The organism is Micromonospora yongxingensis (genome assembly GCF_052601155.1).
Window position 1 is genome coordinate 281,017 of sequence record NZ_JBQXEO010000002.1, and the last position, 55,186, is coordinate 336,202.

54 protein-coding genes (2 of these 54 running past the window's edge) are annotated in these 55,186 nt (G+C 73.4%); 24 read left to right on the forward strand and 30 right to left on the reverse strand.

The genetic code is table 11. The features are described from left to right. From ACTWLT_RS04475 to ACTWLT_RS04490, 4 genes are all read left to right on the forward strand, one after another. On the forward strand, positions 1–387 hold the 3' portion of the coding sequence (locus ACTWLT_RS04475; protein ID WP_252416490.1) for a sigma-70 family RNA polymerase sigma factor. Its footprint begins 306 nt before the window's first position; 387 of the gene's 693 nt are visible here — the last part of the coding sequence; its start codon lies beyond the left edge, outside the window; it ends in the stop codon at positions 385–387. Beyond that, on the forward strand, positions 384–1,166 hold the full coding sequence (locus ACTWLT_RS04480; protein WP_252416491.1) for an anti-sigma factor family protein: 783 nt from the start codon (positions 384–386) through the stop codon (positions 1,164–1,166). The genes ACTWLT_RS04475 and ACTWLT_RS04480 overlap by 4 nt, the downstream gene beginning before the upstream one ends. A 206-nt stretch (positions 1,167–1,372) precedes the next feature. Then, positions 1,373–2,023, forward strand: coding sequence for a hypothetical protein (locus tag ACTWLT_RS04485; RefSeq protein ID WP_252416492.1), 651 nt, complete (start codon positions 1,373–1,375; stop codon positions 2,021–2,023). Between the two features lie 173 nt (positions 2,024–2,196). Beyond that, entirely contained in the window at positions 2,197–3,117 is a 921-nt protein-coding gene (locus ACTWLT_RS04490; RefSeq protein WP_445317400.1) for a DNA-3-methyladenine glycosylase family protein, read from the forward strand. Between the two features lie 36 nt (positions 3,118–3,153). On the opposite strand, the gene ACTWLT_RS04495 is transcribed toward ACTWLT_RS04490, so the two are convergent. After that, on the reverse strand, positions 3,154–3,657 hold the full coding sequence (locus ACTWLT_RS04495) for a DUF1990 domain-containing protein (protein ID WP_445317249.1): 504 nt from the start codon (positions 3,655–3,657) through the stop codon (positions 3,154–3,156). Between the two features lie 89 nt (positions 3,658–3,746). Between ACTWLT_RS04495 and ACTWLT_RS04500 the strand changes: the two genes are divergently transcribed. After that, positions 3,747–4,241 carry a GNAT family N-acetyltransferase gene (locus tag ACTWLT_RS04500; protein ID WP_252416494.1) on the forward strand — a complete coding sequence of 165 codons (495 nt, stop codon included), beginning with the start codon at positions 3,747–3,749 and terminating at the stop codon, positions 4,239–4,241. Here ACTWLT_RS04500 and ACTWLT_RS04505 read toward each other — a convergent pair. Both ACTWLT_RS04505 and ACTWLT_RS04510 read right to left on the reverse strand, forming a co-directional pair. Further along, entirely contained in the window at positions 4,216–4,638 is a 423-nt protein-coding gene (locus ACTWLT_RS04505) for an SRPBCC family protein (RefSeq protein WP_445317250.1), read from the reverse strand. The two genes, ACTWLT_RS04500 and ACTWLT_RS04505, sit on opposite strands and share 26 nt — an antisense overlap. Before the next feature lie 113 nt (positions 4,639–4,751). Then, on the reverse strand, positions 4,752–4,964 hold the full coding sequence (locus tag ACTWLT_RS04510; RefSeq protein ID WP_252416496.1) for a hypothetical protein: 213 nt from the start codon (positions 4,962–4,964) through the stop codon (positions 4,752–4,754). Between the two features lie 135 nt (positions 4,965–5,099). On the opposite strand from ACTWLT_RS04510, the gene ACTWLT_RS04515 reads away from it, so the two are divergent. Next, a complete protein-coding gene (locus tag ACTWLT_RS04515; protein WP_445317251.1) occupies positions 5,100–6,215 on the forward strand; it encodes an ATP-dependent DNA ligase in 1,116 nt (371 codons plus the stop codon). Positions 6,216–6,272: 57 nt separating this feature from the next. Further along, a complete protein-coding gene (locus tag ACTWLT_RS04520) occupies positions 6,273–7,844 on the forward strand; it encodes an alpha/beta hydrolase (protein WP_445317401.1) in 1,572 nt (523 codons plus the stop codon). Here the strand turns inward: ACTWLT_RS04520 and ACTWLT_RS04525 are convergent. Beyond that, positions 7,771–8,283, reverse strand: a complete 513-nt coding sequence (locus tag ACTWLT_RS04525; protein ID WP_445317252.1) for a potassium channel family protein — start codon at positions 8,281–8,283, stop codon at positions 7,771–7,773. The genes ACTWLT_RS04520 and ACTWLT_RS04525 overlap by 74 nt on opposite strands. A gap of 74 nt (positions 8,284–8,357) precedes the next feature. Here ACTWLT_RS04525 and ACTWLT_RS04530 point away from each other — a divergent pair, with 74 nt between their 5' ends. After that, positions 8,358–8,810: a GNAT family N-acetyltransferase gene (locus ACTWLT_RS04530; protein ID WP_445317253.1), complete on the forward strand. Its 453-nt coding sequence runs from the start codon at positions 8,358–8,360 to the stop codon at positions 8,808–8,810. 13 nt (positions 8,811–8,823) lie between these two features. On the opposite strand, the gene ACTWLT_RS04535 is transcribed toward ACTWLT_RS04530, so the two are convergent. The 5 genes from ACTWLT_RS04535 to ACTWLT_RS04555 form a co-directional block, all read right to left on the reverse strand. Then, positions 8,824–9,555: an ABC transporter ATP-binding protein gene (locus ACTWLT_RS04535; RefSeq protein WP_445317402.1), complete on the reverse strand. Its 732-nt coding sequence runs from the start codon at positions 9,553–9,555 to the stop codon at positions 8,824–8,826. A gap of 11 nt (positions 9,556–9,566) precedes the next feature. After that, positions 9,567–10,562, reverse strand: coding sequence for an ABC transporter ATP-binding protein (locus ACTWLT_RS04540; RefSeq protein ID WP_445317254.1), 996 nt, complete (start codon positions 10,560–10,562; stop codon positions 9,567–9,569). Position 10,563: 1 nt separating this feature from the next. Next, positions 10,564–13,266: an FtsX-like permease family protein gene (locus tag ACTWLT_RS04545; RefSeq protein ID WP_445317255.1), complete on the reverse strand. Its 2,703-nt coding sequence runs from the start codon at positions 13,264–13,266 to the stop codon at positions 10,564–10,566. 49 nt (positions 13,267–13,315) lie between these two features. Further along, a complete protein-coding gene (locus ACTWLT_RS04550; protein ID WP_445317256.1) occupies positions 13,316–16,501 on the reverse strand; it encodes an FtsX-like permease family protein in 3,186 nt (1,061 codons plus the stop codon). 126 nt (positions 16,502–16,627) lie between these two features. Then, positions 16,628–17,473 (reverse strand): SDR family oxidoreductase, encoded by an 846-nt coding sequence (locus tag ACTWLT_RS04555; protein ID WP_445317257.1) that lies wholly within the window; start codon positions 17,471–17,473, stop codon positions 16,628–16,630. 214 nt (positions 17,474–17,687) lie between these two features. Between ACTWLT_RS04555 and ACTWLT_RS04560 the strand changes: the two genes are divergently transcribed. After that, complete coding sequence (locus ACTWLT_RS04560; RefSeq protein WP_445317258.1) at positions 17,688–18,155, forward strand: MarR family winged helix-turn-helix transcriptional regulator; 468 nt, start codon at positions 17,688–17,690, stop codon at positions 18,153–18,155. Between the two features lie 20 nt (positions 18,156–18,175). Here the strand turns inward: ACTWLT_RS04560 and ACTWLT_RS04565 are convergent, their stop codons facing one another. The 3 genes from ACTWLT_RS04565 to ACTWLT_RS04575 are packed head-to-tail and all read right to left on the reverse strand — an operon-like array spanning position 18,176 to position 19,031. Next, complete coding sequence (locus ACTWLT_RS04565; protein ID WP_252416506.1) at positions 18,176–18,340, reverse strand: hypothetical protein; 165 nt, start codon at positions 18,338–18,340, stop codon at positions 18,176–18,178. Continuing rightward, entirely contained in the window at positions 18,337–18,552 is a 216-nt protein-coding gene (locus tag ACTWLT_RS04570; protein WP_030336216.1) for a helix-turn-helix domain-containing protein, read from the reverse strand. Before ACTWLT_RS04570 ends, ACTWLT_RS04565 begins: the two co-directional genes overlap by 4 nt. Continuing rightward, entirely contained in the window at positions 18,552–19,031 is a 480-nt protein-coding gene (locus tag ACTWLT_RS04575) for a DUF2975 domain-containing protein (protein WP_252416507.1), read from the reverse strand. Before ACTWLT_RS04575 ends, ACTWLT_RS04570 begins: the two co-directional genes overlap by 1 nt. 116 nt (positions 19,032–19,147) lie before the next feature. Between ACTWLT_RS04575 and ACTWLT_RS04580 the strand changes: the two genes are divergently transcribed. Continuing rightward, complete coding sequence (locus ACTWLT_RS04580) at positions 19,148–20,398, forward strand: HNH endonuclease signature motif containing protein (protein ID WP_445317259.1); 1,251 nt, start codon at positions 19,148–19,150, stop codon at positions 20,396–20,398. A gap of 96 nt (positions 20,399–20,494) precedes the next feature. Here ACTWLT_RS04580 and ACTWLT_RS04585 read toward each other — a convergent pair whose 3' ends face one another. The 3 genes from ACTWLT_RS04585 to ligD form a co-directional block, all read right to left on the reverse strand. Next, positions 20,495–21,583, reverse strand: coding sequence for a hypothetical protein (locus tag ACTWLT_RS04585; RefSeq protein ID WP_445317260.1), 1,089 nt, complete (start codon positions 21,581–21,583; stop codon positions 20,495–20,497). After that, the gene (locus tag ACTWLT_RS04590) at positions 21,580–22,146 is read right to left on the reverse strand and encodes an RNA polymerase sigma factor (protein WP_445317261.1); all 567 of its coding nucleotides are present in this window, start codon (positions 22,144–22,146) and stop codon (positions 21,580–21,582) included. The genes ACTWLT_RS04585 and ACTWLT_RS04590 overlap by 4 nt, the downstream gene beginning before the upstream one ends. Before the next feature lie 86 nt (positions 22,147–22,232). Continuing rightward, positions 22,233–23,270, reverse strand: a complete 1,038-nt coding sequence (gene ligD / locus ACTWLT_RS04595) for a non-homologous end-joining DNA ligase (protein ID WP_445317262.1) — start codon at positions 23,268–23,270, stop codon at positions 22,233–22,235. 47 nt (positions 23,271–23,317) lie between these two features. Here ligD and msrB point away from each other — a divergent pair, with 47 nt between their 5' ends. Further along, a complete protein-coding gene (gene msrB / locus ACTWLT_RS04600; protein ID WP_252416511.1) occupies positions 23,318–23,722 on the forward strand; it encodes a peptide-methionine (R)-S-oxide reductase MsrB in 405 nt (134 codons plus the stop codon). A gap of 48 nt (positions 23,723–23,770) precedes the next feature. On the opposite strand, the gene ACTWLT_RS04605 is transcribed toward msrB, so the two are convergent. The 3 genes from ACTWLT_RS04605 to ACTWLT_RS04615 all read right to left on the reverse strand — a co-directional run bounded on the left by ACTWLT_RS04605 (position 23,771) and on the right by ACTWLT_RS04615 (position 25,561). Next, positions 23,771–24,361 (reverse strand): DUF305 domain-containing protein, encoded by a 591-nt coding sequence (locus tag ACTWLT_RS04605; protein WP_445317263.1) that lies wholly within the window; start codon positions 24,359–24,361, stop codon positions 23,771–23,773. Positions 24,362–24,423: 62 nt separating this feature from the next. After that, on the reverse strand, positions 24,424–25,167 hold the full coding sequence (locus tag ACTWLT_RS04610) for a lytic polysaccharide monooxygenase (RefSeq protein ID WP_445317264.1): 744 nt from the start codon (positions 25,165–25,167) through the stop codon (positions 24,424–24,426). A gap of 118 nt (positions 25,168–25,285) precedes the next feature. Continuing rightward, positions 25,286–25,561 (reverse strand): early set domain-containing protein, encoded by a 276-nt coding sequence (locus ACTWLT_RS04615; RefSeq protein WP_445317265.1) that lies wholly within the window; start codon positions 25,559–25,561, stop codon positions 25,286–25,288. A 155-nt stretch (positions 25,562–25,716) separates the two neighbouring features. Here ACTWLT_RS04615 and ACTWLT_RS04620 point away from each other — a divergent pair, with 155 nt between their 5' ends. The 5 genes from ACTWLT_RS04620 (at position 25,717) to ACTWLT_RS04640 (ending at position 29,411) form a co-directional block, all read left to right on the forward strand. Continuing rightward, on the forward strand, positions 25,717–25,977 hold the full coding sequence (locus tag ACTWLT_RS04620) for a metallothionein (RefSeq protein WP_252416515.1): 261 nt from the start codon (positions 25,717–25,719) through the stop codon (positions 25,975–25,977). Positions 25,978–26,154: 177 nt separating this feature from the next. Next, positions 26,155–27,099, forward strand: coding sequence for a DMT family transporter (locus ACTWLT_RS04625; protein ID WP_445317266.1), 945 nt, complete (start codon positions 26,155–26,157; stop codon positions 27,097–27,099). 61 nt (positions 27,100–27,160) lie between these two features. Then, complete coding sequence (locus ACTWLT_RS04630; protein ID WP_445317267.1) at positions 27,161–27,616, forward strand: GNAT family N-acetyltransferase; 456 nt, start codon at positions 27,161–27,163, stop codon at positions 27,614–27,616. A 117-nt stretch (positions 27,617–27,733) separates the two neighbouring features. After that, positions 27,734–28,831 carry a lytic polysaccharide monooxygenase auxiliary activity family 9 protein gene (locus ACTWLT_RS04635; protein ID WP_445317268.1) on the forward strand — a complete coding sequence of 366 codons (1,098 nt, stop codon included), beginning with the start codon at positions 27,734–27,736 and terminating at the stop codon, positions 28,829–28,831. A gap of 91 nt (positions 28,832–28,922) precedes the next feature. Then, entirely contained in the window at positions 28,923–29,411 is a 489-nt protein-coding gene (locus tag ACTWLT_RS04640; protein WP_445317269.1) for a GNAT family N-acetyltransferase, read from the forward strand. Positions 29,412–29,516: 105 nt separating this feature from the next. Here the strand turns inward: ACTWLT_RS04640 and hemQ are convergent, their stop codons facing one another. Genes hemQ through hemE form a run of 3 tightly spaced genes read right to left on the reverse strand, consistent with a single transcriptional unit; the run spans position 29,517 to position 32,726 of the window. Then, positions 29,517–30,218 (reverse strand): hydrogen peroxide-dependent heme synthase, encoded by a 702-nt coding sequence (gene hemQ / locus ACTWLT_RS04645; RefSeq protein WP_252416520.1) that lies wholly within the window; start codon positions 30,216–30,218, stop codon positions 29,517–29,519. Continuing rightward, positions 30,215–31,624 carry a protoporphyrinogen oxidase gene (gene hemG / locus ACTWLT_RS04650; RefSeq protein ID WP_445317270.1) on the reverse strand — a complete coding sequence of 470 codons (1,410 nt, stop codon included), beginning with the start codon at positions 31,622–31,624 and terminating at the stop codon, positions 30,215–30,217. The genes hemQ and hemG overlap by 4 nt, the downstream gene beginning before the upstream one ends. A 4-nt stretch (positions 31,625–31,628) precedes the next feature. Next, positions 31,629–32,726 (reverse strand): uroporphyrinogen decarboxylase, encoded by a 1,098-nt coding sequence (gene hemE / locus ACTWLT_RS04655; protein WP_445317271.1) that lies wholly within the window; start codon positions 32,724–32,726, stop codon positions 31,629–31,631. A 217-nt stretch (positions 32,727–32,943) separates the two neighbouring features. On the opposite strand from hemE, the gene ACTWLT_RS04660 reads away from it, so the two are divergent. Then, on the forward strand, positions 32,944–33,516 hold the full coding sequence (locus ACTWLT_RS04660; RefSeq protein WP_252416523.1) for a DUF3000 domain-containing protein: 573 nt from the start codon (positions 32,944–32,946) through the stop codon (positions 33,514–33,516). Between the two features lie 86 nt (positions 33,517–33,602). On the opposite strand, the gene ACTWLT_RS04665 is transcribed toward ACTWLT_RS04660, so the two are convergent. Then, positions 33,603–34,439, reverse strand: coding sequence for a hypothetical protein (locus ACTWLT_RS04665; protein ID WP_445317272.1), 837 nt, complete (start codon positions 34,437–34,439; stop codon positions 33,603–33,605). Positions 34,440–34,594: 155 nt separating this feature from the next. After that, on the reverse strand, positions 34,595–35,827 hold the full coding sequence (locus ACTWLT_RS04670) for a S1C family serine protease (RefSeq protein ID WP_445317273.1): 1,233 nt from the start codon (positions 35,825–35,827) through the stop codon (positions 34,595–34,597). Positions 35,828–36,034: 207 nt separating this feature from the next. Here ACTWLT_RS04670 and ACTWLT_RS04675 point away from each other — a divergent pair, with 207 nt between their 5' ends. The 4 genes from ACTWLT_RS04675 (at position 36,035) to ACTWLT_RS04690 (ending at position 41,825) form a co-directional block, all read left to right on the forward strand. Next, entirely contained in the window at positions 36,035–37,366 is a 1,332-nt protein-coding gene (locus ACTWLT_RS04675; protein ID WP_252416526.1) for a ribonuclease D, read from the forward strand. A 168-nt stretch (positions 37,367–37,534) separates the two neighbouring features. Beyond that, the gene (locus tag ACTWLT_RS04680; RefSeq protein WP_252416527.1) at positions 37,535–38,731 is read left to right on the forward strand and encodes a thiolase family protein; all 1,197 of its coding nucleotides are present in this window, start codon (positions 37,535–37,537) and stop codon (positions 38,729–38,731) included. Then, entirely contained in the window at positions 38,728–40,797 is a 2,070-nt protein-coding gene (locus ACTWLT_RS04685; RefSeq protein WP_445317274.1) for a 3-hydroxyacyl-CoA dehydrogenase NAD-binding domain-containing protein, read from the forward strand. The genes ACTWLT_RS04680 and ACTWLT_RS04685 overlap by 4 nt, the downstream gene beginning before the upstream one ends. Positions 40,798–41,033: 236 nt before the next feature. Beyond that, positions 41,034–41,825, forward strand: a complete 792-nt coding sequence (locus ACTWLT_RS04690) for a hypothetical protein (RefSeq protein ID WP_445317275.1) — start codon at positions 41,034–41,036, stop codon at positions 41,823–41,825. A 122-nt stretch (positions 41,826–41,947) separates the two neighbouring features. On the opposite strand, the gene ACTWLT_RS04695 is transcribed toward ACTWLT_RS04690, so the two are convergent. The 3 genes from ACTWLT_RS04695 to ACTWLT_RS04705 form a co-directional block, all read right to left on the reverse strand. After that, positions 41,948–42,382, reverse strand: coding sequence for a VOC family protein (locus tag ACTWLT_RS04695; RefSeq protein ID WP_445317276.1), 435 nt, complete (start codon positions 42,380–42,382; stop codon positions 41,948–41,950). A gap of 246 nt (positions 42,383–42,628) precedes the next feature. Further along, positions 42,629–43,813, reverse strand: coding sequence for a sensor histidine kinase (locus tag ACTWLT_RS04700; RefSeq protein ID WP_252416531.1), 1,185 nt, complete (start codon positions 43,811–43,813; stop codon positions 42,629–42,631). Further along, a complete protein-coding gene (locus ACTWLT_RS04705) occupies positions 43,810–44,478 on the reverse strand; it encodes a response regulator transcription factor (protein ID WP_088951539.1) in 669 nt (222 codons plus the stop codon). Before ACTWLT_RS04705 ends, ACTWLT_RS04700 begins: the two co-directional genes overlap by 4 nt. A 141-nt stretch (positions 44,479–44,619) precedes the next feature. Between ACTWLT_RS04705 and ACTWLT_RS04710 the strand changes: the two genes are divergently transcribed. Then, entirely contained in the window at positions 44,620–45,780 is a 1,161-nt protein-coding gene (locus tag ACTWLT_RS04710) for a C39 family peptidase (RefSeq protein WP_445317277.1), read from the forward strand. On the opposite strand, the gene ACTWLT_RS04715 is transcribed toward ACTWLT_RS04710, so the two are convergent. Both ACTWLT_RS04715 and ACTWLT_RS04720 read right to left on the reverse strand, forming a co-directional pair. Then, the gene (locus tag ACTWLT_RS04715; RefSeq protein WP_445317278.1) at positions 45,781–47,064 is read right to left on the reverse strand and encodes an outer membrane protein assembly factor BamB family protein; all 1,284 of its coding nucleotides are present in this window, start codon (positions 47,062–47,064) and stop codon (positions 45,781–45,783) included. Continuing rightward, entirely contained in the window at positions 47,061–48,335 is a 1,275-nt protein-coding gene (locus ACTWLT_RS04720; protein WP_445317279.1) for an outer membrane protein assembly factor BamB family protein, read from the reverse strand. The genes ACTWLT_RS04715 and ACTWLT_RS04720 overlap by 4 nt, the downstream gene beginning before the upstream one ends. Positions 48,336–48,486: 151 nt before the next feature. On the opposite strand from ACTWLT_RS04720, the gene ACTWLT_RS04725 reads away from it, so the two are divergent. After that, on the forward strand, positions 48,487–50,346 hold the full coding sequence (locus tag ACTWLT_RS04725) for a DUF6311 domain-containing protein (RefSeq protein WP_445317280.1): 1,860 nt from the start codon (positions 48,487–48,489) through the stop codon (positions 50,344–50,346). A 12-nt stretch (positions 50,347–50,358) separates the two neighbouring features. On the opposite strand, the gene ACTWLT_RS04730 is transcribed toward ACTWLT_RS04725, so the two are convergent. Continuing rightward, on the reverse strand, positions 50,359–52,149 hold the full coding sequence (locus ACTWLT_RS04730) for a DUF6311 domain-containing protein (protein WP_445317281.1): 1,791 nt from the start codon (positions 52,147–52,149) through the stop codon (positions 50,359–50,361). After that, complete coding sequence (locus ACTWLT_RS04735; RefSeq protein ID WP_445317282.1) at positions 52,149–54,131, reverse strand: DUF6311 domain-containing protein; 1,983 nt, start codon at positions 54,129–54,131, stop codon at positions 52,149–52,151. Before ACTWLT_RS04735 ends, ACTWLT_RS04730 begins: the two co-directional genes overlap by 1 nt. A 156-nt stretch (positions 54,132–54,287) precedes the next feature. Here ACTWLT_RS04735 and ACTWLT_RS04740 point away from each other — a divergent pair, with 156 nt between their 5' ends. After that, positions 54,288–55,186, forward strand: the 5' portion of a protein-coding gene (locus ACTWLT_RS04740) for a hypothetical protein (RefSeq protein ID WP_374558163.1). It continues 295 nt past the right edge of the window; 899 of the gene's 1,194 nt are visible here — the first part of the coding sequence; its start codon is at positions 54,288–54,290; the stop codon falls past the right edge of the window.

Below are 55,186 nucleotides of genomic sequence, written 5' to 3' on the forward strand. Positions count from 1 at the left end.
CTGCGGGCCTGGCGCAACGCGCACCGCCTCGGCGTGCAGGGGCAGGGGTCGTTGCGGCCGTGGCTGGTCACGGTGGCCCGCCGCATCGCCATCGACGAGCACCGCAGCCAGGAGGCCCGGCCGCCGGAGACGTACGACCGGGACCTGACCGCGTTCGCCGAGGCGGACAGCACCGACCGGGTGCTGCGCACCATGACCGTGGCGGACGCGCTGCGTACGCTGAGTCAGTCGCACCGCGAGATCCTGATCTCGACGTACTTCCGGGGGCGGACGGTGCCGGAGGCCGCCGAGGAGTTGGGGCTTCCACTGGGCACCGCCAAGTCGCGGGTCTACTACGCGCTGCGCGCGCTTCGCACGGCTCTGCAGGAGCGGGGGGTGACAGAATGAGCCGGCCAGACCATATGGACGTCGCCGCGTACGCGCTCGGCGTACTCGACGAGCAGGACACCGAGCGGTTCGAGGAGCATCTCGCGACCTGCTGGGCGTGTGCGGCCGAGCTGGAGACGATGGTGCCGGTGGTCGGCCTCCTCTCCGGCATCGACGGCGAGACGATGATGGCGTTGGAGCAGACCGCCACCGATCCCGCGTTGCTGGACCGGACGCTGGTCGCGGTGCGGGCCGACCGGCGGCGCACCCGGTTTCGCCAGTTGCTCGCCACCGCGGCGGCGGTGGTGGTGTTCGGCGGCCTGACCGGTTTCGGCTTCGTCAGCGTCACCGACAACGAGCCTCGGGGGGTGCTCGCCGAGCCGACGTCGAGCGCTCCGGTGATCGACCCGCCGACGGGTGGACCGTCGGGCGCGCCGACCGGCCCGGGTGTCGGCGGCAACGAGGAGGAGGGCGACCAGGTCGACGCCACCGACCCGACCACGGGCGTGCAGACGACGATGTTCCTGGTAACCAGGGATTACGGCACCCGGATCAACTTCAACCTCCGGAAGCTGCCCGGCCCGCGGACCTGTCGGTTGGTGGTGGTGCGCAAGAACGCCTCCACCGAGGTGATCTCGACCTGGTCGGTGCCGCCCGGCGGTTACGGCACCAACAACCGGCCGCAGGGTCTCGAACTGAGCGCGTCGACGTCGGCCCCGGTCGCCGACATCAAGCAGCTCCAGGTGCAGTCGGTGGACGGCAACGGGGTGGCCAGCCCGCTGGTCACGGTGCCCATGTAAGGCTGCTCACCCGCATCGGCGCCGGCCATTTCCACAATGGCCGGCGCCGATCTGTTTCTGCCCGGGAGGGGTCCCGTGCAGTGCCCTACGGATGGGCTGCCGGATTGGTTCAATCAATTCGAGTGAAATTGACCACTGTTACTACTTCAACCTTGACAGCCTGCCTGCCGTACCTATGGGTGAACTGCCAAGAATGAGGAGGGCACGTGGCACAGATGAAGCGGACCGTCATCGTCGCGAGCGCGATGGTCGCACTAACGGCCTGCGCTCCCGCGGGTTACGACGGGGCGAACTCGAGCGCGGCCGAGCCGGTCGCCGTCGCCGCGGCCGAGCCCACCGCGGCGGCTGAACCCGAGGCCTCGGCGTCCGCGGAGGCTCCGGTCGCCGACGCGCCGCCGCCCGCCGACGTGGACCTGACCGAGCAGTTGATCGGCAAGAAGGTCGCCCGGATGGGCAGCGTGGTCACCGACCAGGACGGCTGGATCCTGTACCGCTTTGACAAGGACACCGCCGACCCGCCCGCGTCGAACTGCGTCGACAAGTGCGCGCAGGTGTGGCCGCCGGCGCTGACCGACGGCAACCCGCAGCTCACCGGCGTGTCCGACGACAAGGTCGGCAGCGTGACCCGGCAGGACGGCACCCGGCAGATCACCGTCGGCGGCTGGCCGGTGTACCGGTACATCGGTGACAAGAAGCCCGGCCAGTGGAAGGGCCAGGCCGTCGGCGGCACCTGGTTCGTCGTCCAGCCGGACGGCAAGAAGAACCTGAGCTGCCTGCCCACCTCGACGCCGAAGGCGGTCGCCCCGCCGGCCGACAGTGGGTCGAACGACGCCGGCGGCTCCGGCTACTCGTACTGAGCACGCTCACCACGAGGACTCGATGGTCGGTCGTAGCCGGGGAGGGCGCGGCCGGCCATCGTCGTACGCGGGACGTCGGCATACCGGTGGTGCCGGCGTCCCGCTCCGGCCCGCACGCCGACGACGGGTACGGCGGGCTCGGCGAACCCAGGGACACCTGGCAGAGTGACGGGGTGACCGAGACCGAGCCCGCCGCGACCCGGGTGCTGCACCCGCCGGTCGGCTACCGGCTGGCCGCGTCGGTCCGTGCCCTCACCTTCAGCCCGTACGACCCGTGCGCGCGCATTGCCGCCGGCACCTTCTGGTGGGCCACCCGCACTCCGGACGGGCCGGCCACGCTGGCCCTGCGGCCGTCCGGCGGCGAGTTGCTCGCCGAGGGCTACGGGCCGGGTGCCGAGCACGTGGTGGCCCGTGCCGACGGGATCGCCGGGCTCCGCGACGATTTGAGCGGCTTCGCCGAGCTGGCCGCGGCGCACCCGCTGGTCGCCCGGCTCGCCCGGGAGCACCGCGGGCTGCGCATGCCGGCCACCGGGCAGGTGTTCCCCCATCTGCTGCGCGCGGTCTTCGAGCAGAAGGTCACCGGCAAGGAGGCATACCGGGCGTACGCGGCGACCGTGCGGCACTTCCGGGAGCAGGCGCCCGGCCCGCTGCAACCACTGCTGCTGCCGCCCGACGCCGCCGCGGTCGCCGCCACCCCGTACTGGGTGTTCCACCCGTTCGGGGTCGAACAACGCCGGGCCGACACGCTGCGCCGCGTCGCCGCGCTCGCCGACCGGCTGGAGCGTTGCGTCGACGCCACCGAGGCCACCCGCCGGCTGACCGCCGTCGCGGGCATCGGCCCGTGGACCGCCGCCGAGGTGGTCCGGACCGCCTACGGCGACCCGGACGCGGTCAGCGTCGGCGACTACCACATACCGAACACGGTGGCCTGGGCACTCGCCGGTGAACCGAGGGGCGACGACGCCCGGATGCTGGCCCTGCTGGAGCCGTTCCGGGGCCACCGCGGCCGGGTCTGCCTGTTGTTGGCGGCCGCCGGCATCCAGGCACCGAAGTACGGTCCCCGCGCCCCGATCCGCTCGTTCGCCCGGTTCTGAGCGCCGGGAACGGTTCTGAGCGCCGGGGCGCGGCGGTCAGCGCCCGGCGCAGAGCCGCCGCAGGGTCCGGCCGAGCCACCAGGCGTACGCGTGCTGCACGCCCCGGGCGGCCGGACCGGCGGCACGGGTGAACCAGCGGTCGGGGCGGCTGAACGCGCGCACCTCGAACCAGACCCCGCCGGCGTCGTCCCGGCCGACGACGAACGCCTCCTCGCCCCGCTCCGCGTGCCCGGGCAGGGTCCCGTAGCCGAAGCCGGCGAGCCCCGGCGACTCCTCGCTCCAGATCACCCGGCAGGGCCCCCAGATGCGGGCCGGCCCGAGGCCCAGCCCGGCGCTCACCAGCACGCCCTCGGTGGCCCGTGGCGCGTCGGTGCGCATCCGGACGCCGGCGGCGCGGTGCAGCCGCCAGCTCAGCACCGCCTCGGCCGCCGTCTGGAAGCAGCCGGCCGGCAGCGGGTACCGGTGGCGCAGGTGGTGGTACCCGTCGGGCAGCGGTCCATGGCGGGTCCGTCCGACCTCCGGATACGTCAGCTCGGCCACCGCTCCCCCTCCTCTGGACACGGCCAGGGTACGGCCGGCACGGCCGGGCCGCCGGGTGACGACGGCAGCGGCTGTGGTGTGCTGCCGGGATGAGCGTCGAGGCGAGCATCGTCCCGGCCGGCGTCGCGGACGCCGGCGAGATCTTCACCGTGCAGCGCGCCGCCTACCTGACCGAGGCGCAGCACTACACCGACCCGTTCCTGCCGCCGTTGACCGAGACGCTGCAGGAGGTTCGGGCGGCGCTCACCGGCCCGACCATCGTGCTCGTCGCGCGGCTGGGGCACCGGCTGGTCGGCTCCGTACGCGCCCACCTGGACGGGGACACCGCCCACGTGGGCCGGCTGTCGGTCGCCCCGGATCTGCAGGGGCGGGGCGTCGGCGGGCGGCTGCTCACCGCTATCGAGGCGGCCTGCGCGGGCCGGGTGGCCCGGTTCACCCTCTTCACCGGCGCGGACAGCGCCCGCAACCTGCGGCTGTACCAGCGGCACGGCTACCGGATCGTGTCGCACCGGCCGGACGCGAACGGCATCCAACTGGCGGTCCTGGAGAAGCCGGCGGTCAGCCCTGCTCGCACCGACGCCTGAGCCCGTCGGCCTCCAGCCGCAGGTAGCGGCGGAACAGGTCGCGGTACAGCCAGCCGACCAGCCCGGCCAGCGGCCCGGACTGCGTCATCGCCAACCCGACCCGGGTACGCCCGCCGGGCAGCGGGAGCAACCGGTGCTCGGCCCGGGTCCGTACGCCCGGGGCCTCGGAAACCCAGGTGAAGTCGCGCCCCTCGGTCAGCTCGGTGACCCGCCAGAGCGCCGGACGCAGTTTCGGCTGGGTCAGCCGGACGGTCGCGCCGACGGTGAGCGGCCCCGACTCTCCCCGCTCGGCCCGACTGACCGACGTCGTCCAGTCCGGCCACCGCTGCACGTCGGTCAGCACAGCCCACACCCGCTGGGCGTCGGCGGCGATCTCCGTACCGGCCTCGAACCGCATCGTGTCCCCTCCCCGGCGGCACCGCCCGGCGCCGCGCCATCGGGACGAGGCTGCCCGACGGATCGTGACACCGGCAACCACCGGCCGGGCCGCAGCAGGGCCGCCGCCGGGGATCAGGCGGCTTCGTGCAGGTCGGCCAGGGTGAGTGGGGTACGCCGACGCAGCAGCTCCGCCAGCTCCGGCACGGACCCGACCTCGCCGAGCACGTTCTTGCCGCCGCCGAACCGCTCGGGGTAGCGGCGGATCAGCCGGTACCGGTAGCGGCCCCGGATCAGCTCGACACTCACCCGCCACCGCCCGCAGCAGTCACAGACCCACTCGGACACCTCGCGAAACTAGCTCTGACCTGCGGTTATCTGATTCGCCCGGTCGGGACGAGCGGCGCGCGGGCGGACACGCCGCCCCGGGACCCACGGTGATCTGCCTCACGACTGTCGGCACCGTCTGATTGACTGGTCGCCGTGGACCTGCCGATCAACCCTCCGGTCGAGCCGATGCTGGCCAAGAGCATCCCCAAACTGCCCACCACCCCCGGGGTGACCTACGAGCCCAAGTGGGACGGGTTCCGGTGCATCGTGTTCCGCGACGGCGACGAGGTGGAGCTGGCCAGCCGGGGCGGCAAGTCGATGACCCGTTACTTCCCCGAGGTGGTCGAGCAGGCCAAACGGCAGCTGCCCGAGCGGTGCGCGGTCGACGGGGAGCTGATCGTGATCCGGCGGGACGGCCCGGGCGGCAAGCCCCGGCTGGATTTCGAGCTGCTGGCCCAGCGCATCCATCCGGCCGCGTCCCGGGTGAAGCTGCTGGCCGAGACCACCCCGGCCGATTTCGTCGCCTTCGACCTGCTCGCCATCGGCGACGAGGCCCTGGTGGAGCAGCCCTACCCGCGCCGCCGGGAGCGGCTGGTCGAGGCGCTGTCCGGGGTCCGCCCGCCGGTGCACGTCACCCAGGTCACCACCGACCCGGAGACGGCGGCCCGCTGGTTCGACGTGTTCGAGGGCGCCGGGCTGGACGGGTTGATCGTCAAGCCGGCCGACCTGCCGTACGAGCCGGGCAAGCGGCTGATGTTCAAGGTCAAGCACGCCCGCACCGCCGACGCGGTGGTGGCCGGCTTCCGCTGGCACAAGTCCGGCCCGGTGGTCGGCTCGCTGCTGCTCGGTCTCTACGACGACGCGGGTGTGCTGCACCACGTGGGGGTGAGCGCCTCGTTCAGCATGGCCCGGCGGGCCGAGCTGCTCGACGAGCTGGCGCCCTACCGGGACACCGGCGGCGAGCACCCCTGGGTGCACGGCGACCACGAGCGCGGCCAGCGCATCCCGGGCGGCGTGAGCCGGTGGACCGGCACGAAGAACCTGGAGTGGGAGCCTCTGCGCCCGGAGCTGGTGGTCGAGGTGGGCTACGACGCGATGGAGGGCGAGCGGTTCCGGCACACCGCACAGTTCGTGCGGTGGCGGCCCGACCGCGATCCGAAGTCCTGCCGCTACGACCAGCTCGACCGTCCGATCCGCTTCGACGTGGACCAGGTGCTGCGCGGCGACCCGGCGGCCACCGTGGACGGGACCTCCACCGGCCCGGCGTAGCCTGGCCGTCGACTCGACCCGGAGGACCACGTGACCCGCACCGCCGACCAGCATCGGATGGCGACCAGTCGCCGGGTCCGTCGCACTCTGGTCGCCTTCACCGTGGCCGTGCTGCTCACCGCCGGCTGCACCCTGCCCGCGTTCGCCCCACGCACCGAGGTGGAGGGTGAGGCGGCGCCGACCGGCAGCTCGCCGACCTGGCGGGCGTGCCCGGAGGTGGCCGACGAGCTGGTCGGGCGGGGCGCACCGGACATGCGCTACGAGTGCGCCCGGGTCGCGGTGCCGCGCGACTGGGGCACCGGCGGCGGGGCGACCGCCGGCCCGGGCGCGGGGCAGACCTTCGAGATCGCCCTGCTGCGGGCCCGGTCCACCAAGCAGCGGGACCGGATCGGCTCGCTGGTGATCAACCCGGGCGGCCCGGGCGGCTCGGGAGTCGACACCGCCGTCTACCTCTCCTTCGGCCCCCAGTTCGGCGGGCTACCGCCCGCGATCACCGAGCGCTTCGACATCATCGGCTTCGACCCGCGCGGCGTGGCCCGGTCCAGCCCGGTCAAGTGCATCTCCGACGCCGATCTGGACGCCAGCTTCGGCTACGACCCGGACCCGACCAGCCAGGCGGGGTTCGACGGCTTCGTGGGGCTGAGCCAGCGGATCGGGCGGGGCTGCGGCGACCGGTACGGCGACCAGTTGCCCCTCTACGCCACCGAGCAGGCCGCCCGCGACATGGACGCGGTCCGCGCCGCCGTCGGCGACGACAAGCTCACCTACCTGGGCTACTCGTACGGCACCCTGCTCGGCGCCACCTACGCCCAGCTCTACCCGCAGCGGGTGCGGGCGCTGGTGCTCGACGGCGCGGTCGACCCGAAGCAGGGGCTGGTGGCCGGCTCGGAGAGCCAGGCCCGCGGCTTCGAGCGGGCCTTCGACAACTTCACCCGCTGGTGCGCGGCGACCGCCGACCGTTGCCCGATCGCACCGGACGCGCGCGCCGCCGTCACCACGGCCATCGACAAGGCCAGGGTCTCCCCGGTGCGCGGCGACGACGGGCGGGAGGCGACCGCTGGCTGGGTCTTCTACGCGATCATCTCGTCGCTCTACACGGAGTCCGGCTGGCAGGAGTTGGCCGGCGCGATCGACCGGCTCGCCGAGGGCGACCCGAAGGACGTGTTCCGGCTCGCCGACGCGTACGCGGGCCGGGAGATCGACGGGCACTACTCCAACCTGTTCGACGCCAACCTCGCCATCAACTGCGCCGACGAGACGGAGAAGCCGAGCCGGGCGCAGATCCGCCAGTTGCAGTCGCAGTGGCGCACGAAGTACCCGCTGTTCGGGCCGGCGCTGGCGGTCGGCATGCTGAGCTGCGTCGAGTGGCCGGGCACCCGGGATCCGTACCCGACCGGGCAGGCGAACGGCGCACCGCCGATCGTGGTGGTCGGCACCACCGGCGACCCGGCGACGCCCTACGAGCAGACCCCGCGGCTCGCCTCGATGCTGGGCGTCGGCCGGGTGCTCACCTGGGAGGGCGAGGGGCACACCGCCTACCCGCAGACCTCCTGCATCACCGCCGCGGTCGACGCCTACCTGCTCGAGCTGACCGTTCCCAGGGAGGGGCTTCGCTGCCCGGCCCGGTGACGGGCCGGGTCGGCGGCAGCGGCGGCAGTTCGATGCCCTGCCGGGCTGCCAACTCCTCCAGCAACGCCCGCATCCGCCGCACGTCGGCCTTGAGCTGTTCCTGCTCCTCGTGCTCGAAGGCGTCGTCGTCGACGATGAGCCTGCTCGCGAAGTGCGCGGTGATCAGGGGGATGACCAGCAGCACCATGGTCGAGATGAGCAGCGCGGCGAGGGTGCGGCCGGCCCAGCTGGTCGGCGAGATGTCGCCGTAGCCGACGGTGGACGCGGTCACCACCGCCCACCAGACGGCGTCGGCGGGGCTGCGGTTCTCGACCTCGCCGTAGATGACCCCCGCCACCACGATCATCAGCAGGTACGAGGTGATCAGCGTGCGCGGCGAGTTCGCGAACCACACCAACGCCCGGTAGATCCACCGGAACGGCAGCAGCAGGAGCTCCATGCCGCCCCATGCTGCCCGGTCCCGGCAAGTGGCACCGGCCCATTCGCCGGTTTCGCTGTGCCAGGCTCACCGGCATGACCGATGTGATCTACCGCGAGGCGGTCCGGACGGACCTGCCCGCCGTCATCGCCCTGCTCGCCGACGACGTCCTCGGCAAGGCCCGGGATTTCACCACGGTCGACGAGGCGTACGAGCGGGCGTTCGCGGACATCAGCGCGGACCCGCGCAACCAGCTGATCGTGGCCGAAGAGGGCGGCGAGGTGGTCGGCTGCCTCCAGATCACCTACATCCCCGGCCTCGGCCGGCACGGCGCCGAGCGGTCCCTGATCGAGTCGGTCCGGGTCCGCTCCGACCGGCGCGGCCACGGGCTGGGCCGGGCGCTGATGGTCTGGGCCATCGACCAGGCTCGGCGGCGCGGCTGCGCGCTGGTGCAGCTCACCACGGACAAGACCCGCCAGGACGCGCACCGCTTCTACCTGGGCCTCGGCTTCGTCGCCAGCCACGAGGGCATGAAGCTCCCACTCTGACCGCCTGCCCGGCTCACTCGTCGACCAGGCGCCCGTCGCGGAGGGTGAGCACCCGGTCGGCGAGGTCGATCAGGGCGGGGTCGTGCGTGGCCACCAGCGCCGTCATGCCGCGGGCGTGCACCACCGCGCGCAGCAGGTCCATGATGGACCGGCCGGTCTCCGAGTCGAGCTGGCCGGTGGGCTCGTCGGCGATGAGCAGGTCGGGCTCGTTGGCCAGCGCGCGGGCCACCGCGACCCGCTGCTGCTGCCCGCCGGAGAGCTCGTACGGGCGCTGCGCCGCGTGCCCGCCCAGACCGACCAGCTCCAGCAGCACCGCGACCCGCTGTTCCCGCTCCGCCGCCGGCACCTGGGCCAGCCGCAATGGCACGCCCACGTTCTCGGCGGCGGAGAGGATCGGCACCAGCCCGAACGTCTGGAACACGAACCCCACCGTGCCCCGGCGCAGCCGCAGCAGCTCCGCTTCGCCGGCCGCGGTGACCTCCTGCCCGGCGACCACCACCTGACCGCTGTTCGGCCGGTCCAGCCCTCCGACGATGTTCAACAGTGTGGTCTTGCCGGCGCCGGAGCGGCCCCGGACCGCGACCAGCTCGCCGCGGTCGGCGCTGAAGGAGACGTCCCGTACCGCGTGCACGGCGTGCTCTCCCCGGCCGAAGGTCCGGCTCACACCGCTGACCCGGACCACCTCGCCGGGGACGGCACCGGCCCGAGCCAGCCCGCCCGCCCCGGCCGCGCCGGTCACCACCATGTCCCGACGGCTCACGCCCGCTCCTCCCGCCCGTCCGAGGCCCGGTCACCGGGCCGTACCTGCACATGATCCGGCTCCAGATCGAGCCGGACCCGGTCCCGCAGCGAGAGCGCGTCGACGAACGCCGCCGGCAGTTGCATCCGGCCGGTCCGGTCGAGCACCGCGTACTCCTCGCTGACCAGTTCGGTGTTGCCGTCCGCGCCGACGCGTGCGGTCCGGCGTACCTCCGAGGCGGTCCGTCCGTCGCGGATCGCGACGGTCCGGCGGACCTGCGTGGCTACGGCGTGGTCGTGGGTCACCACCACGATGGTCACGCCCAGCTCCGCGTTGATGGTGCGCAGCGCCCCGAAGACCTCCGCGCCGGTCGCCTCGTCCAGCTCACCGGTCGGCTCGTCGGCGAAGAGCACCTCCGGGTCGTTGGCGACCGCCACGGCCACCGCGCACCGCTGCTGCTCGCCACCGCTGAGCTGGCCCGGTCGCCGGTCCGCGCAGTAACCCACGCCGACCATGTCGAGCAGCTCCCGGGCCCGCTCCCGGCGCGCCCGCCGCGAGCGCTTGCCGGCCAGCTGCATCGGCAGCTCGACGTTCTCCAGCGCCGTCAGGTACGGCAACAGGTTGCGGCCGGTCTGCTGCCAGACGAACCCGACCAGCTCCCGCCGGTAGCTCAACCGCCGCTTGGCGGACAGCGAGAGCAGGTCGTAGTCGGCCACCCGGGCGATGCCGGCGGTCGGGGTGTCCAGGCCGGACAGGATGTTGAGCAGCGTCGACTTGCCCGAGCCGGAGGCACCCACGATCGCCACCAGCTCACCCCGGTCGATGACCAGGTCGAGCCCCTGTAGGGCGACCACCTCCACCCCCTCGGTCTTGAAGATGCGCACCAGGCCGTCGCAGACGATGTGCCCGCGCAGGCGGTCCTGCCCGCCGGCCCGTTCGGCGGCGCGTTGCGCGGCCCGCTGTTGCAGCGCGGCCAGGTCAGGCACCAGTGGAGTCTGGGCGGTAGCGGTCATCTCAGCTCTCCTCTCCGAGCCGGAGCACCTCACCGAGGCGCAGCCGGCGGTTGTTCAGGGCCTCGACGGCGACCGCGAAGCCGAGGGCGACCGCCCCGAGCGCGAGCACGGCGGCGACCAGGCCGGGCTCGAAGGCCACCCGGACCGGAATGCCGCTGGTGAACGCGGACAGGCCGAGCACCGGGTTGAGCAGCAGCGGCAGCACCGCCCCGACCAGCGCCCCGGTCAGCACCGACACCCCGACCAGCGGGGTCAGCTCGACCAGCAGCAGACCCCGCCACTGCCGGCGGGACAGGCCGAGGGTGCGCAGCCGGGACAGCACCTGACCTCGGGCCCGCGCGCCGGCCAGCACGGTGAACGCGATGGCCAGCAACCCGAGCACGGTGCCGCCGACGGCGCCGGCCACGAACCCGAAGGCCAGCACCCCGTTCGCGCCGCCGTCACCCAGCTCCCGTCGGACGTCCGCCCGGGTCACGACCGTCACCCCGAGCGGTCGTTCCCGGCCGGTCACCGCACCGGTGCTCTGGTAGCGCGACTGCCCCTGGTCACCGGCCTGGCGCAGCACCTCGGCGTCCAACCGGTCCCCGGCGAGCAGCAGGCTGGTCGGTACGGGCGTGGTGTTCCGCGCGGGCAGCGCCTGCCAGGGCAGGATGACGAACCGGCTGGTGTTCGCCGGCAGCAGGGGGAAACTCTCCGCGGTGTCGGCCACCCGGAACTCGTACCGCTGGCCCTGCACCGAGACGAAGGCGGAGCCGTCCCGCCCGATCCGGGCCAGGTCGGCGGCGACCGCCGGGGAGACGACCGCGGGCAGCGGCCCCGGTTCGGCCCTGGCGGTCCGCAGCGCGGACGGCACCGGAAGGTCCACACCGGACTCCCGCGCCACCGTGACCAGGCCCGGGGCGTCGACCAGCAGCACGGCCGCCTGACCGACCCGCGCGTCGGTGCCGACCTCGTCGGCGGCCAGCCGATCGGCCGGCTCGTTCAGCACCCGCGTGGCGGCCCGGACCCCGGGCAGGCGACCCAACTCGTCGACGGTGTCCGGGGCGAACCGTTCGCCCCGGATCAGCGCGTCGGCCGGAACCGCCTGCTCGGCGGCCCGGTCCCGGCTCGCGTCGACGCCTGCGGCGACCACCGCGCAGAACGCCGCCGTGCCGATCGCCAGCACCACGACGACCAGCGGGGCGGCGACGGCGGACCGCCCGGCCCGCGCGGTGCCGAGGAAGGTCACGCTGCCCCGGGTGCGCGCGGCCAGCCGGCTGACCAGCAGCAACGGCCAGGGGTACGCCCGCAGCGCGAGCACCGCCGCGCCGACCGCGAACAGCACGGGCACCGAGACCAGCAGCGGGTCCACCTCGCCGAGGGTGAGGCCGCGCCGGCGCAGCAGCACCGTGGCGAGCCCGGCCAGCAGCAGCAGGAAGACCTCGACGGTGAGCCGGCGGGCCGACGGGCGTACCCGGACCAGGTCGCTGCGGGCGGCCCCGCCGGCCGGTACGGCCAGCGTGGCCAGCGGCAGCGCCAGGGTGACCAGCACGGTCGCCGCGATGGCGTACGGCACGGTCGGGTCCGGGGCGCCGGGGACAAGGGTTCCCAGCCACCAGCCCAGGACGGCGGCTATCGGTACCACCAGCAGCGACTCGGCGAGGCTGCGCCGGGCATCGGCGGTGGCCGCGCCACCGCGGGCGCGCAGCAGCGCGAACTCCGCGCGGCGCCGCCGGGCGGCGAGGATGGCCGCGAGCACGATGAGCCCGGCCAGGGTGGCCAGCACGCCGGCCGAGATCACCGCCAGCAGGGTACGGGCGGCGTTCACCTGTGCGGCGAACGCGCGCAGCGGAACGTCGACGCCCTGGGTCAGCGTGAGCGCGGGACTGCTGCCGCGCTGCAACTGCTGGAGGCCGTCGATCAGCTCGTCGAGTTGGCGCGCGTCGATGCGGTCGACGCCCAGCCGGTAACGCCAGTCGGAACGCACCGGCCAACCCGCCGCGGCCCGCTTGTCGATGGTCACCCCGGCGACCACACCCACGGCGATGAACGGTTCCCCGTCGCCGAGCGGTTCGGTGATCCGCAGCAGCGGTGGCAGCCCGTCCCAGATGCCGTCCGCACGGTCGGCGGGGCGGAACAGCCCGACCACCACCAGCGGGGACGCGTCGGTGAAACCGGTCTGGGTGGCCTTGCCGATCTGCAGTTGGCTGCCGGTCCGCAGGTTGAGCTTGCGGGCCACGTCGGCGTCGAGCGCCACCTCGGTCGGCCGGTCGGGGACGTACGTCTCGCTCGGCCACGTCCCCTCGACGAGGGTCCCGGCCTCCCGGACGCCGGGCATGGCACGCAGGCCCAGGTCGACCAGCAGGTTGCGCGCCTTCAGGTCGGGGCCGATCACCCGGGCCGGCGTGGCGTCGACGCTGTACCACCGCTCGGCCACCGCCGAGCGCACCTGCGGCGGCATCTGCTCGGCCATGGCCTCGAACTGCCCTCGGGCGCCGCCCATGACCGATGTCGTGGACGTGGTCACGACTCCGGAGGTGTACGAGAGGTCCCGGCGGGCAGCCCGCTCGCTGTTCAGCTGTGCCCGCAGGCCCTGCTCGGCGAGCCGGTTGACCAGCCGGGGCACACCGCTGACCAGCAGCGTGACCACCAGTGTCAGCACCGCCAGGAGCAGGAACTGCCCGCCGTACGCCCGGACCCGCCGGACGGCCGCACCGATGCTCATCGGGTACTCCCCCGTCGTGCCCGGTCACCGGGTCGCACGTCGCGCCCGCTCATCGTTCTCCCCCGATCCGCATCTGCACCGCCGCCACCCGCTGCCGGATGCCGGTGGCGATGAACGCGCTGAAGGCGAGCGCCGCCAGCAGCAGGCCGACCGCGGTCACGCCGATCGGCAACCAGGGCAACTCGAACGTCGCCGTGGGCACCGGCCGGCCGGCGGCCGGGGTGAGGATGACCAGCGGGGCCATGGTGGCCCCCACCGCGGCGCCGAGCAGCAGCCCCACCCCCACGCCGATGCCGGCGAGGAAGGTCTGTTCGGCGAGCAGCGCCCGGGCCAGCAGCCGGGGCGTGGCGCCGAGGGTGTGCAGCACCGCGAACTCACCCAGCCGGTGCCGGGCGGTGGCCCACACGTCGACCATGAGGCCGACCAGGGCGAGCAGCACCGCACCGAGCGCGGCGGCGAGCATGCCGGTACGCGCCCCGCGCCAGTACGGGTCCTCGGCGGCCGACTCGATCACCGCTTCGCGGTCGAGCACGGTGACGCCGGTCAGCTCGCTGGCCGCCCGGGCGGCGCTCGCCGCGTCGTCGGTGCCGACCCACCACTCCGGCACCGATCGGATCGTGCCGCCGCCCCGGACCAGCGCGTCGACCGCGGCGGGCAGGTCCAGCAGCACGCCCTCGCCGGCGGTGGTCGGCACGGACGTCAACTCTCCGACCAGCGAGACCGGCACCGATGCTCCCGAGAGCGCCAGCGTGGCGGTGTCGCCGATGTTCAGGCTCAGCGCCTCGCGTACCCCTGGCGTCATCAGCACCGGGACCGCCGCGATCTGCCCGCCGGGCACGATGGCGAACCGGGTCTGCGGCTGGAAGGCGAACTGACCGCCCGGAATCAACTCCACCGGTAGTTGGGCGGCGACCCCGACGGCGCTCGACTCCGCCCGCTGGGATGGCTGGCCGCCCCGCCTCATCACCCAGTCGCCGGTCAGCTCTGTCGGACGGGCTGTACCGTCCGCGCCGACCAGGGCCAGGCGATCGACCTCGAGCCGGTACGAGGTGCCGGCGGCCGGTCCACCGTCGGCCTCGAACCCGGCCAGCCGCAGCCGCGCCCCACCCACGTCCGGCAGCCGCACGGTGAAGGGCATGGTCCGGCCGTCGCTGGGTGCGTCGACCGCCGGCAGCCGGAAGGCGAGCCCGTCGGCGCTGGTGACCAGTAGCGCCACCCGGACCCGGTGCGGCCGGACCGCACCGGACACCGGGGTGCGGACCGTGCCGGTGATCGCGCGATTGTCGGCGGGTATCTCGAGTCCGCCGGGGGCACCCCGGGCCCCCACCATCCGCCGATACTGCTCCGACGCCGGTTCGTCGCTCAGCCGCTCGGCGAGCCGGACGACGCCGGCCGCGCTGGCCGCGTCGAGGCCGATCACCGTGATCGGCAGGTCCTCGCGTCCGACCCGCACCTCGTCGCGCCACGCCGGCAACGCCCGGTCCACCCCGGGTAGCGCCGCGATCTGACCGGCCCGGGTCGGCGGGGCGGAGCCGGCACGCTCGGTCACCCGCAGGTCGGCGCCCACCGTGTGGCCCGCCTGCTCGACCTGGGACCGCTCCCCCGTGCTGATCAGGGACCAGGCCAGGGTGCTCCCGCCGACGGCGAGGGCGAGCAGCAGCACCGGCCCCGCGTGCGGACGCCGGCCGGCCTGCCACATGCCGAACATCGTGGCCGTCCAGGGGCGCCGGTCGACGAACCGCTCGGCGAACCGGGTGAGCGGCGGGAGCACCCGCAGCGCCAGCACGGCGCCGGCCAGCACGCCGAGCGTCGGGGCGGCGATCAGCAGCGGGTCGATCCCGAGCCGGCCGCCCGAGCCGGCGAGCGGGGAGGCGTACCGGCGCAGCTGCACCCAGGCGAGCACGGCCAGCGCCACCAGCACCAGGTCGACGCTGGCCCGCTGGACGCTCGCGGCCCGGTTCGGCCGGGAACGGGCGGCCATGTCGGCGACGTACGTGCCGGAGCTGCGCAGCGTCGGGGCCACCATGGCCACCAGGCAGCCGGCCGCGGTGGCGGCGGCAGCCGCCCAGACCAGCGTGGTGTTGCCGCCGGCGGTGGAGAGTTCCCCCGATCCGCCCGGCCGAACGAACCGCAGCGCCTCCAGGGCGATCACCGGCCCGAGCAGGGCGGCCGGCGCGACGACCAGGGTCGCCTCGCGGGCGGCGAGGCCGGCCAACTGGCGGCGGGCGGCGCCTCGGGCGCGGAGCAGCGCGGTCTGCGGGCGGCGGTCCTCGTGCAGCAGCGCGGCGACCAGCACCAGCGCGTACCCGCCGAGCACCAGGATGAGCAGCAGCGGGGTGGCCAGCGCGGAGCGGCCCACCAGGTCGGCGCGGGCGATCCGGTCCAGCAACCGGTCGATCTTGGTCGCCGTCTGCCCCGACGTGCCCAGTTCGGCGGCCTCCGGCACCGCCGAGACGGCCGCCGTCATGGCCGCCCGCACGGCGGGCAGACCGGAGGCGTCGACGCCCGCGAGGTCCGGTTCGGCCAGCCAGGACGCCGACACCGCGCCCGGGAACGTGGCCGTGAAGTCGGCCGGGTCCAGCACGAACGGCCCGTACGAGGTGGCCGAGCCCACGCTGCCCGTGCCCACCCCGGGGGCCAGCAGCCAGTACGCCTCGTCGGGGTCGCGGGGGCGCCAGGTGCCGGCGAGCACCACCTGGCTCGCCTTCTCGACGGACCGGTCGCGCAGCGGGACCCGGTCGCCGGCGGTCAGGCCCAGCAGGGCGGCGACCCGTTCCGGCAGACTCACCTGGATCGGGCTCACGCCGGGGCGGGGCCACGCCCCGCTGGTCAGCTCGGCGTGCGCGGCGAGGTCATCGAGGGTCGTCAGGTTCGCGAAGATCGGCTCGTCGCTGGTGCGCGGCACCGACCCGAGGTCGCCGGTCAACTCCCGGCCGGTGCCGTACCGGGCCGCGGCGACGGTCACCGGGACCCCGGCGAGCCCGCCGGCGAACTCCGCCCGGACCGCCCTGTCCCGGGTGGCGAACTCGGCGGCGTCGCGCCCGCCGGAGCCGCTGACCAGCAGACCGCGTTCCTCGGCCGGCGAGGCCGCCACCAGCGCCCGCTGCCCGGCGTCCACCGCGCGGCGGTTGTAGTCGGACAGGCCGGTGACCAACGCGACGGCGACCAGGGCGGCGAGCACCGCGGCCACCAGCAGACCCCGCGCCTCGCGGGCCCGCCTCCACACCAACTTCATCCGACGCCTCCCCTGGCCCTGGTGGACCGACGACCTTCAAAACAGGCCACCCACCGGGAAAGGTTCGCGCCCGTTACATGATCGTTATTACGGGGAGAGCTGGCTGGGCCCCAGTCGCGACCCTGATCAGGCGGCGGCGAACTGCTCCTGGTGGTCGCGGACGAACTCGGCGATGCTCCGCGGCGACCGGCCGGTGACGCTGGCGACGTGGTCGTTGCTGAAGTCGCCCCACCCGGAGCCGTAGGCGGTGCGGTATTCGGTGAGAACCTCCGCGGTCCATTCGTCGAGCCCAGCCTGGAGCAGGCCGTCGAGGGTCTGCTCAGGACTCTGCGGTACGTACCGCACGGGTCGTCCGAGCGTACGGGTGAGTTCCTCCGCCGCCTGGTGCAGCGAGATGCTCTCCGGGCCGGTCGGGGTGTAGATCATGCCCTCGTGCCGTTGGGGTGCGGCGAGGATCTCGGCCGCGACCGCGGCGATGTCTCGTACGTCGACGACACCGACCCGGCCCTCGCCGAAGATCCCGTAGAGCTGGTCCCCGGCCAGAGTCCCGAGCATGTTCTGCATGAAGTTGCTCGGTCGCAGGATCGTCCAGGCGATGCCCGAGTGCTGCAGTTCGGCGTCGGAGAGCGCGTGCAGCCGGCCGTTGCGGGTGGGGGCGTCGTGCGCGGCGCCGATCGCGGAGAGCCGGACGACGTGCCGAACGCCGGCGTGGCGTGCCGCCCACAGCGCGTTCATGCTCTGGCTCGGCGCGAGCGGGCCCATCGCGGTCAGCAGCCACAGCGTGGTCACTCCGTCGAAGGCTGGCGCCAGGGTGGAGGGACGGTCCAGGTCACCGACGACGTAGTCGACACCGTCGATGTCAGGTACGCGCGACCTGTCCCGAACGAGGGCCCGCACCGACTGCTTGCCGGCGAGTTCCCGCAGCACCTCCCCGGACACCGTTCCGGTCGCTCCGGTTATCAGGATGGTCATGGCTTTCCTCCCGTTACGCGGGCCGTGATCCGGCCGCGGCTGATCCGCCACAGGTCTGCGGTGGGGCACCGGTGCCGCTCCGGGGTGGACCGGTGAACCGACGGGCTCGTCCGCCGGCGCACCGGTCGGGCCTACTGTCATGCAGGTCCGGAGCGGTGGTGCCGCCGACGACGATATAGTCCAACTAATGGACTGTCCAATGATTGGACTAATCATGAGACGCAGCACACGCAAGGAACAGGACCCGGACCTCGGGATCCTGGCCGTCCAGCTCTCCGCACGGGTCCAGCGGGAGATCTTCACCCGGGCGGCCGAGCACGGCTTCGCCGACGTCAGACCCCGCCACGGTGCGGTACTGGCGTATCTGGACGCCGAGGGCACCCGCCCGGGGGAACTGGCCCGGCTCGCCGGGAGGAACAAGCAGACGATGGGCGCGATCCTCGACGAGCTGGAGCGCCTGGGCTACGTCCGGCGCGCACCGGACCCGGCCGACCGCCGCGCGAAGCTGATCATTCCGACGGAGCGGGGCCTCGAGTTCATGGAGCTCTCCGACGGCCTGGTCGACCTGATCGAGCAGAACCTCTCCGACACGCTCGGCCCGGACCTCTACCGGGAGTTCAGAACGGCGCTGAGCCGTGGCGTGGCCAGCCTGCCCGCGACCGGCCACGACACCGAGAGCTGAGACCGCGACGCGGTGTACCGCTACCTGCCGCGTCGGAGGGCCCGCACGCCGAACACGATGGCACCGACGACGAACAGCACGCCCAGGAGCTGGAGGCCCGGCGAGTCGTCGCCCTCTCCGTACACGATGCCGGCGACACCGAGCGCGACGGCGAGGACGGCGGCGATCACGATGAGGTACTTCACGGGGTTTCCTCCTCGACCCACTCGAGCAGATCACCGGGCTGGCAGTCGAGCACCCGGCACATGGCTTCCAACGTGCTGAAGCGGACAGCTTTGGCACGGCCGTTCTTGAGCACGGCCACGTTCGCCGGCGTGAGCCCGACGCGCTCGGCGAACTCGCCGACGCTCATCTTGCGTTTGGCCAACTCGACGTCGATGCGGACGACGATGGGCATCAGATCACCGCTTCCATGTCGGTGCGCAGCGTGGTGGCCTGCCGCAGCAGCGCCCGCATCACCACCATCAGGAGCCCCAGCACGGTGACACCCGTCAGCATCAGGAACAGCAGGAGCGGCAGCCCCGGGTCACCCGCGTTGAAACCGACGTAGAGGAAGACGCCCACGAGCACCACCCAGGCCGCGCCGATGGCCCAGACGATCGCATCCACCCACTTCAGCGACACCTCGGTGAAGATGCGGTCGGCCTTGACCAGGCCGAGCAGCTTCCAGGTGGCCACGATCACCACCTGGACACACAGCAGCCAGAACACCGTCACGACGGTCGCCGGCCACCGCAGATAGGCAAAGTCCGGAGACTCCTCGGCCATGTGGGCGAACTGCCCGGGCAGCGAGAAGGTCTGAAACAGGACCAGGATCCCGAACAGCAACACGAGGAAGACCTTGAGAGCGGGGACCGCTCGATGCTCTGTCACCATGCATCGAGTTTCGCTCGCTACCTATCGAAAGTCAATAGGCTGCGGTTGGGTCGACGAGGATCGTGCAGGATCGGTTCTCGTGCGGATCTGTCGTACACGTGTTCTATTCTGCGTTCGTGATCGATGAGTTGGCGCGGGCGGAGAGCGCAGTGGCGGCAACCGCCGGTGCCGCCACCTGGGCCATCTCGGAGCACGACCTCATCGCGGCGATCGACGCCACGCACCGGCTTCAGCAGCGGTTGGCGTCGGTGCAGTTGGCCGCGGTGCGGGAGTTGGATGGTCGCGGCACAGCAATGGCGCAGGGCGCGTCCTCGACGGCGGTGTGGCTGCGCGACCGGTTGCGGCTCAGCGTCTCCGCCGCCCGCCGGCTGGTCGACCTCGCCGCGTCGGTCGACGCGGCTCCGCCCGGCGTGCGTGACGCCCTGGCCAGCGGCGCGGTCAGTGGGGAGCAGGTGCGGGTCATCGCCGACGCGGTCGCCACCGTTTCGGCGTCGGCCGGTGTGGAGGTCGCCGACAAGGCCGTCGGTGTGCTGGTCGAGTGGGCCGAACAGTTCGACCCCTCCCTGCTGCGCAGAATGGCCACCCGGATCCTCGATCACGTCGCCCCCGACGCCGCTGAGGAGGCCGCCCGGGTGGCACTGGAGGCCGAGGCCTGCCGCACAGCCCGGGACCGACACGTGACCCTCTCGGAGCAGCCCGGAGGTCGCCTGCGGCTCGCCGGCACCCTCGACGCGGAAGCCGCCGCACTGCTGCGCGCGGTCATCGATCCGCTCACCGCGCCCTCGGGGCCCGGCGACAGCCGCACGCCCGGGCAGCGCCGCCACGACGCCCTCGCCGATGTGTGCCGGCTCGCCCTGCGCACCGGTGAGCTGCCGGAGCACGGGGGCGATCCCGCCCAGATCGTCGTCACCACGAGCTACGACCGGCTGACACGGCATCTGGACGCCGGCTCTCTCGACGTCGGCTTACAGCTCACCCCCGACACGGTGCGCCGGCTCGCCTGCGACGCCGCCATCCTGCCCGCCGTGCTGGGCGGCAGCGGTCAGGTTCTCGACGTGGGCCGGCAACGCCGCCTCATCACCGGTCCGCTCCGTCGTGCCCTTGTGCTGCGCGACCGTGGTTGCGCCTTCCCCGGTTGTGACCGACCCCCGCGCTGGTGCGCCGCCCACCACATCCGCCACTGGGCGGACGGCGGTCCTACCAGCCTCGACAACGCCGTCCTGCTCTGCGGGCACCACCACCGACACGTCCACCAGTCCGACTGGGCCGTCCATCTCGGCGACGACGGCCACCCGGAGTTCGTCCCGCCCGCCTGGCTCGACCCCGACCAGCTACCCCGCCGCAACCACTACCACCGGCGAACGTGATCGACGCGACCGCCCCGCCACCGGTGATCCTCTATTCGGCAGGGCGCCGAGGATCCATTGATCCCCAGCGCCCCACCCCAAAGCCGCTTCGAACGGCTACTCGCAGCCGAGGGCTCCTTGGTAGCCAGCGGGCGCCTTACCGGCGGCCACCTCGTCGGCGGTCTCCCAGAACACCTCCGGCCAGTCGCCCTCGTCGTTCATGTCGTGCAGCACCTTCCAGGTGTGGCTGCTGCGCAGCGCGTCGCTGGCCCGCTTGAGCGCGGCGCTGTCGCCCGCCTTCTTCGCGCGCAGCCATTCGGCGATCCACCCGCAGCCCACCCGGCTCGTCACCCCCGCGCCGAACTGGTAGGCGTCGTTGGTGCCGAGGGTGCCCAGCGCGGCCCTGTCGAAGCCCGGCGGCAGCGGTACGTCGGCGAGCACCTTGGCCGCCTGTTCGTCCACCCGGCCGGGCGTGACGATCTCCGCCGGAAGCGCGGCCAGCCAGGTACGCGCGTCGACGCGGACGACGTCGGCGAGAACCGCGTCGAACTCGCCACGCGTCCAGGTGCCGCCGGTCCGCAGTTCGACGAAGGAACCGTCGCGGGGTCGGAGCATGACCGCGAAGTCGCTCGCGCTGTACCGGAACAGCTCGGCCGGCCAGCCGTCGACCTGCACCGGCTCCGGCTTGCTGACGTGGAGCCGGTCCTTGTGGTAGCCGTCGTACTGATCCGCCGGGTACCAGTTCATCTCCAACTGCCGTCCACCGTTGGTGAACGCGATGGTGCCCACCTTCTCGGCGAACCCGTAGACGGTGGTCGCCTTCCAGCCTGCCTGGTCGATCAGCAGTCGCGGGCTCTCCTCGGCGGCCTTGAGGACCATGGCCGAGTAGGAGATCGGCTCGGTCGCCGTGGAGGTGGCACCGGTGGCCGGAGACGCCTCGTCCCCTCCGGACTGATCGGCCTTCGTGATCGAGACTGCGAAGACGACGGCGAGTACGGCGGCCGCGACCCCCGCACTGGCGAGGCCGCTCATCATCGTTCGGCGCGCCCGGAGGCGCTTGCCCGGCGGTTCGGCGACGGGTTCCAGGATCGGCGCGGACATGATCTCCTCCAGGAGGTTCTCTTCGGCCCCGTCGAGGTGCGCGACGACATCGCGTCGGTACGGGTCGGCGTCTCGGACCAACCGGTCAAGGTGCTCGTCGGTCATCTGCCCTCCTCCGGGGTTCGTGTTGCCATGACGTCGAGTACATGTCCGGATGGGCCGAGGTCGTCACCGACGAGGTTCCGCAACCGGGCCCGGGCACGGGACAGCCGCGTACGGACCACGGCGGGGCTGACCCGAAGGACGGTGGCGACCTCGCGCGGCTCCAGGCCCTCCCAGAAGGTCAGCATCAGCACGTCCCGGTCCAGCTCGCCGAGCCGGGCCAGCGCGGCGCGCACCGTGAGCCGTTCGGGTACGTCGCTGCCCGGGTCGACGGCGATGGCGAACCGCAGCCGTTGCTTCAACCGTTCACCCAACCGTCCCCGGCGCGCCCCACCGCGGTGGTGGTTGGCCAGCACCCGCCGGGCCACGCCGTGCAGCCACAGACGCACCTCGGGCTCGGGCGGCATCTCACGGGTGCGCCGCCAGGCGACGAGGAACGTCTCGGCGACCACGTCGGCCGCGTCCTCGGGCTGGTCGACGCGCCGCATCGCGTACGCCAGCAGCGGCTCGAAGTTGTCCGCGTAGATGCGTCGGAAGCGGTCCTCGTGCTCGGTCCCGGAGCTCACGTCTACTCCATGTCCGGATCGGCGCCCGTCGTGACGGGGCCGATCCAGAAATCGCGACGGTCGCCGGCCGGGGCGGATCGCGAGCGTCAGGCGGTGTCCTCGCCGGGTGTGCGCTTGGCGCGGCTGGGCTGGACCCGCTTGGGCTCGCCGGGCATCTTCGGGTGGTCCGGCGGGTACGGCAGGTCGCCCTGGCCGGCGGCGGCGTCCCGCTCGGCCCACTCCAACAGTGGCGTGATGTCCCACGGGGTCTCGTCGATGCCGGCGTGCGCGTCTCCCCGCTCGGCGAGCCGGGCCGGGACGGTACGCAGGTCGAAGTCGTCCGGGTCGACGTCGGGCAGCTCGTCCCAGGTGACCGGGGTGGAGACGGTGGCCCGCGCGTTGGCCCGCAGGGAGTAGGCGCAGGCGATCGTGCGATCTCGGGCCATCTGGTTGTAGTCGACGAAGACCCGGCTGCCGCGCTCCTCCTTCCACCAGGCGGTGGTGACGAGGTCGGGGTGGCGGCGCTCGACCTCCCGGGCCAGCGCGATGGTGGCCCGGCGCACCTCGGTGAACGTCCAGCGCGGCTGGATCCGCAGGTAGACGTGCACGCCACGGCCGCCGGAGGTCTTCGGCCAGCCGGTGGCGCCCAGCTCGTCGAGGACCGCGCGGACGTCCCCGGCGGCCCGCGCCGCGTCGGCGAAGTCGGTGCCGGGCTGCGGGTCCAGGTCGATGCGCAGCTCGTCGGGGCGGTCCACGTCGGCGGCGCGCACCGGCCACGGGTGGAACACGATGGTGCCCATCTGCGCCGCCCAGGCCACGTGTGCCAGGTCGGCGGGGCACAGCTCGGCCGCGCTCCGGCCGCTCGGAAAGGTGATCTCGGCCGTGGAGACCCAGGGCGGCACCCCTCGGGTGGGCACCCGCTTCTGGAAGAACATCTCGCCCTCGACGCCCTCGGGGAAGCGTTGCAGCGTGGTGGGCCGGTCCCGCAGGGCGCGCATGATGCCGTCGCCGACCGCGAGGTAGTAGTGGAAGACGTCCGCCTTGGTGAAGCCCCGCTCGGGGAAGATCACCCGGTCGGGACTGCTCAGTCGTACGGTGTGCCCGGCCACCTCGACCTCGGCGACCGCTGCCTTGGTGCCACCCATCCCGCGACCTTATGCCACGCCCCCGACGTTGGACGTACCGTTGGGGCGTGAGTCTTGACGACAACGAGCTGCCCCAGACCGAGGACGAGTGGCGGGTCCGGTTGACCCCCGAGGAATTCCACGTGCTGCGGGAGGCCGGCACCGAACGCCCGTGGACCGGTGAGTACGTGGACACCAAGACGTCCGGCGTCTACCACTGCCGCGCCTGCGGGCTGGAACTCTTCTCCAGCGACACGAAGTTCGACTCGCACTGCGGGTGGCCGAGCTTCGACGACGCCATCCCCGGCCGGGTCAAGGAGATCGAGGACCGCAGCCTCGGCATGGCCCGTACGGAGATCCGCTGTGCCCGCTGCAACAGCCACCTCGGGCACGTCTTCCACGGCGAGGGCTTCACCCCGAAGGACACCCGGCACTGCGTCAACTCGGTGTCGATCCGGCTGGAACCCCGCTGAGCTGAGCGGCCACCGCGCGGTGGCGGGCGCGCCGACGGCGTACCCCGGTCACCGCCGCGCGGGCGGCTGGCCGGTCAACAGCCCGACCTCGGCGGTCCGGGACTGCTCGATCCGCCGGGCCAGGTCGCGTACCCGCTCGCTGCCACCGACCTCGACCTGCGCCCGGGCCAGGTCGGCCGCCGCCCGCTGATGGTCGGCGAGCACCTCGCGCAGCACCCGGTCGACGTCGGCGTCGGGCGCGGCCCGCAGTCGGTCGAGCGCGGCGTCGTCGCCGTGCCCGGCGTGGTGGTGCACGGCCGCGCTGGCTCCCGGACCCGCCGTGGGCAGCCAGCCACGCATGGCGGACAGCTCGTCGGCCTCGGTCGCCTCGATGGCGGCGGACAGGGTGCGCAACGTGTCGTCGCGCACCCTGTCCCGAGCCAGCCGCACGATCTGCAGGGTCCGCTCGCTGTGGCCGACCATGGTGCTCAGGAACACCACGTCGATGCCGCTCATCGCGTCCCCGGCCGCCGCCGACCCGGCCGGGGAGCCGACCGCCGGTTGCGGCGCGGCCGACGGGCCTGCCGCGGGCGGGCCGGCACAGGCGGCGTTGAGCAGTAGCGCGGCGAGCAGGGGCGCCAGCAGGGTTCGGCGTGTCATGCCGGGTGCTCCGATCAGCGAGGGATGGCGGCACGGGTGCGACCGGGGTCGCACCCGCGCGGTCAGACCTGACTCCAGAGCGCCGGCACGTTCGGCGGCTCCCACCCGGGGATCGCGGTGTGGGCCTGCCGGCAGCGGTACGTCGCCCCGCCGTAGGTGGCCTGGTCACCGACCTGGTACGCCCGGCCGGCCGTCCAGGTGCCACCCGGCGCGGGCGGATTGGTCGGCGTGGCCGTCGGGGTGGGCCGTGGCGTGGGGGTGGGGGTCGGGGTCGGGGTGGGCGCAGGCCCGCCGCCGCCGCCGATCTGCACGTCGATGCAGGAGTAGAAGGCGTTCGCGGTGTCGGAGATGTTCCAGACCGCGAGGATCTTCTGCCGGCCCGAGAAGCCGCCGAGGTTGACGTTGTGCGAGACGGTGGCGCCCGGCTGCTGGCCGTTGCCGTTGACCGAGGCGACCCGGGTGTTGCCGATCCAGTACTCCCAGTTGCTGGTCGCGTGCCGGGCGGTGTTCACCCACGTGAAGGTCAGCGAGCTGCCGACCGACGTGGCCGGCCAGCCCCGGCTGTCGTCGTTGAGGACGGCGAACTGGGCGATCCCGGCGTTGCAGCTGCGCAGGCCCTTGGGTCCCTCGACGCTCTGCGGCTCGTACTTGATCTGCCCGCAGTCGGGCACCCGGCCCTGCGCGCAGAGCGCCTGCCGGCTCGGTGGGGCGGACACGTAGCCGTGCGCCTGGGCGGGCGCGGCGACGGTGAGGGTGGCGGCGACGGCGCCCGCCGCCACCAGCGGGACGGTGATTCTTCGACGCATGGGGGCAGCTCCTTCTTCAGGTCCGGTGGTGCCCCCAAAGGTAATTTAAACTTTGTTAACAGTAAAGACCCCCATCAATAAATCCATCGATGGTGACGAGTTTTTCGTCAGCGCCGGATCAGAGCCGGAGCAGGCTGCCCCGCTCGTCGACCTGGTCGGCCGATTCGTCGTCCAGCCAGACCCCGCCGCTGGCGAGGTAGCGGAAGCGGTACTCGCCCGGCCCGAGCTTCACGGTCACCGTCCGGGTGCCGTCGCGGCGGGTGACCAGCTCGTGCCGGCCGGGCTCCCACCCGTTGAAGCAGCCCACCACGCTCACCGGGCCGGGCGGGGCGTCCCGGGGCAGACAGAAGGTGATCCGGGTCTGGTTGCCGAAGAGTCTGTTGCGCTTGATCATGGCGATCCTCCGGGGTTGCGGCCGTTCATCCGGCCTAACGGACGACACGCGGGAGCCGACACGCCGTACCGCCCGGTCGGCTCGCGCCATTTCGCCCGCCACCGCCCCGCAGTGGGGGAACCTGATAACACATGTCCTGATACGGGGGGTTTTCCGTGGCAACCTGCGAGGTCTGCGGCAACGACTACTGGATGGCGTTCGAGGTGCGTACGGTCAGCGGCGACGTGCACACCTTCGACTCGTTCGAGTGCGCGATCCACCGGATGGCACCGATCTGCGAGCACTGCCAGATCAAGATCGTCGGGCACGGCGTCGAGGTCAACGGCCGGTTCTTCTGCTGCGGGCACTGCGCCCGCTCCGTCGAGGGCGCCGAGGGCGCCGAGATCCGGGACGCCGTCGGGGCACGCCCCGTCTGACCCGCCCCTCTGCGGTACGGTCGTCCCCATGCGGCCATTCCTCGGCGTCCTGCCCCCGCCGCGCTCCTGAGCGGAGCGCCGCGTCCCGCCGACCGGTGACTGACCGGCTCGGCCACCTCGCCGTACGCGCTCCGTCGACGTCGTCCCCGTCAACGGCTCACCCTTCGGAGCGCATCCGTGTCCACCTCCCGTACCGTGCCGCCGGCCGCTGCGGCGCCGGCCGTCGCCCAGGCCCGTACCGGCCTGATCCAGATCACCGTCACCGGAGTGCTGTGGGGCACCACCGGCGTGGCGGTGCAACTGCTGCGCGAGAGCACCGGGCTCAGCCCGGTGAGCATCGGCTTCCACCGCCTCGCGATCGCCGCGCTCGTCCTGCTGGCGTGCACCGCCAGCCGGCTCGGCGCCATCCGGGCCGCCCTGCGCTCGGCGCCGCTTCCCCTGCTGCTCACCGGGATCGGCCTCGGCCTCTACCAGGCGCTCTACTTCGCCGCCGTGGCACTGGCCGGGGTCGGCGTGGCCACCGTGGTCAGCCTGGGCCTCGCCCCGGTGCTCGCCGCCACCTGGGAGTCGGTGCGCGCCCGCCGGCTCCCCGGCCCGCTGCGGCTCGCCACACTGGTCGCCGCCGTCGCCGGCCTCGCCCTGATCACCGGGGCCACGGCCGAGCCCACCGGTACGGCGCCCGCGCCGCTGCTCGGGCTGCTCGCGGCGGCCGGGTCGGGCCTCGGCTACGCGGTGACCACCCTGATCAGCCGGCAGGTCTCGCAGCGCGTCACACCGATGACGCTGACCACCATCTCCACCGTGGTCGGTGCGCTGACGCTGGCACCGTTCGCGCTGGTCGCCGGAGTCGCCGTACCGGTGCGCGTCGACACCGTGGCGCTGCTGCTGCACCTCGGCGTGGTCACCACGGCACTGGCGTACGCGCTGTTCTACGCCGGGCTGCGCACCACCTCGGGCAGCGTCGCCGCCGTGGTGACCCTGCTCGAACCGCTGACCGCGGCGGCGCTGGCCGTGGCGCTGCTGCACGAGCCGCTGCCACTGCCGGTGATCGTCGGTGGCGCGCTGCTGCTCACCGCCGTGGCCGCCACCTACCTCGCCCCCTCCCGGCCCGACCGACCGTGACCGTGGCCGGCCGGGCGGGACGCACGGGGACCCGCCCGGCCGCACGGCCTACCATCGGTGTGTGCCCCAGCAGACCACCGAGGTCCGTACCGCCTCGTTCGCCGACCTGAACGCCCGCACCTTCCACGACCTGCTCAAGCTGCGCATCGACGTGTTCGTGGTGGAGCAGAACTGCCCGTACCCGGAACTCGACGGGCGGGACGTGGAGCCGGCCACCCGCCACCTCTGGCTGTCCGACGGCGGCGCGCCACTGGCGTACCTGCGGATCCTGGCCGACCCGGACGGCACCGCCCGGATCGGTCGGGTGGTGGTCGCCCCGGCGGCGCGCGGCGGCGGGCACGCCGGCCGGCTGATGACCGCCGCGCTGGAGGTGGTGGGCAACCGGCCGTGCGTGCTGGAGGCCCAGTCGCACCTGGTCGGCCTCTACACCCGGCACGGCTTCGCGGTCAGCGGCCCCGAGTACGTCGAGGACGGCATCCCGCACACCCCCATGCGCCGGGATCCCATTGACGCCTGACGATCCGCCTGGCATCGTGCCGGGTAGCGCCATCGTGGGAGCCTGCGAGTAGGCACGGGAGCGGGCATCTCCCGGCAGTCCGGGTGTCGTCGTCCGACCTCACCCCCCGGGGGCTCCATGTCCACTCTCGTAAGATCACCACGCGTGCTCTGGTCGCTCGCCATCGCGGCGACCGCCGCGCTCCTGCTGACCACCGCACTGACCAGCGCACTCGTCCGCCCCGCCTCGGCGCACGGCTCGGTCGTCGACCCGGCCTCGCGCAACTACGGCTGCTGGCAACGCTGGGGCAGCGACTTCCAGAATCCGCGGATGGCGACCGAGGACCCGATGTGCTGGCAGGCCTGGCAGGCCGACCCCAACGCCATGTGGAACTGGAACGGCCTGTTCCGCGAGGGCGTGGCCGGCAACCACCAGGGCGCCATCCCCGACGGCCAGCTGTGCAGCGGCGGGCGTACGCAGAGCGGCCGCTACAACGCCCTGGACACCGTCGGGGCCTGGAAGACCACCCCGGTGTCGAGCAACTTCCGGGTCCGCTTCTTCGACCAGGCCAGCCACGGCGCCGACTACATCCGGGTGTACGTGACCCGGCAGGGCTTCAACCCGCTGACCGAGCAACTCGGCTGGGACGACCTGGTGTTGTCCGGCCAGATCGGCAACACCCCGGCGTCGCAGTGGAAGCAGGAGACCGGTGGCGTCTCCATCGAGATCCCGGTCAACGCGTCGGGCCGCACCGGCCGGCACATCGTCTACACCATCTGGCAGGCCAGCCACCTGGACCAGTCGTACTACCTGTGCAGTGACGTCGACTTCTCCGGTGGATCCGGCACGCCGCCGCCGACGACGCCCCCGCCGACCACCCCGCCGCCCACGACTCCCCCGCCCACCACGCCGCCGCCGGCCACCCCGCCACCGGCCGGGGCCTGCACGGCGACGTACGCGGTCACCGGCCAGTGGGCCGGCGGCTTCCAGGCCGAGGTCCGGGTGACCGCCGGCGGCTCGCCCACCCGAGGCTGGTCGGTGAGCTGGAACTACGGCAACGGCCAGCAGGTCAGCTCCGCGTGGAACGCCACCGTCAGCACCAACGGCACACTGGTCACCGCACGAAACGTCGCTCACAACGGCGCCCTGGCGGCCGGAGCGGGCACCACGTTCGGTTTCCTCGGCTCGTGGAACGGCGGCAACCCCGTCCCATCGCTCTCCTGCACGACCAGTTGACCCTGTCCGGCGCCGCACCCGGGCCAGGGTGCGGCGCCGGCCGGCGGGAAATCCGGTGGTGCGGGACGTCGGCCCCCGGCACGATCCCCGCATGATCGAGACACGGGTGCTCACCCCTCACGAATGGCCGACCTGGCGCGAGCTGCGGTTGGCCGCCCTCACCGAGGCGCCGGACGCGTTCGGCGCCCGGCTGTCCGACTGGCAGGGTGACGGCGACCGTGAGGAGCGCTGGCGCAACCGGCTGAGCATCCCCGGCTCCCACAACCTCGTGGCCGTCCTGGACGGACGGCCGGTCGGGATGGCCAGCGGCGTACCCACGCCAGATCCGCTCGTCATGGAGCTGATCTCGATGTGGGTGTGCCCCGAGGCGCGCGGCCACGGTGTCGGGCACCGCTTGGTGGACGCGGTGGCCCAGTGGGCGAAGGAGTTGGGAGCGCACCAGGTTCGCCTGAACGTCGCTCCCCACAACACGGCGGCGACCACGCTCTACCGACGTAGCGGCTTCACTCCGACCAACGAACTCGGCGACCTGCTGCCCAGCGGGGCCGGACACGCGCAGGTGATGACCCGCCAGCTCTGACCCCACCCCGTTCCGCGATCTTGCACTTCCTGCCACACCATCACGGCTTTCGCCCCTTTTGCCAGGGCAGGAAGTGCAAGATCGCGCAGGAACCGGTGACCCGGGTCAGACGAGGCAGTTGACGATCTCGGCCACCGAGCGGCGGCGACCCGTGTAGAAGGGCACCTCCTCGCGGACGTGCCGGCGGGCGCCGGAGGCGCGCAGGTCACGCATCAGGTCGACGATGCGGTGCAGCTCGTCGGCCTCGAAGGCGAGCATCCACTCGTAGTCGCCCAGCGCGAACGAGGCCACCGTGTTGGCCCGCACGTCCGGGTAGCCGCGCGCCATCTTCCCGTGCTCGGCCAGCATCTCGCGCCGCTCGGCGTCGGGCAGCAGGTACCACTCGTAGGAGCGGACGAACGGGTAGACGCAGATGTAGGGGCGGGCCTCCTCACCGGCCAGGAACGCCGGGATGTGGCTCTTGTTGAACTCCGCCGGCCGGTGCAGCGCCATCTGCGACCAGACCGGGGTCATCGCCCGGCCGAGGGTGGTGCGGCGGAACCGCAGGTACGCGTCCTGGAGCGCGTCGCTGGAGGCGGAGTGCCACCAGATCATCACGTCCGCGTCGGCGCGCAGCCCGGAGACGTCGTACACGCCCCGGATCACCACGTCCTTGCCGGCCAGCTCCTCGAAGAGGGATTCGACCTCACCGGTGACGTTGTCCCGCAGCGACGGCAGCGGTGCGCTGGCCCGGAACACCGACCACATGGTGTAGCGGATGCTGTCGTTCAGCTCCCGCAACCGGGCCGCGTTGGTCTGCTCGGTCATCTCGCCGATCCTCCCAGTGCTGTGATGATCTCGTCGGCCGCCGTCTCGCCGGAGCGGACGCAGACCGGAACACCGACGCCGTCGTAGCCGGCGCCGGCGAGGACCAGGGTGGGGTACGCGGCCCGCAACGCCGTCCGCGCGGCGGCGACCCGGTCGGCGTGCCCCGGGGTGTACTGGGGCAGCGCCCCGCCCCACCGCTGCACGTGCCCGTCGACCGGAGTGGGCAGTCCGGTGCCGAGCACCGCCGAGAGTTCCCGGTGCACGGTGGCCGCCAGGTCCGCGTCGGGGCGCTGGAGCTGTGCCTCCTCGCCGTACCGGCCCACCGAGGCGCGCACCAGCGCGAGCCCGTCCGGCCGGCGCAGGTGCCCCCACTTCGTGGTGAAGAAGGTCGCCGCCTTGATCAGCAGACCCTCGGTGCTCGGCACCAGGAAGCCGGACAGCTCGGGCAGCCGAGGCTGCGGCAAGGCCAGGGTGACCAGCGCGACGCTCGCGTAGTCCAGCTCGCCGACGCCCGCGGCGACCGCCGGAGCCGGGCCGGCGAGCAGGCGGGCCGCCGGCCGGGCCGGCACCGCCAGCACCACCGCGTCCACCTCGACCAGCTCCGGGTCCCGGGTCGGGCCGACCGTGAGCCGCCAACCCGTGTCGGTCGAGGTCAGTTCGCGAACGGCGGCGTCACGCCGTACCGTCGCGCCGCTGGCCGTCGCGGCCGCTTCGACGAGGCTGCTCAGCCCGCCGGCCAGGGTGCCGAAGACCGGGGCGCCGGGGGCACGCGGCGCGGCGGCCTGCGCGGCCCGGACCGCGCCGACCAGGGTGTGCTCCACCCGGGCCGCGCGGGCCAGCGCCGGCATCGTGGTGACCAGCGAGAGATCGTCGGCGCGGCCCGCGTACACGCCGCCCAGCATCGGGTCGACCAGGCGGTCGACCACCTCGTCGCCGAAGCGGGACCGGACCAGCGCGCCCACCGACACGTCCGCGTCGGGCGCGACCAGCGGCCGGCCGCCGTCGGTGTCGGCGCCCGCCGCCGGGCGGGCGACCGTGGTCACCCGCTCCAGATCCCCGGGTACGCCCACCAGCGTGCCGCCCGGAACGGGCCGCAGCCCCCCGTCGACGACCAGCGCGGCCTGCCCGACCGTGGGGTGCACGATCTGCTCGGCCATTCCGAGCCGGCGGATCAGCGCCACCGCCGCCGACTCCGCACCGGTCGGGTCGCGCATCAGGAACGACTCGGCGCCGAACTCCACCGGCTGGCCGGCCAGCTCCCCGGTGCGCAGCTTGCCGCCCAGCGCGCCGGACTGCTCGTACACCGTGATCTCGGTGCCGGCCGGTGCGCCGTCGCGCAACCGGGCCGCGGCGGCCAACCCGGCGATCCCGCCGCCGACCACCGCCACCCGCCAGGGCTGCCGCATCGCGTCAGCCCTGGTCGGCCCGGCGGCTGGAAAGCTCGTGCACCAAGGCCACCACCCGCGTCAGCACCTCCGGGTCGGTCTCCGGCAGCACCCCGTGGCCGAGGTTGAACACGTGCCCGGGTGCGGCCCTGCCCTGGTCCAGGATCCGGCGCACCTCGGCCTCCACCACCGGCCACGGCGCGAGCAGCACGCACGGGTCCAGGTTGCCCTGCACCGCCTTGTCCGGGCCGATCCGGCCGGTGGCCACGTCCAGCGGGGTCCGCCAGTCGACGCCGACGACGTCGGCGCCGGCCTCGCCCATCGCGCCGAGCAGCTCGGCGGTGCCCACCCCGAAGTGGATCCGCGGCACCCCGGCGTCGGCCAGCCCGCTGAGCACGGCCGTCGAGTGCGGCAGCACGTAGCGCCGGTAGTCGGCCTCGGAGAGGGCGCCCGCCCACGAGTCGAAGAGCTGCACGGCGGAGACCCCGGCCTCGATCTGCACCCGGAGGAAGGCCAGCGTCACCTCGGCCAGCCGGCCGCAGAGCGCGTGCCACAGCTCCGGATCGCCGTACATCAGCGCCTTGGTCTTCGCGTGGGTCCGCGACGGACCCCCCTCGACCAGGTAGCTGGCCAGGGTGAACGGTGCTCCGGCGAAGCCGATCAGCGGGGTGTCGCCCAGCTCGACCACCAACTGCCGGACGGCCTCGTCCACGTACGAGACGTCGTCGCGGGTGATCGGGCGGATCCCCTCCACGTCGGCGGCGGTGCGGATCGGCTCGGCGACCACCGGGCCGGTGCCCGGCACGATGTCCAGGTCGACCCCGGCCGCGGCCACCGGCACCACGATGTCGCTGAAGAGGATGGCGGCGTCCACCCCGTGCCGGCGTACCGGCTGGAGCGTGATCTCGGTGACCAGCTCCGGGCGGCGGCAGGACTCCAGCATCGGCACGCTCGCCCGGATCTCCCGGTACTCCGGTAGCGAGCGGCCGGCCTGGCGCATGAACCAGACCGGGGTGTGCGGGCCGGGCCGGCGCCGGCAGGCCCGGATGAAGGGCGAGTCGGCCGGTCCGCCGGGGCGCTGTTCTCCGTCTCGGGCGGCAGTGCCCGTGGTGTCCGTGGTCATCGCCGCAATCGTGCCACGACCTCCGCCCTCTCCCCGCCGGGGGTGAAAGGAAGGGACCTTCCTAACGCCGCCGGTGGAGCACCGGCCGCTGTCGACGGCCGGTGCCACGAGCCGCCCGTCCGCGACGGCGGGTACCGCACAGCCGAGCCCTGGTACGGAAACCGGGCGTCGGCGCGCCGTCGAAGCGGGTGGGCGGGCGGCGGCATAGGCTGCCGGCATGGCCCCCCCGATCGCGCTCCCGGAGACCTTCGCCCGCGCGGTCGCCGGGCTGCGCGCGGCGGCGCCCCGACCGGAGATCACGCTGGAGGAGGTCGGCGCTCCCCAGCGGCTGGCCCCGTACGCGTTCGCGCTCTCCGCGACCGTGCTGCGCGACGGCGACGAGGTGGCCACCGGTCGGCTGATCCTGCTGCACGACCCGGTCGGACACGAGGCGTGGCAGGGCACTCTGCGGCTGGTCACCTACGTGACCGCCGAGCTGGAGGTCGACCTGGCGGCCGACCCGCTGCTGCCCGGCGTGGGCTGGACCTGGCTGACCGACGCGCTGGACGCCCACGACGCCGGCCACCGGGCGATCGGGGGGACGGTCACCCAGACCATGTCGACCCGGTTCGGTGACCTGGCCGGCCCGCCGACCGCCGGTGACATCGAGATCCGCGCCTCCTGGACCCCGGTCGACGACGATCTGGCCCCGCACCTGCTCGGCTGGTGCGCGTTGCTCGCCTCCACGGCGGGGCTACCGCCACCCGGGGTGACCGCCCTGTCGGATCGCCGGCCCGCCGGCGCGGCCTGACCCGCGACCCACGCGACCGTTGAGTCGATCATGGGGTTGCGGTGCGCGGAGAGCCCGGCGCCACAACCCCACGATCGCGGCGGCTGTCAGAGGTAGTTGTCCGCCTCGTCGCAGACCTTGTCCAGGCCCTTCATCGCCGAGTCGTAGGCACCCTTGTTGCCGGCCGCCGCCGCGCCGAGCGCGGTGGTCAACTTGTCCAGGCAGCTGGCGATGACCTTCTTCTGCCGGGCCTGTTCGTCGCGGTCGTTGCGCGTGCCGGTCAGGTCCTGCTCGGTGTTGTCGAGCTTGTCCTGCATGGTCTGCAGGTCGGTCTTGAGCTTCGCGATCTCCGTGGTGTTGGCCGCGATCGTGCCGTCACGCTCGCTGACCTGACCGGTGAGCCGCTTCTCCGTACGGTTCAGCTCGCCGTTCTTGGTCACGTACAGGCCGGTCATCACCCCGCTCACGACGAAGAGCAGCGCGGCCACCAGGGCCAGCACGAGCACCGCGCGGCCCCGGCCACTGCCGCGCGCCGGGGGCGGGCCGAACGGCGGCGCCATCCCCGGCGGAGCGGACATCGGCTGGCCGTACGCCGGACCGGAGACCGGCGGGGCGGAGACCTGTCCGGCGTACGGCGGGGCGCTCGCCGGGTAGCCGGCCGGGGCCTGCGGGGTGCCGTACTGGGGCGGCACGGGCTGGGCGGCGCCGTACTGCGGCGCTGCCTGGCCGGGGGCGTACTGCTGCGGCGTGGGCTGGGCCGGCGCGTACTGCTGCGGTGCCGGCGCGGGCGGACCGGCCGGGTACTGCGCGGTCCGGTCGGCGGTCGGGTGCGGCACCGTCGGGTGCGGCACCGTCGGGTGCGCCACGGTCTGGTCGGCGGCGGACGGGAACTGCTCCGGGGTGGCCGGCGGGAGACCCTCCGGCCCGGTGGGTGGCTGGGACATGGTTGTTCCTCCAGGTGAGCTGGTCCCGTGCCGGTGGGCGCGACGGACCGGGTGCGGCGGAATTCGCCCCGGTCCGGGGACCTGGGCCGATGGGAGACGGCCGGCGAGGGCCGCGGGTGGTGTGAGTGGCACGGCGACGTCGCCGTGCCACCGGTTCAGCAGATCTTGAAACCGTCGCAGGCGACCTTGATCGGTACGGCCAGCCCGATGCCCTCGGCGTCGCGAGCCTTGGCGGTGGCGATGCCGACCACCTGCTTGCTGCCGTTGACCACCGGTCCGCCGGAGTTGCCCGGGTTGATCGGGGCGTCGAACTGGATGGCCGGGCCGGAGTTGCCCTGAGCGTCGCGCAGCGCGCTCACCACACCGGTGGTGACGCTGTCCTCCAGGCCGAGCGGAGCGCCCACGACGACGATCTGCTGGCCGGACTTCACCACGGCGGACGCGGTGATCAGGCCGGTGAACTTGCCGGTGGTGCGCAACTGCGCCACATCGTTGGTCTTGTCGACCTTGACGATGGTGGCCGGGAAGCGCTGGTCGGTGCGCTCCAGGAAGACCTGGCGTCCGCCACCGTCCCAGACGGCCTCCACGACGTGGAAGTTCGTGAACAGGTTCGTTCCGCCACCGGCGACCGGCTTGCCGACCGCGAACGCGGTGCCGGTGAACTCGCCGGCGCGGACCCGGAACACGCTGGGCAGCACCGCGCTGGCCACCGCCTCCGGGTTGAACGCGGCACCGGCCTGCTTCTCCAGCGCCTCCGTCCGCTGCTCCAGGCCGTCGAGGCGGGTGCCGTCGCCGTCCTGGGCCTGCGCCAGGCGCCGATCGGTGTCGGCGAGCCGGTCGCCGAGCCGGTCGAGCTGGTACGCCTGCAACCCGGCCACCGCGGCCAGCACCACGACGGCCAGCGTGGCGAGCACGACCGGCCAGCGACGACGGCGGGGCGGGGCGGCCGGCAGCGGGGCGGCACCCGGCCAGCCTGGCTGCGCTCCCGGGAAGCTCGGCCCGGCGGCGGGCGGGAAACCCGACCCGGCGGCCGGTGCGTAGCCACCGGTGCCGGTGGACGCCGGTGGTGCGCCGGTGCCGTAGGTCGGGGCGGCACCCGGGCCGGGTCCGCCGTACGAGCCCGCCGGCACCGTGCCGTGGGGAGCCGGTGGGGCGCCCCACTGCCCGGTGTTGGGTGGTGCGGACCAGCCGGTGCGGGGGTTCGGAACGGCCGGGGACGGATCGGTGCCGCCGAGCGGGGTGCCGGGAAAGACCGGACCGGCACCGGGGTGCGGCTCGATGCGCGGTGGCAACGGTCCCGGCCGTTCGGCCCCGGGCGGACTCCCGCCCGCACCGTCAGGCTCGGCGCCCGCCGCTCGCCCGTCCCCCGAACCGAAGCCAGCCGTCATGATCGCGTTGCCTTTCCGTGGTCTCCCCGTGCCGCCATCGACCCGTGTTCACGCGATCCGGGCCGGCGGCTCGATGGACCGTACCTGCGCGAACGGGCTTTGTCTCCCCCGATGTCCGGCATCCGAAAGGACACCTTGCGGACACCTGACCGACACGCACCGGACCGGCTGCACCCACCGGATCACCGCGCGCACTAGGGTTGGCAGGTGACCGACGAACCACCCCTGCGCCGTCGGCCCACCGAAGAACTCCCGGGAAACGCACCCCAGCACCCGCCGTCGGCCCAGCCGCAGCCGGCGAGCCAGGGGACCGACCCGACCGACGGTGGGCCCGTTCCGCTGATCGCACCGCGTGACGGCACCCCCGATCCGGTGGCCGCCCCGGCCGAGCTCGCCGAGGTCGTGGCCCGTTTCGCCGCCGGCACCGGCCCGGTCGCCCTGGATGCCGAGCGGGCCTCCGGATACCGGTACAGCCAACGCGCGTACCTGGTGCAGCTGCGCCGGGCCGGTGCGGGCACGGCGCTGATCGACCCGCTGCCGCTGCCCGACCTCAGCGCGCTGGACGCGGTGATCGGCGAGGCCGAGTGGGTGCTCCACGCGGCCAGTCAGGATCTGCCCTGCCTGGCCGAGGTGGGGCTGCGTCCGCGCCGACTGTTCGACACGGAACTGGCCGCTCGGCTGGCCGGGTTCGAGCGGGTCGGCCTGGCCGCACTGACCGAGCAGCTACTCGGTTACACCCTGGAGAAGCACCACTCGGCGGCCGACTGGTCGAGCCGTCCCCTGCCGGAGTCGTGGCTGACCTACGCGGCCCTCGACGTGGAGCTGCTCACCGACCTTCGCGACGCGCTCGACGCGGAGCTGGCCCGACAGGGCAAGTCGGAGTGGGCCGCGGAGGAGTTCGCCGCGCTGGTCCGCACCGGCGCACGCCCGCCCCGGGTCCGCGCGGAGCCCTGGCGACGCACCTCGGGCATCCACCGGGTGCGCGGGGCGCGGGCGCAGGCCCGGGTCCGTTCGATGTGGTACGCCCGGGACCAGATCGCGGCCCGGCGGGACGCGGCGCCCGGTCGGGTGCTGCCGGACTCGGCGATCATCGCCGCCGCCGAGCTGGACCCGAAGGACGAGAAGACGCTGCTGACGCTGCCCGGTTTCGGCGGTCGGTCGGTACGCCGGCTGGCTCGCACCTGGCTCGCCGCGCTGGACGACGCCCGGCAACTGCCGGACGACGCGTTGCCGGTCACCCCGGCGGTGGAGGGTCCGCCCCCGCCGCACCGGTGGGCCGAGCGGGACCCGGTGGCCGCGGGTCGGCTGGCCCGTTGCCGGGAGGTCGTGATCAGGATCGCCGCCGAGCACAACCTGCCTCCGGAGAACCTGATCACCCCGGATTCGGTCCGTCGGCTGGCGTGGACGCCACCGGAGGAGCTGACCGAGGCCACGGTGGCGGAGACCCTGCGCGGCTTCAACGCCCGCGAATGGCAGATCGCTCTCCTCACCCCCCACCTGACTCCGGCCCTGAGCCCGGAACCGCCGTCCCTTTCCTGATCTCCTCCACCGGGTGAGGTGTGGGGTGGGCCACAACGGGGGGTGGGTACGGGTTTGGTTACTGGCGAGTAGCATTCGGGGGAACGTGCCCGTGTCGGCGACCCTCATCCGGTCCGGAGTGCCGCCTACCGGCGCGAACGCCGAATGATGGTCGAATAGGAGGCTCAAGTGCCCCGTGAAGTTCGGGATGTCGTCTTCGTCGACGGCGTCCGTACCCCGTTCGGCAAGGCGGGTGGCATGTACGCCAACACCCGCGCCGACGACCTGGTGATCCGCTGCATCCGTGAACTGCTGCGCCGCAACCCGCAGCTCCCGCCGGAGCGGGTCGAGGAGGTCGCCATCGCGGCCACCACCCAGATCGGCGACCAGGGCCTCACCATCGGGCGCACCGCCGCCCTGCTGGCGGGTCTGCCCAAGACCGTTCCCGGCTTCGCCATCGACCGGATGTGTGCCGGCGCGATGACCGCGGTGACCACCGTGGCCAGCGGCATCGCCATGGGCGCGTACGACATTGCCATCGCCGGCGGCGTCGAGCACATGGGCCGCCACCCCATGGGAGAGGGCGTCGACCCCAACCCGCGCATCGTCGCGGAGAAGCTGGTCGACCCGTCCGCGCTGGTCATGGGCGCCACCGCGGAGAACCTGCACGACCTGGTCCCGCACATCACCAAGGCCCGCACCGACGCGTTCGCGCTCGCCTCGCAGCAGAAGACCGCCAAGGCGTACGCCAACGGCAAGCTCCAGGACGACCTGGTGTCGATGTCCATCCGTGACGCGGAGGGTGGCTGGGGTCTGGCCACCGTCGACGAGGCCCCCCGGGACACCTCGCTGGAGAAGCTCGGCACCCTGAAGACCCCGTTCCGCCCGCACGGCAAGGTCACCGCGGGCAACGCGGCGGGCCTCAACGACGGTGCCACCGCGAGCCTGCTCGCCTCCGAGGACGTCGCTCGCGAGCTGGGCCTGCCGGTCGCCATGCGGCTGGTGTCCTTCGGTTTCGTGGGTGTGGAGCCGGAGGTGATGGGCGTCGGCCCGATCCCGTCGACGGAGAAGGCGCTGCGCATCGGCGGGCTCAGCATCGACGACATCGGCCTCTTCGAGCTGAACGAGGCGTTCGCCGTGCAGGTGCTCGCCTTCCTCGACCACTTCGGCATCGCCGACGACGACCCGCGGGTCAACCCGTGGGGCGGCGCCATCGCCATCGGTCACCCGCTGGCCTCCTCCGGCGTGCGGCTGATGACCCAGCTGGCCCGCCAGTTCGCCGAGCACCCCGAGGTCCGCTACGGCCTCACCGCCATGTGCATCGGCATCGGCATGGGCGGCACCGTGATCTGGGAGAACCCGCACTGGACGGAGGGCAACAAGTGAGCGCGCTCGCCGCACCGAACGAGGTCGTCACCAGGGCGCTGCTGCGTCAGGTGAACGTACCGGGGCTGGACCGGCCCGCCGCCCTGATCACGCTGGACAACGGCTTCGACCACACCAAGCCGAACACCTTCGGGCCGGCCGGCCTGACCAGCCTGGACGAGGCGATCACCGCCGCCCTGGCCGCCGACCCGGCGTTCATCGCGGTCACCGGCAAGCCGTACATCTTCTGCGTGGGCGCGGACATCGTCGGCCTGCCGCAGCTCGCCGACCGCGCGCAGGCGCTGGAGATCGGCCGGCTCGGCCACCGGGTCTTCGCCCGGTTGAAGGACAGCACCGTGCCCACGTTCGCGTTCGTGAACGGCGCGGCGATGGGCGGTGGCCTGGAGCTGGCACTGCACTGCCACTACCGGACGCTCTCCGGTGGCGCGGCGGCGCTCGCCCTGCCCGAGGTCTCCCTCGGTCTGGTCCCCGGCTGGGGCGGCACGCAGCTGCTGCCGAACCTGATCGGCATCCCCGCCGCCACCCAGGTGATCATCCAGAACCCGCTGATGCAGAACAAGATGCTCAAGCCGAAGCAGGCCGCCGAGCTGGGCATCGCCGACGTCCTTCTGGAGCCGGCCGACTTCCTGGAGCGGTCCCTGGAGTGGGCTGCCGGCGTGGTGCGGGGCCAGGTCACCGTGACCCGGCCCGAGGTCGACAAGGACATGTGGGCGGGCGTGCTGTACTTCGCCCGGGAGACGCTGAACCAGCGGCTGCACGGCGCGGTCCCGGCCGCGTACAAGGCGCTGGACCTGCTGGAGACGGCGAAGGACGCCGACTTCGCGGCCGGCACCGCCGCCGAGGACGAGGCCCTCGCGGACCTGGTCTTCTCCGAGGAGCTGCGCAGCGGCCTGTACGCGTTCGACCTGGTGCAGCGGCGGGCCAAGCGCCCGGCCGGCGCACCGGACAAGGGCCTGGCCCGCGCGATCACCAAGGTCGGCATCGTCGGCGCCGGCCTGATGGCCAGCCAGCTGGCGCTGCTGTTCGCCCGTCGCCTCCAGGTGCCGGTCGTGATGACCGACCTGGACCAGTCCCGCGTGGACAAGGGCGTCGGCTACGTGCACACCCAGATTGAGAAGGCCGTCACCAGGGGCCGGATGGACAAGAACACCGCCGCCAAGCTGTACGGCCTGGTCAGCGGCACGGTCGACAAGAGCGCCTTCGCGGACGCCGACTTCGTCATCGAGGCGGTCTTCGAGGACCTGGGCGTCAAGAAGCAGGTGTGGGCCGAGCTGGAGAAGATCGTCTCTCCGGAGGCGGTGCTCGCCACCAACACCAGCTCGCTCTCGATCACCGAGATGGCCGCGGATCTGGAGCACCCGGAGCGGGTCGTCGGCTTCCACTTCTTCAACCCGGTGGCCGTGCTGCCGCTGCTGGAGATCGTCCGCGGCGAACGCACCGACGACGTCACCCTCGCCACCGCGTTCGCGGTGGGCAAGCAGTTGAAGAAGTCCTCCGTGCTGGTCAAGGACGCCCCGGCGTTCGTGGTGAACCGGCTGCTCACCCGCTTCCTGGGCACCGTCTTCGCGGCCGTCGACGCCGGCACCCCGCTGGACGTGGCGAACAGCGCGCTGGACCCGCTGGGCCTGCCGATGCGCCCGCTCGCCCTGCTCCAGCTGGTCGGGCCGGCCGTGGCGTACCACGTGGGCGGCACCCTGCACGCGGCGTACCCGGACCGGTTCGGAGTCAGCGAGAACCTCAAGCGGATCGCCGACTCGGGCCAGCCGATCGTGGTCGACGACCAGATCAACGACGAAGTCGCGAAGCTGCTCGTGGTCGGCGACCAGCCGCTCACCGAGGAGCAGGTCCGGCAGAACGCGCTCGACGCGCTCGCGCAGGAGATCCGGCTGATGCTGGACGAGGGCGTGGTCGCAGAAGCGCAGGACATCGACCTGTGCATGATCCTGGGCGCCGGCTGGCCGTTCCACCTGGGTGGGGTCACGCCGTACCTGGACCGGACCGGCACCTCCGAGCGGGTCACCGGCCGCCGGTTCCTGCCGCGCGGGGCGGCGAGCCTGCCCGCCTGACCGATCGCAGCACCATCGTCGCGGTGGTCGGACCGTCCTTCGTGGACGGGCCGGCCACCGCGGTCGTTTCTCCGGCAGCGGATCGCACGGGCACGCGCGCACGGCCCGCGCGAGGATGCGCGCGACCCCGCATGGGATCGCAAAGACCCAGCGCAGGGCACGTGTAAACGGGCAGCGGGCCGACCTGCCACCGGGTTAAGATCACCCGCTTTGCAATCCCATCTTGGAGCTGACTGATGTCCCAGCCGCCGGCCAACCCCTACGGCCCGCCGCACGATTCCCCTCCCCCGCCGCAGCAGCCGCAGCAGCCCGGTGGCTGGCCGCCGCCGCAGCAGCAGGGCTTCCCCCAGCAGCAGGGCTTCCCACCGCAGCAGCAGGGCTTCCCGCCCGCACAGCCGGGTCAGCCGTACGGCGGCCCGAGTATGGCCGGCGGCCCGCCGCCGGCGAAGAAGTCGAAGGTCGGCAAGATCGTGTTGATCGTGCTGTCCGTGGTGCTGGTGCTCTGCCTCGGCGGTGCGGCGATCACCTGGTTCGCCGTCAAGGACGAGGTCGGCGATGTCGTCGACGCCACCACGACCCGGGTGGTCGCGCCGGCCACCCTCGCCGGCCGGCCGAAGATCGAGGACCCGGAGCTGCAGAAGCTCTCCGACGACATGGTCGCCGAGATGAAGGCGACGGTGCAGAACGAGACCAGCGCCGTCGGCGCCTTCTACGGCGACCCGGCGAAGCAGGACCTCGTCATGATCGCCGGCACGTCCGGCCTGATGACGGACCCGAAGAAGGAGTTGGACACCGCCGTCACCGGGCTCTCCGCCGAACTCGGCGTGGCCACCATGGCGCCGGTCGAGCCCGGGCCGCTCGGTGGCGACGCGCGCTGCGGCGACGGCAAGACCGACGGGGTGCCGCTGGGCGTCTGCGTCTGGGCCGACCGGGGCAGCGTGGGTCTCGTGGTGGTCTTCTTCAAGACCGGCGCCGAGGCAGAGGTCGAGTTCGCCACCATCCGGGGCCAGGTCGAGCAGCGCTCCTGAGCCGAACGGAAGCGCAAGATCCGCGCACCTTCGGGGAAACTGCTGCCTCTGTCGAGCCCGAGGCGACAACGTCCCTGAAGGTGCGCGGATCCTGGCCGTCAAGCGGCCGTACCGCCGGCCACCTAGGCCGGCACGTCACCCGCCCCCGCGACGTTCGTCGACGCGGCCCGCGCCGCCGCTGCCGCCGCCCGCTCGGCGGGGCTACCGAGCACGCAGAACTCGTTGCCCTCCGGGTCGGCGAGCACCACCCAACCCCCGCCGGTCGGGCCGACATGATCGGCGACGTGCACCGCGCCGATGCCGAGCAGCCGCTCGACCTCCTCGCCCCGGGTCCGGTCGGTGGGTTGGATGTCCAGGTGCAGCCGGTTCTTCACCGCCTTGTCCTCCGGCACGGCGAGGAAGAGCACCTCGGGGCCGCCCGACGGCAGGAGCATCGCCTCGGGGTCGCCGGGGAAGTCGTCGGGCTGCCGGGGGCAGTCGAAGACCTGCGACCAGAAACCGGCCAGTGCGTACGTGTCGTGACAGTCGATGCTGATGTTGTGAATCGTCGAACTCACGGTTGTTCCTCCACAGTGGTGGTGGGGACGCGCTTCCCGGCGCCTGCGTGTCACGCGGCGCTCGTTCCGTGGATACGCGGCTGTTCCCTCCGTGCTGGATGGGATGCTCCGCCTCAGGGAGTCAGCCGAGAGGGACCCGGGGCGCGGAGCCAGTGCTGGTGGACATCGACGCACCCCCCTTCGATCGAGCTGACCCGGTGATCTTTCCATCGGGTGCGGACCGCCCGCAACCCCGTCGAGGCCGGGTCAGCCGCCGACGGCGGACACCGGGCCGGCGACGGGCGGGGCATCCGCCGACGGGAGCGTGACGGTCACCTCCAGGCCACCGCCGGGCTGCGCGATCACCCGTACCGTGCCGCCGTGCGCGTCGCAGACCGCGCGGACGATGGACAACCCCAGGCCGGAACCGCGGGCCCCGGTCCGTTCCCGGCCGCCGCGCCGGAACGGCTCGAACAGCCCCGGCACGTCGGCCTGGTCCACCTCGAAACCGGTGTTGCCCACCACCAGCCAGGAACGCTCGCCGTCGGTGCCGGTACGCACCCAGAGCCGGCCGTGCAGGTGGTTGTAGCGGACCGCGTTCTCGATGAGGTTGCCGGCCAGCCGGTCGAGCAGGCCCGGGTCGCCGACCACCGGCGCGGACTCCAGCGACGTCTGCACCCGCAGACCGATCCGCTCGACCTCCCGGCGCATCGCCGACAGCGCGTTGGCGGTGCCCGCCGCGAGGTCACACTCGGTGCGCCGCCCCAACCGCCGCCCGGCCTGCGCCTCGCTGCGGGCCAGCACCAGCAGCGCGTCCACCAGACCGTTGGCCCGCTCCGAGGCGTCCCGGACCACGGTCGCCATCCGGCGGTACTCACCGGCGTCCGCGTCGTCGTCGCTGAGCGTGACGTCGATCTCGGTCCGCATCACGGCCAGCGGGGTACGCAGCTCGTGCGAGGCGTTGGCCACGAAGCGTTTCTGCGCCTCGAACGCGGACGCGATCCGGTCCAGCATGGCGTCGAAGGTCTTGGCCAGCTCGGCCACCTCGTCGTCGGCGCCCGAGTAGCCGATCCGCTGATCCAGGGTCGCCTCGCCGAGCCGCTGCGCGGTCGCCGTGACCTGGTGCAGTGGACGCAGTGCACGGCCGGCCACCGCGTACGCGCCGGCCACCCCGACCACGCTGATCGCCAGCAGCGCGACCAGGCCCTTGGCCAGCAGCTCACCGGAGGCGGCGTCGAGGAGTTGACGCTGCCACTGGCCGGCGTCCAGCGTGCGGCCGTCGGCCAGCACCACCGTGGTGCCGGGCAGCAGCTCGTCGGTGGGCCGCAGCGCGTCGCGGACGAGCAGCCAGGCCAGCAGCACCAGGATCGCTCCCGCGCCGACCAGCAGCACGCCGTTGAGCAGGGTCAGCCGCAACCGCAGGGTGGGCCGCAACCGCGCCCGCCCCGTCATGCCCCCACCTCCGCGGTGCGGTAGCCGGCGCCGACCACCGTCTCGATCAGCGGTGGGTCGCCGAGCTTCTTGCGCAGCGTCATCACCGTGACCCGGACGATCGTGGTGAACGGGTCGGTGTTGGCGTCCCAGACCCGTTCCAGCAGCTCCTCGCTCGAGACCACCGCGCCGCGCGCCTTGAGCAGCTCGCTGAGCACCCCGAACTCCTTGTTGGTGAGGTCGACCGGCACGCCCGCGCGGGTGGCGACCCGTCGTGCCGGGTCGAGCACCAGGTCAGCCAGTTCGAGCACGGGGGGCGCGGCAGGGGTGGCCCGCCGGCCCAGCGCCTGCACCCGGGCGACCAGCTCGTCGAAGGCGAACGGCTTGGGCAGGTAGTCGTCCGCGCCGAGCTGCAACCCCTCCACCCGGTCGGCCACCGTGCCGCTGGCCGTCAGCATCAGCACCCGGGTCAGCGCACCGGAGGCGGCCAGGTCGGCGCAGATCTGGTCACCGTGCACGCCGGGCAGGTCGCGGTCCAGCACGACCACGTCGTACCGGGTGACGAAAGCCGCCTCGTGGCCGGCGTCGCCGTCGTAGGCCACGTCGACGGCCATCCCCCGCTTGCGCAACCCGCGCGCGATCGCGTCTGCGAGGTTGCGCTCGTCCTCCACCACCAGTACCCGCATCCCGGCCTCCTCGCTGCTGACCACCGACAACCTAGTGCCGGCCGGCAAACCATCGTCCCTCGCCGCCCGCGCCGGGCGACGTTGCGGACCTTTTCGGCGTACGCGATGCTTCGCCGGACGCAAGCGACGAACGGACCTGGCATGACGATCGCGGCACCACCCACCCGGCGGGACATCGCCTACCGGGGCTTCCACCTGCCGGCCGACACGACTGCCGGCACCGCCGACGGCCTGCACGCCGCCGAGCGGGGGTTGGGCCTGCGCGACGCCGACCAGCCGGTGTCGCGGGGCACGTGGACGTCACCGCCGGTACGGGTCGGCTTCGCAGTCGCCGAGGTGGTGCCGTCCTGGACCGCCGACGCCCCCGACGGCTGCTGGATCGAGGTCGAGCTGCGCGGCTGGCACGACGACGGGCCCGGCACCGGCTGGTACCTGCTGGCCCGCTGGGCGGCCGACGACCGCGCGGTGCACCGCACCTCGGTGCCCGGGCAGCGCGACGGCGACGCCCGGGTCGACACCGACACCCTGATCGTGGGCGGGGCGACGGTCACCGGTTGGCAGGCGCGGGTGACCTTGTGCCGGCCGGCCGACAGCCTGACCGGCCCGGTGCTGCGCAGCATCGGGGCGGTCGCCACCGGCCCCACCCCGGCAGGCCAGGGGTACGAGCCGGAGCCCGCCTCGTCCGCGGCCCGGGGCCGCGTGCTGGACGTGCCCCGCTACTCGCAGCGGCTGCACGCCGGCCAGTACCCGCAGTGGGGAGGCGGCGGCGACTCCTGGTGCAGCCCCACCTGCACCTCGATGGTGCTCGCCTACTGGGGTGCCGGGCCGAGGCCGGAGCGCTACGCCTGGGTGGAGCCACCCGGCCCGCGACCGGTGGTGGTGCACGCCGCCCGGCACTGCTACGACCACGCGTACGCCGGGGCCGGCAACTGGCCGTTCAACACCGCCTACGCCGGCCTGCACGGGGTGGACGCGTTCGTCACCCGGCTGCGGTCGCTGGCCGAGGCGGAGGCGTTCATCGCCGCCGGCATCCCGCTGATCGTCTCCGCCGCGTTCCGGGCCGGCGAGGTGCCGGGTCTGCCCTACGACACCAGGGGACACCTGATGGTGCTGGTCGGTTTCACCGCCGACGGCGACCCGGTGCTCAACGACCCGTACGCGCCGGACGACGACTCGGTACGTCGGGCCGTGCCCCGGCAGCGGTTCGAGGCGGCCTGGCAGCGCGGTAGCGGCGGCGTGGCGTACGTGCTGCGGCCCGCGTCGGTGCCGCTGCCCCCGCCGCCCGCTCAGCCCAACTGGTGATCACTCGGGCATCCGGAACAGCCGGTACGAGCCGTCCACACGCTGGCAGAGCAGCAGGCCCACGCTCGCCTGGCAGTTCCCGGCGACGTCCGGCAGCACGTCCAGCATGCGCGCCTCCCCGGAGCGGGCGTCCAACCGCGCGACGAGCAGCCCACCCTCCGGGTTTCGGCGCACGCCGACCAGCGGGCTGCCGAAGCCGGACTGGGTCAGCTCCCACCGGCCCAGCTCGGCCACCTCCCGACCGGTCAACGGATCGAGGACGACGAGTTGTTCGAGGGCTGGGCCGGAGCTGGTCGCCGCGCTGGCCATCAGCCGCCCCTCGTAGGGAAAAACCGACGCCCAGCGGTCGCTGCGCCACCTCTCCTGACCGGTGGCTGGGTCGACCGCCCGCAGCCCGACGCCACGAACGTGCAGACACAGGAGAGGGCCGCAGTCCGACGCGAACTCTTCCTGGGCGGCCGGGACGCTCCACAGCCGGTCCAGCCGGTCCAGCCCGTACGCGGTGATCGTGGCGGGGGTGCCTGCGGTGGTCAGCAGCAGGTCGTTCACCACCTGCATGGCCCCGGGCCAACCGCCGGGTGGGCGTACGTCGGCACGGGCCAGCAGCGTGCCGGTGATCGCGTCGCGTACCTCGACCGGGCCGTTCACCCGGAAGAGCACCACCCGGTCCGCCCCGCGTCCGGTGTGCCGCAGGTTGATGTTGGCGGTGACGGACAACTGCCAGCGCACGGTGCCACAGCACGGATCGACCGCGCGCAGGGCGATCGGGTCGTTTCCGCCGCTGGACGACTCCAGCAACAGGTTGCCGTCGGCCAGCTCGGCGGGGCTGCCCGGCTGCTGCCAGCGGTACGCCCCGGTCTCCCGGTCGAACGCCACGGACAGGGTGCCCTGGCCGGGCATGGTGCTCTCGTAGACCGTGACCAGCAGCGTCCCGGCCACCGGTGTGATCCCCCAGGACCGGCCCTCCACCGGCACCCGGGTCTGCCAGACCGGCCGGCCACCGGGCAGCCGGAAGACGGTCAGCCGCCGCTGGGTCGGCCGAGCGGGGCTCGGGTCGAGGACCACGAACAGGTCGCCGTCAAGCAGCGTCTCGGCGGCGAGCTGCGCCGGCAGCGTCACCACGTCCCGCCGGGGCGGCAGCCCGGCGGAGGCGAGGGTGGCCAGCACCAGCAGCAGGACCAGGGCGCACCGCGGCGCCCGGCCGTTGGCTCGGGGTGGGCGGGGCAGCGGGTCGGGATCCGAGGTGTGCCGCAGCTCGCCGAGGTCGATGACCGGGCCGGTCATGGCCGCAACCGCCACAGCGCGGTCGAACCGTCGAGGCGCTGGCAGAGCAGCATCGGCAGGGACGCCTGGCAGTTGCCGACGACGTCCGGGAGCACGTCGATGATCCGCGATCGGCCGGCCACCAGGTCCAGTTCGGCGACGACCAGCCGCCCGTCGTCCGCCGGGCGCACCCCGACCAGCGGGTCGTCGCGTCGGAGCGTCGGCACCAGGTTCCACCGGCCCAGCTCGGCCCGCGCCTGCCCGGTCGCCGCGTCCCGCGCCGCGTACCGCTGGTCGGGCCCAGCCACCAGCAGCCGGCCGTGCCGGATGTCGGCCAGCGTGTCCCGGCCCGGGTCCGACCAGCGCACCGCGCCGGTGGCCGGATCGAGAACCTGAAGGCCGCCGGTCTGCTGCAGGGCGCAGAGCAGGCCCGCGCACCCGACCACGTACGACACCAGCGGCACGTCGACCGTCCACAGCGGATCGAGCCCGGGCAGGCGGTGGCCGACCAGCCGGGTGCTGCCGGGTGGGACGAGCAGCAGCAGGTCGTCGACGACCTGCACCCGCTGGAACGCCGACCGGTCACCGGTCAGCGTGTCGATGCTGCGCAGCTCACGACCGGTGGCGGCGTCGTGCACCTGCACCTCGCCGGTCGGCTGCACGAGCACGATCTGGTCGACCTGCCCGTTGTCCAGGTGGTAGGCGGGGTTCCCGGGCGGCGGAATCGGCACCGACCACAGCCGGCGTCCGGTGTGGGGCTCGACCCGGCTCAGCACGCCCGGCCCGTCCGTCGTGTCGTCGACCAGCAGCAGGCCCCCGTCGGCCGTCGGTTGGGAACGCCCCGGATGCTGCCAGCGGCGCTGGCCCGTCCCGGCGTCGAAGGCGGTGGTCTGGAACACGCCGTTCTCGGCACTGGCCCCCAGGGCCAGCACCAGCCCTCGCTCGACCCGGACGTTGAGGTAGTCACCGCTGCGGGCCAGCGGCGCCTGCCACCGGCGCCGCACATCCCCGTCCGGCGTCGGTTGGGCGTAGGCGGTCAGAAACCGGTCCCCGCCGGATGTCGGAGGGTCGACCACGAAGACGCCGTCCGCGCTGAGGTACGCCGCCGCCGCCCGCGCGGCCGGCACCGGGCTCACCGTCCGTCCCGTCGCCGGTGCCGCGCCGGCCAGCGCGACCAGGGCCAGCAGCAGCACCGCCCCGCTGCGCAGCGGACGACCGGCGGCGCGGGGTCGGCGGACCGGCGGCGCCGGGGTCGGCTCGTCCCGGACCTCGCCCAACTCGATGATCGACACCGACCGTCCTTCCGTCACCGCGTACGGGCTCGCCGGCGGGTCGCGTCCGGCAAACCGACCGCAGGTGCACCGGCCCGGCAAATGCGACGCATGGTCGCCTGTACGATGGCGCGTCGTGGCCGTGCCGGTGGTAGACCCTTCGCTGAATCCCGTGACCGACGCCGAACCGGCCGAGGTCGAGCCGACACGGCGGCCTCGACGCCGACCCGCCCGCGCCGACCTGTTGGCCCTCGGAGCCTATGTGCTGCTGGGCGTGTTCGTCTGCCTCAACTACTGGGGTGACGTGACCGGCCGGGTCTCCTCCCATCTGCCCACCGACCACAGCTGGTTCGAGTGGCTGTTCGCGCACGGCGCGTACTCGGTGCGCCACCTGGAGAACCCGCTCTTCACGGCCCGCCAGAACGCCCCCGACGGGGTGAACATGATGGCCAACACCTCGCTGCTCGGGGTGACCCTGCCGCTGGCCCCGCTGACCATGCTGCTCGGCCCACAGGTGATGTACGCGCTCTACCTGGGCGGGGCGTTGGCGGCCACCGCCGGCACCGCGTACTGGATGCTCTCCCGGCACCTGGTGCGCTCCCGGGCGGCGGCCTTCGTCGGCGGCGCCTTCCTCGGTTTCGCGCCGGGCATCATCCACCACGCCAACGGCCAGCCCAACTTCGTGTCCAACTTCCTGCTACCGCTGATCGTGGTGCGGGTGCTGCGACTGGGTGAGCCGGGGCGGTGGCGGCGCAACGGCCTGGTGCTCGGCGTGCTGGTGGCGTACCAGATCTTCATCAACGAGGAGATGCTGCTGCTCACCGCGCTGGCCTGCCTGGTCGTCGTGCTGGCGTACGTCGTGCAGCGTCCGGCGGCGGCACGGGCCGCGGCCGGTGAGTTCCTCGCCGCGCTCGGCGTGGGCGGCGGGCTGGCGCTGGTGCTCGCGGCGTACCCGATCTGGTTCCAGTTCAACGGCCCGCAGTCGTACCGCGGTCTGCAGGGCGGCGTCTTCCACAACTGGGGCGAGGATCTGGTCGCCTTCGTGACCTTCGCCCGGGACACCTGGGCCGGCGACCCGGCCGTGGAGAAGACGATCGGGCTGACCGAGCAGAACACCTGGTTCGGTTGGCCGCTGGTGCTGCTCTCGGTGGTGGCCCTGGTGCTGCTCGTCCGCCGGTCGCTGGCCGCCCGGATCGTCGCGGTGCTGATCGTGGTCTTCACCGTGGCCGCCATCGGGCCGGTGGTGCGCTTCAACGGCGTGGAAACCACTGTGCGCGGCCCGTGGTCGTACGTGCCGGACGACCTGCCGCTGGTCGAGATGATGATGCCGACCCGGTTGACCCTGGTGGTCGCCGCCGCGGTGGGCGTACTGCTCGCGCTGACCTGGGACGCGGCGTCCCGCCAGGGCCGCCCGCCGGCCGACCGGCCGCGGGTGCCGGCACCGCGCGCGGGCGAGCCCGCGGCGTCCGGCACGCCGGCCGCACCCGCCCCGGTCGCGTCGCGCCGACGGTGGCTGCGCCCGGTCGGGTACGCGGCGGTCACCCTCGCCGTGCTGCCGCTCTTCCCCCGGCCGCTGCCGGCCCAGCCGATGGACCCGCCGCCGCACTTCATCACCGCCGGCGGCTGGCGGCCGTACGTGCCGGCGGGCCGGACCCTGGTGCCGGTGCCGATCCCCAGCAACGTGCACGGTCTGCCGACGCTGCGCTGGAGCGCGCTGACCGGGCAGGAGTTCCCCATCCCCGGCGGCTACTTCATCGGCCCCAACGAGGTCGGCGAGGGCGTCTTCGGCGCGCCGAACCGGCCGACGAGCAGCCTCATCTACTCCACGATGGACACCGGCGCGGTGCCGGCGCTCACCGACGAGAACCGCCGCCAGGCCGTCGAGGACCTGCGGTTCTGGCGGGCGTCGGTGGTGGTGCTCGGGGCGCACCCGCGTGAGGCGGTGCTGCGCGACCTGGTCACCGCCCTGATCGGCCCGCCGCAACGCGTCGACGACGTCTGGGTCTGGGACGTCCGCGCGCTGGTGGGGTAGTCGAGCCGCTGGTCAGCCGACCTGGTCCCGGACGTCCCACACCCATCCGCCGTCGACCGGTCGACCCGGGCCGAGCAGATCGTCGACGGTCCGGCGGACCGGGTCGCCGTGCGGCAGCCGGCCGAGCACCACCAGCGCGGCCCGCCAGTGCCGCAGATCCTCCACGGCCTGACTCCGGTCGGCGTCGGTGAGCACCGGCACCGCACCGGTCTCGGCCACCCGGCGCAGCAGCACCGCGGTGGGCCGGTCCGGCGCCCCCCAGCGGGCCGTCGGGTCGTCCGGCCCGCTCGGGCCGATGAAGTACCCGCCCGGCGCGCGGAACGCCAGCCCGGTCCGGGCGGACCAGAGCATCACCGGGCTGAACCCGGCGCCGGTGACCGGGGGTACCGCCACGATGGTCCGACCGGGCGGCACCTGTGGACGCCACCCGCCGTCGGCGACGAACCCCGGCACCGGCGCGACGGGCACCGCCCGGATCGGCGTGGGCACCAGGGGCAGCAACGCGGCGGCCACCGCGCCGCTCCAGAGCAGCCGCACCGGCAGTCCCGGCGCGACCGAGGGCCGGCGCGCCGCCCGGACCCGGTCCAGGGAGAGCGCCACCAGCACGCCCAGCACCGGCACGCAGACCAGCGCGAACCGGGCCGGCACCGCGAGGTCGAGCAGCGGCAGTCCGGCGACCAGCCGGTACGGCCCCGGGACACCGGTGGCCCTACCGTCCACCCGCAGCTCGGTGCCGAGCGAGAGCAGGGCGAAGAGGAGGCCGCACCCGGCCAGCGCGCGGACCAGCGGTCGCCGCCACAGCCAGATCACGATCACCACGGCGAGCACCAGCAGCCCGGGGCCGAAGAACGAGTTCTCCTCCGTCGGGTTCGGCGAGAGCAGCCCCGGCAGCCAGTCGTCGCCGAGCACGGTCTGCCGGGCCGACGCGGTGAACGACGCCGCGTCCAACTGGAAGCCGTGCGCCGCGAAGGCCATCCCGGAGTAGTGCTGCGGGCCGTGGAACTGGAACCACAGCGGGTACGCCAGCGGCACCGCCGCCACCACGGCGGCCACGGCGAGCCGGCCCAGCAGGGCCGGTGCGAGCCTCCGGGCGGCCACCCGGTCGGCGAGCGCGTAGCCCAGCGCGAACACCCCGGCGGCGAGTGCCAGGAAGACCAGCACCTCCTCGCCGATGAAGACCTGCCAGGCGAGCAGCAGCCCGAGGCCGACGCCGGGCCGCCACACCGCGCCGGAGCCCGGCCCGGGGCGGAACACCAGGGCGAGGATCGCCGGCACCAGGAACTGGGCGGCCATGTGCAGGTGGGCGCCCGCCTGGGCGATCATGCCGGGGGCGAAGCCGCAGATCAGCCCACCGACCGCCGCCGCCGACCGGGCGGTGACCAGACGGCGGCGCAGCAGCGCGTACCAGGCCGTGGCGGTGCCGGCGAGGCAGCAGACGACCGCCACGCAGAACGCCGCCTGCGAGCCGACGAGCAGGGTGACCGGGGTCAGCGGGACACCCAGGCCGAGCACCGAGGTGTTCGCCATCAGGTTGACCCCGTCCGGCGCGTTCAGGGCGGTGCTGTAGAGCGGGTTCTCCCCCTGAACCACGGAGTGGGCCGCGTGGGCCAGCATCCACTCGAAGAGGACCTGGTCGCCGGCCTGGTGGAAGAGCCGCCGGGGGTTGCTCCACTGCCCGCTGGTCAGCAGCACGGCCAGAGCCAGGTAGCCGATCACCACCAGTGCGTCCGGCAGCCACGCCGGCCGGGGCCGGTGTGGTGTCGCCGGGACCGTCGTCTCCGGGGACGCCGTCCCGGTGGTCATCAGACCGAGCGGTCCGTCAGTGTCCGGACATCCCACACCCAGACGTCCAGCTCCTGGCGGCCCGGACCAACCAACTCCTCGACGGTACGCCGCAGCGGCTCGGCGTTCTGCTGCCGGACCGGCAGCACCAGGATCGCCGCACGCCAGTGCCGCAACTCGTCCATGAAGCGGCGGCGCTGCCGGTCGTCCAACTCGGGCGTACGGCCGGTGGTCGCCACCTCCTCCAGCATCTGACCCACTCCGCTGGGTCGGCCGCCGAACCGGCCCGGGTCACCGGTGTTGCCGTTACGGGGGGCGAGGAAGTAACCGCCGGGGATCTTGAAGTCGAGGTTGGTGGCCGCCGCCCAGCGCATGCCGTGCGTGTTTCCCATGCTCGGCACCGGGATGGGCACCAGCGTCTGGTCCGGGGCGACGTACGCCCGCCAGCGGTCGGCGGTGATGAACTTCGGCACCGGCGGCCGGGAGACCATCCGCAGCGGCATCGGCGCGATCGGCAGCAGTGCGAACGCCAGGCCGGCGACGACCAGCTTCCGCACGGTACGCCGGTCGGCCGGGCGCAGCGCCCAGGCCCGCTCGACGGCCAGCGCGAGCAGCAGACCGACCACCGCGCTCGTGATCAGACCGAACCGGGTCGGCACCACCGCGTCCAGCAACGGCAGGTGGACAAGCCACTGCCACGGCCCGGCGACCAGCTCCCGGTCCCACCAGGAGACCCGCTCGCCGAGAGACAGAACGGCGAAGAACACGCCCGTCGCCGCGAGTGCCCGGACGACCAGGTTCCGCCGCAGCCACACCACGACGCCGACGGCGAGCAGCGACAGGCTCCAGCCGAAGAAGGCGTTCTCCTCCGAGTAGTTCGGCGCCAGGTTGATGTTGGCCCGCTGGTTGCCGCCGAGGGTGGGCGAGCCGGGGGCGAAGAAGGCGGCGATGTCGTTGCCGTAGTCCTGCACGGCGTCGCTGAGCCCGTGGTACGCCATCGGCCCGGCGAACTGCACGTACAGCGGGTACGCCAGCAGCGCCCCGGCCAGCAGCGAACAGGTCGCCAGGCCGGCGGCGAGCGGTCGCCACGCCGCCCACCAGCGGGCCGGCTCCTGGGCGAGCACCGCGAGCAGGAAGACCCCGCAGGCCATCGCCGTGAAGAGCAGGATCTCCTCGTTGATGAACGCCTGTGCGGTGACCAGCAGCGCCAGCAGCGCCCCGTCGCGCACCGGCCGCCGGGACCGGGTCAGGACCAGCACCCGCCAGACGATGAACGGCAGCAGGAACTGACTGATGATGTTCGGGTGCCAGCTGGCGTGCGAGAGCATCGCCGGGGAGAACCCACAGAACCACGCGCCGGCGGCCGCCGCGAGCGGGGTGCGCACCAGGTGCCGGGAGAGCATGACGTACCAGGCCATCGCCGTGCCGGCGAGGCCGAGCGTCACCAGCACCACGAAGGACACCGCCGGCCCGAAGAGCAGGGTCACCGGCACCATCGGGATCCCCAGCGCCAGAACGGCCGTGTTGGCCATCAGGTTGACGCCGTCGGGGTAGTTGAACTGTTCGGTGTAGAACGGGTACTCGCCGTGCAGCACCACGCGTACCGAGTGGGCCAGGAAGAACTGCACCTGGGCCGGGTCGCCGGTGTAGAGCGACGCCGCCCGACCGGCCGGGTCCAGCCAGATCCGGCTGGTCACCCAGACCGCGGCGAGCAGGAACAGCGCACCCACGGCGAGGTCCTGCCGCCGCCGGGTCCACCGGCGCCGCCGCGTTCCGGCCGGTGCCTCCGCTCCGTCGTCCGCCCCGGTCTCGTCCGGCGTGATGGTCGGCGCAGCGGTCGGTACGGCGGTGGGCGTGGCCGGGCCGGCGAGCGCGGGCTCGACAGTGGCGACGGAAGCCCTGGGCGGCGCGCCGGCCGGAGTGTGCTGGCTCACTGTCTCGTCGGGGCCGGCCGCCGCCTCCCGGTGCGGCGCGGACAGGGCGCGGGACTCGGCAGGCGTCACAGTCGGCGGAGTCTACCCGAGCGTCGAAAAGGCACTAAAGCCCCGGTGGCGTCCATTGTGGTGGATGGACCGGCGGCCACCGGAGGCGTCGCGTCGGACATCTCGTACTATGGCGCTTTCCGACAGCGACTGCGAAGCGATCGGGGTGCGGATCAGGTGATGCCAGGCCGCCGGTACGGCAGAGGTCTCGCCGTCCTGCTCAGTGCGCTGCTGGCCGGCACCGCGTGCGGTCCGGTCGCCGACCGCAAGCCACGGGACCTGCGGGTCGGCTACGACAGCCTGGACGGGTCGCTCGCGGTGTGGCCGCCCCGGGGTGACCTGGCCGCCGACACCACGGCGACGGCGGCGGTGACCGACGCGGTGCGCGACTGGCGGTCACCGGTCGACGACCGGGCGCACCTACCGTCGTCCGGCATCCTCTTCTCCGGCCGGATCGACGGCGCCCCGGTCGCCCTGGTCGCCGCCGACGTGCCCGGTGAGAGCGCCTCCTGGCTGCTGCAACTCACCCGCGACGGCGACCGGTACGCGGTCACCCGCGCCACCGAGTACACCGACCCGGGCTACCTGGTCTACTCCGACGTGCTGCCGGTGCACACCGCCGGCGGCCGGCGTTACCTGGTCTCCGCCCGGGTGCAGACGCTGCTCGGGCCGCAGGGCCGGGCGCTGACCGTCGCCGACGGCCTCAGCGCGCCGGTGGCCGTGCCGGCCTGCACGGCCGTTCCGGTGACCGCGACCCTGCGGGCCACCGAGTCGCTGCCCCGGGGCCGGGCCGCCGACCGGCTGCTCGACCTGGGCACGGGCACCACCGATCCGCGCTATCCGCTGGTACGCGACGACTCCGGCACCGGCCGGCGGGCACTCACCGGCCTGGACACCTGCGTGCTGGCCGGCGAGCGCGGTCCGTTCGGCAGCATTCCGCGCCGGATCGGCGACCGGGACGCGCCGCGCTCGGTGCCGACGTCCTGGCCGATGGCGAAGCTCACGGTCCGCTCGCTCGGCGAGGTCGCCCTCGGCGGGGGCGAGGCAGCCGAGTTGCAGCAGCTCAGCTGGGACAC

What these genes read in the sequence shown, in the direction of transcription:
- ACTWLT_RS04480 (WP_252416491.1), top strand. Translation starts at nt 384, where the DNA reads ATGAGCCGGCCAGACCATATGGACGTCGCCGCGTACGCGCTCGGCGTA.
- ACTWLT_RS04500 (WP_252416494.1), top strand. Translation starts at nt 3,747, where the DNA reads ATGAGCGTCGAGGCGAGCATCGTCCCGGCCGGCGTCGCGGACGCCGGC.
- ACTWLT_RS04505 (WP_445317250.1), bottom strand. Translation starts at nt 4,638, where the DNA reads ATGCGGTTCGAGGCCGGTACGGAGATCGCCGCCGACGCCCAGCGGGTG.
- ACTWLT_RS04520 (WP_445317401.1), top strand. Translation starts at nt 6,273, where the DNA reads ATGGCGACCAGTCGCCGGGTCCGTCGCACTCTGGTCGCCTTCACCGTG.
- ACTWLT_RS04525 (WP_445317252.1), bottom strand. Translation starts at nt 8,283, where the DNA reads ATGGAGCTCCTGCTGCTGCCGTTCCGGTGGATCTACCGGGCGTTGGTG.
- ACTWLT_RS04530 (WP_445317253.1), top strand. Translation starts at nt 8,358, where the DNA reads ATGACCGATGTGATCTACCGCGAGGCGGTCCGGACGGACCTGCCCGCC.
- ACTWLT_RS04535 (WP_445317402.1), bottom strand. Translation starts at nt 9,555, where the DNA reads ATGGTGGTGACCGGCGCGGCCGGGGCGGGCGGGCTGGCTCGGGCCGGT.
- ACTWLT_RS04540 (WP_445317254.1), bottom strand. Translation starts at nt 10,562, where the DNA reads ATGACCGCTACCGCCCAGACTCCACTGGTGCCTGACCTGGCCGCGCTG.
- ACTWLT_RS04545 (WP_445317255.1), bottom strand. Translation starts at nt 13,266, where the DNA reads ATGAGCATCGGTGCGGCCGTCCGGCGGGTCCGGGCGTACGGCGGGCAG.
- ACTWLT_RS04550 (WP_445317256.1), bottom strand. Translation starts at nt 16,501, where the DNA reads ATGAAGTTGGTGTGGAGGCGGGCCCGCGAGGCGCGGGGTCTGCTGGTG.
- ACTWLT_RS04555 (WP_445317257.1), bottom strand. Translation starts at nt 17,473, where the DNA reads ATGACCATCCTGATAACCGGAGCGACCGGAACGGTGTCCGGGGAGGTG.
- ACTWLT_RS04560 (WP_445317258.1), top strand. Translation starts at nt 17,688, where the DNA reads ATGAGACGCAGCACACGCAAGGAACAGGACCCGGACCTCGGGATCCTG.
- ACTWLT_RS04570 (WP_030336216.1), bottom strand. Translation starts at nt 18,552, where the DNA reads ATGCCCATCGTCGTCCGCATCGACGTCGAGTTGGCCAAACGCAAGATG.
- ACTWLT_RS04575 (WP_252416507.1), bottom strand. Translation starts at nt 19,031, where the DNA reads ATGGTGACAGAGCATCGAGCGGTCCCCGCTCTCAAGGTCTTCCTCGTG.
- ACTWLT_RS04585 (WP_445317260.1), bottom strand. Translation starts at nt 21,583, where the DNA reads ATGACCGACGAGCACCTTGACCGGTTGGTCCGAGACGCCGACCCGTAC.
- ligD (WP_445317262.1), bottom strand. Translation starts at nt 23,270, where the DNA reads ATGGGTGGCACCAAGGCAGCGGTCGCCGAGGTCGAGGTGGCCGGGCAC.
- ACTWLT_RS04605 (WP_445317263.1), bottom strand. Translation starts at nt 24,361, where the DNA reads ATGACACGCCGAACCCTGCTGGCGCCCCTGCTCGCCGCGCTACTGCTC.
- ACTWLT_RS04610 (WP_445317264.1), bottom strand. Translation starts at nt 25,167, where the DNA reads ATGCGTCGAAGAATCACCGTCCCGCTGGTGGCGGCGGGCGCCGTCGCC.
- ACTWLT_RS04615 (WP_445317265.1), bottom strand. Translation starts at nt 25,561, where the DNA reads ATGATCAAGCGCAACAGACTCTTCGGCAACCAGACCCGGATCACCTTC.
- ACTWLT_RS04635 (WP_445317268.1), top strand. Translation starts at nt 27,734, where the DNA reads ATGTCCACTCTCGTAAGATCACCACGCGTGCTCTGGTCGCTCGCCATC.
- ACTWLT_RS04640 (WP_445317269.1), top strand. Translation starts at nt 28,923, where the DNA reads ATGATCGAGACACGGGTGCTCACCCCTCACGAATGGCCGACCTGGCGC.
- hemQ (WP_252416520.1), bottom strand. Translation starts at nt 30,218, where the DNA reads ATGACCGAGCAGACCAACGCGGCCCGGTTGCGGGAGCTGAACGACAGC.
- hemG (WP_445317270.1), bottom strand. Translation starts at nt 31,624, where the DNA reads ATGCGGCAGCCCTGGCGGGTGGCGGTGGTCGGCGGCGGGATCGCCGGG.
- hemE (WP_445317271.1), bottom strand. Translation starts at nt 32,726, where the DNA reads ATGACCACGGACACCACGGGCACTGCCGCCCGAGACGGAGAACAGCGC.
- ACTWLT_RS04660 (WP_252416523.1), top strand. Translation starts at nt 32,944, where the DNA reads ATGGCCCCCCCGATCGCGCTCCCGGAGACCTTCGCCCGCGCGGTCGCC.
- ACTWLT_RS04665 (WP_445317272.1), bottom strand. Translation starts at nt 34,439, where the DNA reads ATGTCCCAGCCACCCACCGGGCCGGAGGGTCTCCCGCCGGCCACCCCG.
- ACTWLT_RS04670 (WP_445317273.1), bottom strand. Translation starts at nt 35,827, where the DNA reads ATGACGGCTGGCTTCGGTTCGGGGGACGGGCGAGCGGCGGGCGCCGAG.
- ACTWLT_RS04690 (WP_445317275.1), top strand. Translation starts at nt 41,034, where the DNA reads ATGTCCCAGCCGCCGGCCAACCCCTACGGCCCGCCGCACGATTCCCCT.
- ACTWLT_RS04700 (WP_252416531.1), bottom strand. Translation starts at nt 43,813, where the DNA reads ATGACGGGGCGGGCGCGGTTGCGGCCCACCCTGCGGTTGCGGCTGACC.
- ACTWLT_RS04705 (WP_088951539.1), bottom strand. Translation starts at nt 44,478, where the DNA reads ATGCGGGTACTGGTGGTGGAGGACGAGCGCAACCTCGCAGACGCGATC.
- ACTWLT_RS04710 (WP_445317277.1), top strand. Translation starts at nt 44,620, where the DNA reads ATGACGATCGCGGCACCACCCACCCGGCGGGACATCGCCTACCGGGGC.
- ACTWLT_RS04715 (WP_445317278.1), bottom strand. Translation starts at nt 47,064, where the DNA reads ATGACCGGCCCGGTCATCGACCTCGGCGAGCTGCGGCACACCTCGGAT.
- ACTWLT_RS04730 (WP_445317281.1), bottom strand. Translation starts at nt 52,149, where the DNA reads ATGACCACCGGGACGGCGTCCCCGGAGACGACGGTCCCGGCGACACCA.